The organism is Amycolatopsis vancoresmycina (assembly GCF_000716785.1).
Classification (GTDB): Bacteria; Actinomycetota; Actinomycetes; order Mycobacteriales; family Pseudonocardiaceae; genus Amycolatopsis; species Amycolatopsis vancoresmycina.
Genome location: NZ_JNYY01000008.1, coordinates 228,595 through 284,112 on the forward strand (window position 1 = coordinate 228,595; position 55,518 = coordinate 284,112).

50 protein-coding genes (2 of these 50 cut by a window edge) are annotated in these 55,518 nt (G+C 72.1%); 22 read left to right on the forward strand and 28 right to left on the reverse strand.

Annotated features, from left to right (window positions below; translation table 11 throughout):
• The 3 genes in view from hsaD to OO60_RS20875 are tightly spaced (at most 34 nt apart) and all read right to left on the reverse strand, a layout consistent with a single transcriptional unit that may run on beyond the window.
• On the reverse strand, window positions 1–628 hold the 5' portion of the coding sequence (hsaD, locus tag OO60_RS20865) for a 4,5:9,10-diseco-3-hydroxy-5,9,17-trioxoandrosta-1(10),2-diene-4-oate hydrolase (protein ID WP_003092790.1). It extends 218 nt beyond the left edge of the window; 628 of the gene's 846 nt are visible here — the first part of the coding sequence; the start codon lies at window positions 626–628; the stop codon falls past the left edge of the window.
• On the reverse strand, window positions 628–1,791 hold the full coding sequence (hsaA, locus tag OO60_RS20870; RefSeq protein ID WP_003092792.1) for a 3-hydroxy-9,10-secoandrosta-1,3,5(10)-triene-9,17-dione monooxygenase oxygenase subunit: 1,164 nt from the start codon (window positions 1,789–1,791) through the stop codon (window positions 628–630). The genes hsaD and hsaA overlap by 1 nt, the downstream gene beginning before the upstream one ends.
• 34 nt (window positions 1,792–1,825) lie before the next feature.
• Window positions 1,826–3,427, reverse strand: coding sequence for an FAD-binding protein (locus OO60_RS20875; protein ID WP_003092795.1), 1,602 nt, complete (start codon window positions 3,425–3,427; stop codon window positions 1,826–1,828).
• Between the two features lie 100 nt (window positions 3,428–3,527).
• Here OO60_RS20875 and kstD point away from each other — a divergent pair, with 100 nt between their 5' ends.
• From kstD to OO60_RS20905, 6 genes are read left to right on the forward strand one after another with little or no spacing between them, the layout of a single operon-like run.
• The gene (kstD, locus tag OO60_RS20880) at window positions 3,528–5,192 is read left to right on the forward strand and encodes a 3-oxosteroid 1-dehydrogenase (RefSeq protein ID WP_003092799.1); all 1,665 of its coding nucleotides are present in this window, start codon (window positions 3,528–3,530) and stop codon (window positions 5,190–5,192) included.
• Window positions 5,189–6,325, forward strand: coding sequence for a 3-ketosteroid-9-alpha-monooxygenase, oxygenase component (locus tag OO60_RS20885; RefSeq protein WP_003092803.1), 1,137 nt, complete (start codon window positions 5,189–5,191; stop codon window positions 6,323–6,325). Before kstD ends, OO60_RS20885 begins: the two co-directional genes overlap by 4 nt.
• Window positions 6,322–6,579: a hypothetical protein gene (locus tag OO60_RS20890; RefSeq protein WP_003092805.1), complete on the forward strand. Its 258-nt coding sequence runs from the start codon at window positions 6,322–6,324 to the stop codon at window positions 6,577–6,579. The genes OO60_RS20885 and OO60_RS20890 overlap by 4 nt, the downstream gene beginning before the upstream one ends.
• The gene (locus OO60_RS20895; RefSeq protein ID WP_003092807.1) at window positions 6,572–7,603 is read left to right on the forward strand and encodes a ferredoxin--NADP reductase; all 1,032 of its coding nucleotides are present in this window, start codon (window positions 6,572–6,574) and stop codon (window positions 7,601–7,603) included. The genes OO60_RS20890 and OO60_RS20895 overlap by 8 nt, the downstream gene beginning before the upstream one ends.
• Before the next feature lie 10 nt (window positions 7,604–7,613).
• Window positions 7,614–8,462 carry a MaoC/PaaZ C-terminal domain-containing protein gene (locus OO60_RS20900; RefSeq protein ID WP_003092816.1) on the forward strand — a complete coding sequence of 283 codons (849 nt, stop codon included), beginning with the start codon at window positions 7,614–7,616 and terminating at the stop codon, window positions 8,460–8,462.
• A gap of 60 nt (window positions 8,463–8,522) precedes the next feature.
• Window positions 8,523–8,975 (forward strand): riboflavin kinase, encoded by a 453-nt coding sequence (locus OO60_RS20905; RefSeq protein WP_003092819.1) that lies wholly within the window; start codon window positions 8,523–8,525, stop codon window positions 8,973–8,975.
• Window positions 8,976–8,993: 18 nt separating this feature from the next.
• Here the strand turns inward: OO60_RS20905 and OO60_RS20910 are convergent, their stop codons facing one another.
• The 6 genes from OO60_RS20910 to OO60_RS20935 all read right to left on the reverse strand — a co-directional run bounded on the left by OO60_RS20910 (window position 8,994) and on the right by OO60_RS20935 (window position 14,300).
• On the reverse strand, window positions 8,994–9,551 hold the full coding sequence (locus OO60_RS20910) for a DUF5134 domain-containing protein (protein WP_003092821.1): 558 nt from the start codon (window positions 9,549–9,551) through the stop codon (window positions 8,994–8,996).
• Between the two features lie 82 nt (window positions 9,552–9,633).
• Window positions 9,634–10,803, reverse strand: a complete 1,170-nt coding sequence (locus tag OO60_RS20915; protein WP_003092825.1) for a lipid-transfer protein — start codon at window positions 10,801–10,803, stop codon at window positions 9,634–9,636.
• Complete coding sequence (locus OO60_RS20920; RefSeq protein WP_003092828.1) at window positions 10,800–11,189, reverse strand: MaoC family dehydratase; 390 nt, start codon at window positions 11,187–11,189, stop codon at window positions 10,800–10,802. Before OO60_RS20920 ends, OO60_RS20915 begins: the two co-directional genes overlap by 4 nt.
• A complete protein-coding gene (locus OO60_RS20925; RefSeq protein WP_003092830.1) occupies window positions 11,186–12,094 on the reverse strand; it encodes a bifunctional MaoC family dehydratase N-terminal/OB-fold nucleic acid binding domain-containing protein in 909 nt (302 codons plus the stop codon). Before OO60_RS20925 ends, OO60_RS20920 begins: the two co-directional genes overlap by 4 nt.
• Window positions 12,091–13,245: an acyl-CoA dehydrogenase family protein gene (locus OO60_RS20930; RefSeq protein WP_003092834.1), complete on the reverse strand. Its 1,155-nt coding sequence runs from the start codon at window positions 13,243–13,245 to the stop codon at window positions 12,091–12,093. Before OO60_RS20930 ends, OO60_RS20925 begins: the two co-directional genes overlap by 4 nt.
• Entirely contained in the window at window positions 13,230–14,300 is a 1,071-nt protein-coding gene (locus OO60_RS20935; RefSeq protein WP_003092838.1) for an acyl-CoA dehydrogenase family protein, read from the reverse strand. Before OO60_RS20935 ends, OO60_RS20930 begins: the two co-directional genes overlap by 16 nt.
• 87 nt (window positions 14,301–14,387) lie before the next feature.
• On the opposite strand from OO60_RS20935, the gene OO60_RS20940 reads away from it, so the two are divergent.
• Both OO60_RS20940 and OO60_RS20945 read left to right on the forward strand, forming a co-directional pair.
• Window positions 14,388–15,224: an alpha/beta fold hydrolase gene (locus OO60_RS20940; protein ID WP_003092841.1), complete on the forward strand. Its 837-nt coding sequence runs from the start codon at window positions 14,388–14,390 to the stop codon at window positions 15,222–15,224.
• A complete protein-coding gene (locus OO60_RS20945; RefSeq protein WP_003092843.1) occupies window positions 15,224–15,721 on the forward strand; it encodes a nitroreductase family deazaflavin-dependent oxidoreductase in 498 nt (165 codons plus the stop codon). Before OO60_RS20940 ends, OO60_RS20945 begins: the two co-directional genes overlap by 1 nt.
• Here OO60_RS20945 and OO60_RS20950 read toward each other — a convergent pair.
• A complete protein-coding gene (locus OO60_RS20950; RefSeq protein WP_033261917.1) occupies window positions 15,705–17,090 on the reverse strand; it encodes a WS/DGAT/MGAT family O-acyltransferase in 1,386 nt (461 codons plus the stop codon). The genes OO60_RS20945 and OO60_RS20950 overlap by 17 nt on opposite strands.
• Before the next feature lie 64 nt (window positions 17,091–17,154).
• Here OO60_RS20950 and OO60_RS20955 point away from each other — a divergent pair, with 64 nt between their 5' ends.
• Entirely contained in the window at window positions 17,155–18,393 is a 1,239-nt protein-coding gene (locus OO60_RS20955; RefSeq protein ID WP_003092849.1) for an alpha/beta hydrolase, read from the forward strand.
• Here OO60_RS20955 and OO60_RS20960 read toward each other — a convergent pair.
• From OO60_RS20960 to OO60_RS20970, 3 genes are all read right to left on the reverse strand, one after another.
• On the reverse strand, window positions 18,387–19,547 hold the full coding sequence (locus tag OO60_RS20960) for an SWIM zinc finger family protein (RefSeq protein ID WP_033261918.1): 1,161 nt from the start codon (window positions 19,545–19,547) through the stop codon (window positions 18,387–18,389). The two genes, OO60_RS20955 and OO60_RS20960, sit on opposite strands and share 7 nt — an antisense overlap.
• Entirely contained in the window at window positions 19,547–22,369 is a 2,823-nt protein-coding gene (locus OO60_RS20965) for a DEAD/DEAH box helicase (protein ID WP_033261919.1), read from the reverse strand. Before OO60_RS20965 ends, OO60_RS20960 begins: the two co-directional genes overlap by 1 nt.
• Window positions 22,370–22,535: 166 nt before the next feature.
• Entirely contained in the window at window positions 22,536–24,590 is a 2,055-nt protein-coding gene (locus tag OO60_RS20970) for an acyl-CoA dehydrogenase family protein (RefSeq protein ID WP_033261920.1), read from the reverse strand.
• A 146-nt stretch (window positions 24,591–24,736) separates the two neighbouring features.
• Here OO60_RS20970 and kstR point away from each other — a divergent pair, with 146 nt between their 5' ends.
• Window positions 24,737–25,357, forward strand: a complete 621-nt coding sequence (kstR, locus tag OO60_RS20975; protein WP_004561263.1) for a cholesterol catabolism transcriptional regulator KstR — start codon at window positions 24,737–24,739, stop codon at window positions 25,355–25,357.
• An 80-nt stretch (window positions 25,358–25,437) separates the two neighbouring features.
• Here the strand turns inward: kstR and OO60_RS20980 are convergent, their stop codons facing one another.
• The gene (locus OO60_RS20980; protein WP_004561262.1) at window positions 25,438–26,268 is read right to left on the reverse strand and encodes an LLM class F420-dependent oxidoreductase; all 831 of its coding nucleotides are present in this window, start codon (window positions 26,266–26,268) and stop codon (window positions 25,438–25,440) included.
• A 77-nt stretch (window positions 26,269–26,345) separates the two neighbouring features.
• Between OO60_RS20980 and OO60_RS20985 the strand changes: the two genes are divergently transcribed.
• Window positions 26,346–27,029, forward strand: a complete 684-nt coding sequence (locus tag OO60_RS20985; RefSeq protein WP_004561261.1) for a class I SAM-dependent methyltransferase — start codon at window positions 26,346–26,348, stop codon at window positions 27,027–27,029.
• On the opposite strand, the gene icmF is transcribed toward OO60_RS20985, so the two are convergent.
• Complete coding sequence (icmF, locus tag OO60_RS20990) at window positions 27,026–30,259, reverse strand: fused isobutyryl-CoA mutase/GTPase IcmF (protein WP_004561260.1); 3,234 nt, start codon at window positions 30,257–30,259, stop codon at window positions 27,026–27,028. The genes OO60_RS20985 and icmF overlap by 4 nt on opposite strands.
• Before the next feature lie 138 nt (window positions 30,260–30,397).
• On the opposite strand from icmF, the gene OO60_RS20995 reads away from it, so the two are divergent.
• The 4 genes from OO60_RS20995 to OO60_RS21010 all read left to right on the forward strand — a co-directional run bounded on the left by OO60_RS20995 (window position 30,398) and on the right by OO60_RS21010 (window position 32,445).
• A complete protein-coding gene (locus OO60_RS20995; RefSeq protein ID WP_004561259.1) occupies window positions 30,398–30,724 on the forward strand; it encodes an ArsR/SmtB family transcription factor in 327 nt (108 codons plus the stop codon).
• The gene (locus OO60_RS21000; RefSeq protein WP_004561258.1) at window positions 30,717–31,157 is read left to right on the forward strand and encodes an SRPBCC family protein; all 441 of its coding nucleotides are present in this window, start codon (window positions 30,717–30,719) and stop codon (window positions 31,155–31,157) included. The genes OO60_RS20995 and OO60_RS21000 overlap by 8 nt, the downstream gene beginning before the upstream one ends.
• Window positions 31,154–31,804, forward strand: a complete 651-nt coding sequence (locus tag OO60_RS21005) for a DUF899 domain-containing protein (protein WP_004561257.1) — start codon at window positions 31,154–31,156, stop codon at window positions 31,802–31,804. The genes OO60_RS21000 and OO60_RS21005 overlap by 4 nt, the downstream gene beginning before the upstream one ends.
• An 80-nt stretch (window positions 31,805–31,884) precedes the next feature.
• Window positions 31,885–32,445, forward strand: coding sequence for a dihydrofolate reductase family protein (locus tag OO60_RS21010; RefSeq protein WP_004561256.1), 561 nt, complete (start codon window positions 31,885–31,887; stop codon window positions 32,443–32,445).
• A 38-nt stretch (window positions 32,446–32,483) separates the two neighbouring features.
• On the opposite strand, the gene OO60_RS21015 is transcribed toward OO60_RS21010, so the two are convergent.
• Genes OO60_RS21015 through OO60_RS21030 form a run of 4 tightly spaced genes read right to left on the reverse strand, consistent with a single transcriptional unit; the run spans window position 32,484 to window position 38,121 of the window.
• Window positions 32,484–33,095, reverse strand: a complete 612-nt coding sequence (locus OO60_RS21015; RefSeq protein WP_033261921.1) for a GTP-binding protein — start codon at window positions 33,093–33,095, stop codon at window positions 32,484–32,486.
• The gene (locus OO60_RS47820) at window positions 33,076–33,792 is read right to left on the reverse strand and encodes a DUF742 domain-containing protein (RefSeq protein WP_240490909.1); all 717 of its coding nucleotides are present in this window, start codon (window positions 33,790–33,792) and stop codon (window positions 33,076–33,078) included. The genes OO60_RS21015 and OO60_RS47820 overlap by 20 nt, the downstream gene beginning before the upstream one ends.
• Window positions 33,793–33,799: 7 nt before the next feature.
• On the reverse strand, window positions 33,800–34,252 hold the full coding sequence (locus OO60_RS21025; protein ID WP_004561253.1) for a roadblock/LC7 domain-containing protein: 453 nt from the start codon (window positions 34,250–34,252) through the stop codon (window positions 33,800–33,802).
• Window positions 34,249–38,121 carry a sensor histidine kinase gene (locus OO60_RS21030; protein ID WP_033261922.1) on the reverse strand — a complete coding sequence of 1,291 codons (3,873 nt, stop codon included), beginning with the start codon at window positions 38,119–38,121 and terminating at the stop codon, window positions 34,249–34,251. Before OO60_RS21030 ends, OO60_RS21025 begins: the two co-directional genes overlap by 4 nt.
• A 1,017-nt stretch (window positions 38,122–39,138) precedes the next feature.
• Here OO60_RS21030 and OO60_RS21035 point away from each other — a divergent pair.
• A complete protein-coding gene (locus OO60_RS21035; RefSeq protein ID WP_004558939.1) occupies window positions 39,139–39,576 on the forward strand; it encodes a DUF485 domain-containing protein in 438 nt (145 codons plus the stop codon).
• The gene (locus OO60_RS21040; RefSeq protein ID WP_004558940.1) at window positions 39,573–41,165 is read left to right on the forward strand and encodes a solute symporter family protein; all 1,593 of its coding nucleotides are present in this window, start codon (window positions 39,573–39,575) and stop codon (window positions 41,163–41,165) included. Before OO60_RS21035 ends, OO60_RS21040 begins: the two co-directional genes overlap by 4 nt.
• Window positions 41,166–41,183: 18 nt before the next feature.
• On the opposite strand, the gene OO60_RS21045 is transcribed toward OO60_RS21040, so the two are convergent.
• Entirely contained in the window at window positions 41,184–41,738 is a 555-nt protein-coding gene (locus OO60_RS21045; protein WP_004558941.1) for a TetR/AcrR family transcriptional regulator, read from the reverse strand.
• Window positions 41,739–41,871: 133 nt separating this feature from the next.
• On the opposite strand from OO60_RS21045, the gene OO60_RS21050 reads away from it, so the two are divergent.
• Window positions 41,872–43,305 carry an MFS transporter gene (locus tag OO60_RS21050; RefSeq protein WP_004558942.1) on the forward strand — a complete coding sequence of 478 codons (1,434 nt, stop codon included), beginning with the start codon at window positions 41,872–41,874 and terminating at the stop codon, window positions 43,303–43,305.
• On the opposite strand, the gene OO60_RS21055 is transcribed toward OO60_RS21050, so the two are convergent.
• The 5 genes from OO60_RS21055 to OO60_RS47180 form a co-directional block, all read right to left on the reverse strand.
• Entirely contained in the window at window positions 43,283–43,624 is a 342-nt protein-coding gene (locus OO60_RS21055; RefSeq protein WP_004558943.1) for a DUF3817 domain-containing protein, read from the reverse strand. The two genes, OO60_RS21050 and OO60_RS21055, sit on opposite strands and share 23 nt — an antisense overlap.
• 13 nt (window positions 43,625–43,637) lie before the next feature.
• The gene (locus tag OO60_RS21060; protein WP_420835579.1) at window positions 43,638–44,027 is read right to left on the reverse strand and encodes a hypothetical protein; all 390 of its coding nucleotides are present in this window, start codon (window positions 44,025–44,027) and stop codon (window positions 43,638–43,640) included.
• Between the two features lie 174 nt (window positions 44,028–44,201).
• Complete coding sequence (locus OO60_RS21065; RefSeq protein ID WP_004558945.1) at window positions 44,202–45,122, reverse strand: lytic transglycosylase domain-containing protein; 921 nt, start codon at window positions 45,120–45,122, stop codon at window positions 44,202–44,204.
• A gap of 124 nt (window positions 45,123–45,246) precedes the next feature.
• Window positions 45,247–45,729 (reverse strand): hypothetical protein, encoded by a 483-nt coding sequence (locus OO60_RS21070; RefSeq protein ID WP_033261923.1) that lies wholly within the window; start codon window positions 45,727–45,729, stop codon window positions 45,247–45,249.
• A gap of 361 nt (window positions 45,730–46,090) precedes the next feature.
• The gene (locus tag OO60_RS47180; protein ID WP_004558947.1) at window positions 46,091–46,258 is read right to left on the reverse strand and encodes a hypothetical protein; all 168 of its coding nucleotides are present in this window, start codon (window positions 46,256–46,258) and stop codon (window positions 46,091–46,093) included.
• Between the two features lie 209 nt (window positions 46,259–46,467).
• Here OO60_RS47180 and OO60_RS21075 point away from each other — a divergent pair, with 209 nt between their 5' ends.
• On the forward strand, window positions 46,468–46,998 hold the full coding sequence (locus OO60_RS21075; protein ID WP_004558948.1) for a GNAT family N-acetyltransferase: 531 nt from the start codon (window positions 46,468–46,470) through the stop codon (window positions 46,996–46,998).
• On the opposite strand, the gene OO60_RS21080 is transcribed toward OO60_RS21075, so the two are convergent.
• Both OO60_RS21080 and OO60_RS21085 read right to left on the reverse strand, forming a co-directional pair.
• The gene (locus tag OO60_RS21080; protein ID WP_004558949.1) at window positions 46,995–48,131 is read right to left on the reverse strand and encodes a CaiB/BaiF CoA transferase family protein; all 1,137 of its coding nucleotides are present in this window, start codon (window positions 48,129–48,131) and stop codon (window positions 46,995–46,997) included. The genes OO60_RS21075 and OO60_RS21080 overlap by 4 nt on opposite strands.
• A 13-nt stretch (window positions 48,132–48,144) precedes the next feature.
• Window positions 48,145–49,296, reverse strand: coding sequence for an acyl-CoA dehydrogenase family protein (locus tag OO60_RS21085; protein WP_004558951.1), 1,152 nt, complete (start codon window positions 49,294–49,296; stop codon window positions 48,145–48,147).
• 94 nt (window positions 49,297–49,390) lie between these two features.
• Between OO60_RS21085 and OO60_RS21090 the strand changes: the two genes are divergently transcribed.
• The 3 genes from OO60_RS21090 (at window position 49,391) to OO60_RS21100 (ending at window position 52,828) form a co-directional block, all read left to right on the forward strand.
• The gene (locus OO60_RS21090; RefSeq protein ID WP_033261924.1) at window positions 49,391–50,008 is read left to right on the forward strand and encodes a TetR/AcrR family transcriptional regulator; all 618 of its coding nucleotides are present in this window, start codon (window positions 49,391–49,393) and stop codon (window positions 50,006–50,008) included.
• Window positions 50,009–50,082: 74 nt separating this feature from the next.
• A complete protein-coding gene (locus tag OO60_RS21095; protein WP_033261925.1) occupies window positions 50,083–51,108 on the forward strand; it encodes a hypothetical protein in 1,026 nt (341 codons plus the stop codon).
• Window positions 51,109–51,217: 109 nt separating this feature from the next.
• Window positions 51,218–52,828, forward strand: coding sequence for a succinic semialdehyde dehydrogenase (locus OO60_RS21100; RefSeq protein WP_003077594.1), 1,611 nt, complete (start codon window positions 51,218–51,220; stop codon window positions 52,826–52,828).
• A 141-nt stretch (window positions 52,829–52,969) separates the two neighbouring features.
• On the opposite strand, the gene OO60_RS21105 is transcribed toward OO60_RS21100, so the two are convergent.
• Window positions 52,970–55,518, reverse strand: partial view of a helix-turn-helix transcriptional regulator gene (locus tag OO60_RS21105; protein WP_033261926.1) — the 3' portion only. The gene runs 475 nt beyond the window's last position; the window shows 2,549 of its 3,024 coding nt (coding positions 476–3,024); its start codon lies off the right edge, out of view; the stop codon is at window positions 52,970–52,972.

The window sequence follows — 55,518 nt, forward strand, 5'->3', positions numbered from 1 at the left end:
CTTCGTAGGTGTCCGGCTGCGCGAACGACATCCCCATCGCGCGCATGGCGGCCAGGGACTCCGGGGTGTTCGCGGCGGCGAAGCGTTCGTCGATCAGCTCGTCGGTGATCAGGTTCTGGTCGTGGACCATGATCCGCAGGAAGGTTTCCATGCGCTCGCGCGACGGCTTCCCGGCGAACCGCCCGAGGTTCTTGACGCCTTCGGTCGGGTCGGGCGCGAACAGGTTGACGCTCAGCCCGCCCGGCCCCATCAGCACCAGCCGCCCGGCCCGCTTGCCGTGGTTCAGCGCGAACCGCACCGCCGCGCCCCCGCCGAGGGAGTTGCCGACGAAGTGGGCGCGCTCGATGCCGAGGGCGTCCATGAGCCCGAGGACGGCGTCCGCGCTGTGCCGGAAGTACTGCGGGTGCTCGGTCGGCTTGTCCGAGCGCCCGAAGCCGGGCTGGTCGACGGCGATCGTCCGGTAGTGCTTGGCGAACTCCGGCAGGTTGCGCCCGAAGTTGCTCCACGCCGACGCGCCGGGCCCGCCACCGTGCAGCAGGATCACCGTTTCGGCGTGCTCGGCCCCGGCCTCGTGGTAGTGCAGCTTCAGCGAACCGGCCTGGACGTACTTGCCTTCGGGAGCGGCCATCAGTACATCGCGTTCTCGACGGGGAGCCCGAAGGCGCCGGTGCCGAACATGACGTACGCGCGCTCGGCGTCGTTGGCCGCGTGAACCCGGCCGGCGTGCGCGTCCCGCCAGAAGCGCTGGATCGGCGTCCCGCGCTGGATCGCGCGGCCGCCGGAGTTCTCGAAGAGCCGGTCGATCGCCGAGATCGCGCGTTCGGTGCCGCGCACCTGGTCGCGCCGGACGCGCAGCCGCAGATCCGCGGGCAGCCGTTCCTCGCGCTTGGCGAGTTCGTACAGCTCTTCGATGTTGCGGGTCAGCTGCAGCCAGGCGGCATCGATCTCGCTGGCCGCCTCGGCGATCCGCACCTTGGCGAACGGGTCCTCTTTGGACTGCTCACCGGCGTACGCGGCCCGGACGCGCTTGCGCTGGTGCTCGACGTGCGCGTCGTAGGCACCCTGGGCCATCCCGATGATCGGCGCGGTGATGGTCGTCGGGTGCACCGAACCGTACGGGAGGCGGTACAGCGGGCCGGGGTTGACGGCCTGGCCCGGCACCCGGCACTTCGACGTCGCGATGAAGCTCAGCGCCCGGTGCTGCGGCACGAAGACGTCCTCGACGACGATGTCGTTCGAGCCGGTGCCGCGCAGGCCGATCGTGTCCCAGACGTCCACAATGGAGTAGTCGGCGATGGGCAGCAGGTAGGTGCAGAAGTCGACCGGCTTGCCGCCGGAGAAAGCCGGTCCGCCGAGCAGCACCCACGTGCAGTGGTCGCTGCCGGAGGAGAAGCTCCACCGGCCCGACAGCCGGTAGCCGCCCTCGACGACCTCGGCCTTGCCCATCGGCGCGTACGAAGAGGAGATCCGCACGTCCTGGTCCTCGCCCCAGACCTCCTGCTGCGCCTGCGCGTCGAACAGCGCCACGTGCCACGGGTGGACGCCGAGGATGGAGGCGACCCAGCCGGTGGACCCGCACGCGCTCGCGATCAGCTTGACCGCGGTGTAGAAGCTCACTGGGTCGGCTTCGAAGCCCCCGTGGAGCTTCGGCTGCAGCAGCTTGAAGAACCCGGTCTCCTGCAGGGCCTTGACGGACTCCTCGGGGACGCAGCGCGCGTCCTCGGTGTCCTGGGCCCGTTCCCGCAGGACCGGCAGGAGGTCCCGGACCCCGGCGATCACCTGCTCGCTCATGCGCAGTCCTCTCTCTGTTTCACTACCCCAGAGACTAGAACACGTTCTCGTTTTTGTCGAGAACACCCTGCGCCAGGGCACTGTTGATCCCCGCTCTACGGCCGGAAAACACGCAGTCGGCCAGCGACAGGCCGCTCACGTAGGACCTGGAACAGATTCCCACGGCGGTGCGGCCGGCGGCGTACAGCCCGGGGATCGGCGCCCCCGCCGTGCTCCGCACCGCGCCGGTGTCCTCGTCGACGACCAGCCCGCCGAGGGTCAGCATCGGCGTCGGGTACCCGAGGTTGGGCCGCACCGAGATGTCGATGAGCGAGTACGGCGGGTTGTCCAGGCGCCGCGCGAACTCGGCGGGCTTGCCCACTGGATCCCGGTCACCGTGGTAGGCCTCGACGCTCGCGCGCAGCCCCTGGGGATCGACGCCGGCCTTGCGCGCCACCTCTTCGACGGTCGGCCCGGTCACCCGGCCGCGCCGCAGCAGGTACCGCAGCTGAAGGCCCTGGAACCACTGGCTTTGCGCCTTTGTGTCCCGCCGCGCCTCGGCCACGATCGGCGCGTCGACGAGCAGCCAGCCCTTGCTCCCGTGCCCCTCGATCAGCCGCTCGCCGACGGCGGCGCCGTAGCGGGACTCGTCGATGACCCGGCGGCCCGCGGCGTCGACGATGATCCCGCCGAGGAACGCGCTCGGCGGCGTGATGAACCGCCACGCCGAGATCCGGCCGAGTTCGCCGGTCGCGCCGCCGGCCTCGACGCCGAGGCGGATGCCCGAACCGTCGTCGGCGGACGTGCCGAGCGGGAGCCCGCCGCGGTAGGCGGGGGCGTGCTCGCGGACCATCTCGCGGTTCGCGATGAACCCGCCCGCGGCGAGCACGACCCCGCGCCGGGCGGAAATTCGCAGCTCACGGCCGTGCGCGCGTTCGAACCGCTCGACCCGGCGGTGCAGCGACTTGCGCAGCGACGGCACGTAGATCCCGGGCTTCGCGGCGTACTGCGCGAAGCGCTGGTGCCGTGCCCGCACACCCGCGGGGGCTTCGCCCAGCGTGTCGGCGACGAGCCCGGTGACGCGGCCCGCGTCGTCGCGGATCAGGCTGCGGGCGGTCGTCTGGGTCAGCACCCGGATGCCGCGGGCGCGCACGGCGGCCTTGAGCCGCGCCATCAGCATCTTCCCCGAGGTTCCCGGCCCCTTGACGCGGTGCCCGCGCGGGGCCGGTTTCGCCGCGTCGCGGAACCCGCCGGCCGCCTCGCTGCCGGAGTAGTAGAGGTAGTGCGCGTCGCTGGGGTACGACGTCTTGTACGGGCACAGGCTGCCTTCGAACGGCACGCCGTTGCCCTCCAGCCAGGTGATCATCTCGCGGCTGCCCTCGCAGAACCGCCGCAGCGTCGCCTCGGAGACGACGTCCCCGGTCTCCTGGCGCAGGTAGGCGTACATCGCGTCGACGGAGTCGTCGACACCCGCGTCGAGCTGCTGCCCGGTCCCGCCCCCGGCGTAGACCACGCCACCGCTGACCGCGCTGGCTCCTCCCCCGGCGAAGCGCTCGACGATGATGACGTCGGCGCCCGCGTCGGCCGCTTCGAGGGCGGCACAGGCGCCGGCCGCCCCGAACCCCACGATGACCACGTCCGCGACGAGTGCGTCCATGGTCGCTACCCTAGAACTGAAACACGTTCTCGTCTATGGTGACCGAAAGGCGCTCCCAACTGGATACTTGCGTCGTGGAACACGTTACAGGTGAGGTGGAATGAGCGAGCAGTTCGACGTCGTCGTGGTCGGCAGCGGCGCCGCCGGGATGACCGCCGCGCTGGCTGCGGCCCACCACGGCTTGAGCGTCGTCGTCCTGGAGAAGGCGGCCTGCTTCGGCGGCTCGACCGCGCGCTCCGGCGGCGGCGTCTGGCTGCCCGGCAACCACGCGCTGCGCGCCGCCGGGATCGAGGAACCACCCGAACGGGCGCGCGAGTACCTGGCCTCGATCGTCGGCGACGTCGTCCCGGCCGTCCGGCGCGACACGTTCCTCGCCCACGGTCCCGAGGTGCTCCAGTTCGTCTGCAACCACACGCCGCTGAAGTTCCGCTGGGTCCGCGACTACAGCGACTACCACCCCGAAGCCCCCGGCGGGCGCCCCGGCGGCCGCTCGGTCGAGCCGATGGCCTTCGACGGCAAGCTGCTCGGCCCCGAGCTGGCCCACCTCGAACCGCCGTACAGCGCTCCCCCGATGGGCGTGCCGATCACCCAGGCCGACTACCGCTGGCTGAGCCTCCTCGCGAGACACCCGCGCGGCGCCGTCCGGATGCTGTCACTGGGCCGGCAGTGGCTCGTCGGCAGGCTCCGCGGGCAGCGGCTGCTGAGCATGGGGCAAGCGCTTGCGGCCGGCCTCCGCGTCGGGCTCGCCCAGGCCGGGGTCGAGGTCCGGCTGAACACCGCGCTGACCGACCTGCAGGTCGACGGCGACCGCGTGACCGGCGTCGTCACACCGCACGGGGTCATCGAGGCGCGGCGCGGGGTGATCCTCGGCAGCGGCGGCTTCGAGCGGAACCTCGAGATGCGCGAGAAGTACCAGCGCGCGCCGATCGGCGTCGACTGGACCGTCGGCGCGGCCGCCAACACCGGCGACGGCATCACCGCCGGCCTCAAGCTCGGCGCGGCACTCGACCTGATGGACGACGCCTGGTGGGGCCCGTCGCTGCCGCTCACCGGCGGGCCGTGGTTCGCGCTGGCCGAGCGGTCGCGGCCGCGCAGCATCATGGTCGACGCGCGCGGCGAGCGGTTCGCCAACGAGTCGGCGCCCTACGTCGAGGCCGTCCACGCGATGTACGGCAAGGGCGACGGGCCGGGCGAGCACATCCCGACCTGGCTGCTGTTCGACCAGCGCTACAAGGACCGGTACATGTTCACCGGGATCGGGCCGCGCCAGCCGCTGCCCGGCCGCTGGTTCAAGGCCGGGATCGCGGCGAAGTCGTCGTCGATCGCCGGACTGGCGGCCAAGATCGACGTCCCGGCCGCCGCGCTGGAGGCGACGATCGAGCGCTTCAACGGCTTCGCACGCAACGGCGTCGACGAAGACTTCCACCGCGGGGTCAGCAAGTACGACCACTACTACGGCGACCCGCGTAACAAGCCCAACCCCAGCCTCGGCCCCCTCGACAAGGCGCCGTACTACGCGGTGAAGATCGTGCCGGGCGACTTGGGCACCAAGGGCGGGCTGCGCACCGACGAGCACGCGCAGGTGCTGCGCGAGGACGGCTCGGCGGTGCCGGGGCTGTTCGCCGCGGGCAACGCCAGCGCCGCCGTGATGGGCCGGACCTACGCCGGGCCGGGCGCGACCATCGGCCCCGCCATGGTGTTCGGCTACCTTGCGGCGACGCGGCTGGCGAACGAAGATCAGGGGACCACGGGAGGGCAGCGATGACGCAGGATTCGGTACGGACCATCTACGCCGGCGAGCCGCCGACCCGGTTCGCCCGCGGCTGGCACTGCCTGGGCCTGGCGGAGACCTTCCGCGACGGGAACCCGCACGCCGTCACGGCGTTCGGCACGAAGCTCGTGGTGTGGGCGGACTCGGCGGGCGAGCTGCACGTGCTCGACGGCTACTGCCGGCACATGGGCGGCGACCTCACCCAGGGCAGCGTCAAGGGCGACGAGGTGGCCTGCCCGTTCCACGACTGGCGCTGGAACGGCAAGGGCAAGTGCGTCTCGATCCCCTACGCCAAGCGGGTTCCGCTGCGCGCGCGGACCCGGGCGTGGACGACGGACGAACAGAACGGCCAGCTGTTCGTGTGGCACGACCCGGAAGGCAACCCGCCGCCCGAGGAGGTCGCGATCCCGCGGATCGAGGCCGCCGACAGCGCCGAGTGGAGCAACTGGACCTGGGACGAGATCTTCATCGACGGCTCCAACTGCCGGGAGATCATCGACAACGTCGTCGACATGGCGCACTTCTTCTACATCCACTACGCCTACCCGACGTACTTCAAGAACGTCTTCGAGGGCCACATCGCCACGCAGTACCTGAACACCAAGGGCCGCCCGGACATGGGGATGGCGTCGAACTACGGCGGCGAGGACAACCTGCTGCGGTCGGAGGCGTCCTACTTCGGGCCGTCCTACATGATCAACAAGCTGGTGAACTCGTTCCAGGGCTACGAAATCGAGAGCGTGCTCATCAACTGCCACTACCCCGTCACGCCGACGTCGTTCGTGCTGCAGTACGGCATGAAGGTCAAGAAGCAGAACGGGATCACCGACGAGCACGCCGACAAGATCGCCGCGAAGCTGGCCCGCGGGATCGGGTCGGGGTTCCTGCAGGACGTCGAGATCTGGAAGCACAAGACGCAGATCGACAACCCGCTGCTGTGCGAAGAGGACGGTCCGGTCTACCAGCTTCGCCGCTGGTACCAGCAGTTCTACGTCGACGCGGCCGACGTCACCGAGGACATGACGCAGCGGTTCGAGTTCGAAGTGGACACGACGAAGGCGAACGAGGCGTGGGCGGCGGAGGTCGCGGAGAACCTGGCGCGGCAGAAGACCGAGGCGGAAGTGTGACGACCGCCGAGCAGACCGAGTTCCTGTCGGGCGGGCTGCGGCCGCACGCGTGCCGCAGCTGCGGGACGTGCGTGCTGGTGAAGAAGAACAGCATCCAGCACACGAGCATCCAGTGGACGTCCCGGCCCGCCGACACCTGCCCGGTGTTCGCGGACGCGGACGGCCCGTCGGCGCTGCTCGACACGTGCCCGAAGCTGGCCGACAGCATCGGCGACGCGGTGCGCGAAGGCACGCTGGCGGTGGCCGATGGCTGAGCGGGTCTACACGCTGACCGTCGCCGACGTCGTCGTCGAGACGCCGGACGCGCGGTCGGTGGTCTTCGAGATCCCGCCCGAGCACTCGGCCGCGTTTCGCTATTCCGCCGGCCAGTTCCTGACGCTGAAGATCCCCAGCGAGCAGACCGGTTCGGTGGCGCGGTGCTATTCGCTGTCGAGCGCGCCGCACGAGAACCGCGTGCAGGTGACGGTCAAGCGGACCGACGGCGGGTACGGGTCCGGCTGGATCTGCTCGTCGTTGCAGCCGGGGATGCAGGTCGACGTGCTCGCACCCGCCGGGGTGTTCTGCCCTTCTTCGGCCGACGAGGACTTCCTGCTGTTCGCCGCCGGCAGCGGCATCACGCCGGTGATGGCGATCCTGAAGACGGCTCTGGAGACCGGTTCCGGCCGGGTCGTGCTGGTCTACGCCAACCGCGACGAGCGTTCGGTGATCTTCGCGGGCGAACTGGCGTCGCTGGCGAAGCGCTACGGCGACCGGCTGGTGGTGGTGCACTGGCTGGAGAGCGTCCAGGGCCTGCCGGACGTCTCCCAGCTGCGCGGGCTGGCTTCGGTGTACACGTCGTACGAGGCATTCCTGTGCGGTCCGGCGCCCTTCATGGCGGCCGCGCGGGAGGCGCTGGGGCAGCTCGGGGTGCCGCGGGAGCGGGTGCACGTCGAGAAGTTCACGTCGCTGACCGGGAACCCGTTCGAAGCGGTGGCCGCCGAGCCGGTCGTCGAATTCGACGAGGCACCGGCGTCGGTGACGGTGTCGCTGGACGGCGACACGCGGACGCTGACCTGGCCGCGGCAGCGGAAGCTCCTGGACCGGCTGCTGGACGCCGGGATGGACGCGCCGTACTCGTGCCGCGAGGGACAGTGCAGCGCGTGCGCGTGCCGCGTGGTGTCGGGCGAGGTGAAGATGCTGCACAACGAGGTCCTCGACGCCGAGGACATGGCGGACGGCATCGTGCTGGCCTGCCAGTCCCTGCCGGTCACCGACGAGGTCTCGATCAGCTACGAATAGGGAGTTCTTCGTGCCCATCAACCCCGACGTCGCCATCGGTGCCGAGATCGGCGAGGTGAACTTCGCCTGGACGTCGTCGGACGTGCTGCTGTACCACCTGGCGCTGGGCGCGGGCCCGGACGAGCTGCGGTACACCTACGAGCGGGACCTGGTGGTGCTGCCGACGTTCGCGACGGTCGCGGCCAACCTGCGCGTGTTCGACCCGCCGGCGGTTTCGTTCCCCGGCGTCGAGATCGACCTGGCGAAGGTGCTGCACGGCAAGCAGGAGATCACGCTGCACCAGCCGATCCCGGTCGCGGGGAAGGCGGTGGCCCGCTCGCGGATCGCCGACGTGTACGACAAGGGCAAGGCCGCGGTGGTGGTCCAGGAGGTCTCGGTCACGTCCTCGTCGGGCGATCCACTGTGGACGGCCCGGTCGAGCATCTTCGCCCGCGGGGAGGGTGGTTTCGGCGGTTCGCGGGGTCCCTCGGACCGCCTCTCGTGGCCGTCACGGGAGCCGGACGTCGTCTTGGAGGTCCCCACGCTGCCGCAGCAGGCGCTGCTGTACCGGCTGTGCGGCGACCGGAACCCGCTGCACGCGGACCCGGAGTTCGCCCGCGCGGCGGGGTTCGACCGGCCGATCCTGCACGGGCTGTGCACGTACGGGATCGTGGCGCGGGTGCTGGTGAACGAATTCCTGGACGGCGACCCGGCGCGGGTGGCGTCGTTCGCGGCGAAGTTCGCCGGGGTGGTGTTCCCGGGCGAGACGCTGCGGATCCGGGTGTGGCGCGCGGGCGACCAGCTGCTGGTGACGACGTCGGCGGCCGAGCGGGACGACGCGCCGGTGCTGGCGGACACGGTGCTGGTGTCCACTTCCTGAGCTGCCCTTCCGGGGCCACTATCGTGGGTGGCGAGACTGCGGTTCGGTTCGGGAGGACGAATGCCGGAATACTTCGTGGTGCGCGGAACGGTCGAACCGGGCGACAAGCGCGGCCGCGAGCTGGGCTTTCCGACGGCCAACATAGCGCTGCGCGACCAGGACGGCTCCCTGGGCGACGGGGTGTGGGCGGGCTGGATCGGCCGCCCGGACGGCACCCGCCTCCCGGCGGCGATCTCGGTCGGCCGCCGCCCGACGTACTACGGCGCGGACGGGTATCGCCTGCTGGAGGCCCACGTCCTGGAGTTTTCGGGCGACCTGTACGGAGAGACGCTGACGGTGTGGCTCGGCGCCCACCTGCGCAACCAGGAGAAGTACGACTCGGCGGAGGACTTGATCACGGCGTTGAAGAACGACATCGCGGCGGCGGCTCAGTGGACGGCCGGCCACCCGGCTGATTCGCTTCCCGCGGCCGGGGAGAGCCCGCTGGGCGAGGTGCGGCGGGTCGCGGGCTGAGGTCTGCCGCGGCCGCGCTCACAAAGCCGAGGCCAGCAGCATGTAGCCCATCCCGGCGCCCATCACCACCCGGCACACCGCCCGCGAAGCGAAGCCGGAGACCGAGCCGGAAGCCGGACCGGCGAGCACCGAGCCGCGTATCGCCACCACCCCCGACCAGGCCGCGTCGGCCACGAAGTACCCCGCCGCTACCACCGCGATCAGCGGCAACGCCAGCCGGGCGTCCATCGCCGGCATCGTCAGCCACGGTCCGTGATCAGCGCCGGTGTGGGGCATCGCCGTCACCATGTACAGCATCGCCGCCGCCGACAGTGCGTGGTGGGCGCACCTGCGGGTGCGCCACCAGGCCACCGCGAACCAGCCCGTCGTCAGCACCAGCACCGCCTGCCAGCCCGCCGCCGGGATCGGGCCGCCGACCGGGGAGAACATCGCCACCATTGCCACCACCAGCAGCAGCTCCGCCAGGTCGCCGTGGCGGACGCCGTGCCCCAGCCGGGTGTAGTCGAGGCGGACCAGGCGCAGCACGCACGGCAGCACCAGCGCCGCGAACACCGCCGTGAGCACCCAGTCGACCATCGGTCTCACTCTCCGTCGTGGATGGTGTCTCCCACCGTGACACCCACGACGGCCGCGCACCAGCCGTCAATGAGGTGACGGGTCAGTCACCCGTCAGGATGAGGCCGCTCGTCGGCACCCCGGTACCGGCCGTGACCAGCACCCGCGCCGCGCCGCTCACCTGGTTGACCGCCGTGCCGCGGATCTGGCGGACGCCCTCGGCGATGCCGTTCATGCCGTGGATGTACGCCTCCCCCAGCTGGCCGCCGTGCGGGTTGAGCGGCAGCACGCCGTCGAGCTCCAGTGCCCCGTCGGCGATGAAGTCCTTCGCCTCGCCCCGGCCGCAGAAGCCCAGCTCCTCCAGCTGCATCAGCACGTACGGCGTGAAGTGGTCGTAGAGCACGGCAACGTCCACATCGGACGGTCCGAGGCCCGATTGTCCCCACAGCTGCCGCCCGACGACGCCCATCTCCGGCAGCGCGGCCAGGTCGTCGCGGTAGTAGCTGGTCATCACGTACTGGTCCGGCCCGCTCCCCTGCGCCGCCGCCGCGATCACCGCCGGCGGCCGCGCCAGATCACGGGCCCGCGAAACGCTCGTGACGACCAGCGCGACCCCGCCGTCGCTCTCCTGGCAGCAGTCGAGCAGGTGCAGCGGCTCGGCCACCCAGCGTGACGCCTGGTGCTCCTCGAGGGTGATGGGCCGGCCGTGGAACCACGCGTCCGGGTTGGTCGCCGCGTGCTTGCGGTCGATCACCGCCACGCGCCCGAAGTCCTCGCTCGTCGCGCCGTAGTCGTGCAGGTACCGCTGCGCCACCATCGCCACGGTCGCCGCCGGCGTCGCGATGCCCATCGGGTAGTGGAACGCGTTGTCCACGCCCGAAGAGTTGACCTGCCCGGCCGCCGCGGACGACACCTGGCCGAACCGGTGCCCGGACCGCTCGTTGAACGCCCGGTACGCGACGACGACGTCCGCGACGCCGGTCGCCACCGCCATCGCGGCCTGCTGCACGGTCGCCGCCGCGGCGCCGCCGCCGTAGTGGATGCGGCTGAAGAACTTCAGTTCGGGGATGCCCAGTTCACGCGCGACCGCGATCTCCGCGTTGCCGTCCATGGTGAACGACACCAGTCCGTCCACATCGGACGGTGACAGCCCCGCGTCGGCCAGTGCGTGCGAGATGCATTCGGCCGCCAGCCGCAGTTCGCTGCGCCCGGAGTCCTTCGAGAACTCGGTCGCGCCGATCCCGGCGATGGCCGCCTTGCCCGAGAGCGTCACGGCAGCGTCACCTCCACGGTCCCGGCGACGTGCTCGCCAAGACTGTCCACACCGGACACCGCGACCACGACGTCACGCCCCGAAGCCGACACCACCCGGCCGGTGAACGTAAGCGTGTCGTAGGCGTAACAGGGTACGCCGAGCCGGATCTTGATCGACCGGATCAGCGCCTCCGGCCCGGCCCACTCGGACACGAACCGCTGGACCAGGCCGGTGTCGGTGAGGATGTTGAGGAAGATGTCCTTCGAGCCGCGGGCCACCGCCGAGTCGCGGTCGTGGTGCACGTCCTGGAAGTCGCGGGTGGCCAGCGCCGTGCTGACGACGAACGTCGGCGTCGCCTCGATCGTCAGCGGCGGCAGCTCGGTCCCTTCGGCGACGGCGGTCATCGGGCCACCTTCCACGCGGGCAGGGTCAGGTCGTCGTCGACGCGGACGAACGCCGCCACCACCGGTAGTCCGATGTGGACTTCGTCCGGGGCCGCGTCCAGGAGCTCGGCCATCACGCGGGCCCCTTCTTCCAGTTCCACCAGCGCCACCACGAACGGCAGGTCCTTGCCCGGCACCGGCGGGTGGTGGTGCACGACGTAGGAGTACACTGTCCCGCGGCCACTGGCGACGACGTAGTCGGGTTTGGTGTCCAGCGAGCCGTCGGGCGGCATCGGCCCCGGCGGGTGCCGCAGCGTTTCGCCCCAGCGCTGGATCCGCAGTTCCCCCTCGCGGAGGCCGTCCCAGAAGAACTCCGTGTCCCGGCTGATCACCGGCCGCAGCACCGGCGCGGACGGCGGCTTCGGCGCGGGCGGCCGGAACTTGAGCACCCGGAACATCATTTCGGCGACGGCCTCGTCGCCGACGTACCAGGTCGTCCGCGTCGTCACGAACCAGCCCTCGCCCAGCGCGGTCTGCTTCGGACCGACGACGTTCTCCAGCCGGGTGCTCGCGGAGACGTTTTCGCCCGGCCGGAGATAGCGGTGGTAGGTCTGCTCCGAGTTCGTGGCCACTACGGAGGTGAAGCCGGCCTCGTCGAGCACCGCCATCATCGCGCCGAGCGGGTCGTCGCCGGCCCGCGCGCCGTGCAGGCCCTTCATCGTCCACACCTGGGCCATCGCCGGTGGCGCGACCAGTCCCTTGTGGACACTCGCGGCGGCGAACTCCGGGTCGGTGTAGACCGGGTTGCGGTCCCCGATCGCCTCGACCCAGTTATTCACCATGGCCTGGTTGACGGGATCCCGCGCGAGGCTCGGCGAGGAGTCCCCCTTCGCGGCGATTTCGTCGGCGGATTCCCGGACGTTCATCGTGGCACCCTCGGCAGGCCAAGGCCGATCGACGCGATCAGCTCCCGTTGGATTTCGCTGACGCCACCGCCGAACGTCAGCACGATGTTGCGTTTCGCGGTGAGGTCGAGCCAGTCCGCCAGCTCGGCGGTGTCCGGATCGGACAGATCGCCGTGGCGCCCGACGACTTCTTCGAGGTCCCGGCCGATCCGCTGGATGGCCTCGGAGCTGAACACCTTGGTCGCCGACGCGTCGGCGACGCCCACCGGCGCGCTCGCCGAGGACACCGCGACCTGCCAGTTCAGCAGCTCGTTCACCCGCGTGACGGCGAGCGCGTCGGCCAGCACGGCCCGGACGTCGGCGAGGTCCAGCAGGCCGTGCGCGGCCGCCCAGGCGTGCACGCGGTCGTACAGGCCGCCGATGCGCCCGGCCGGGCCGAGCATCACGCGCTCGTGGTTGAGCTGGGTCGTGATCAGCCGCCAGCCGGCGTTCTCCTTGCCCACCAGCCGGTTCGCCGGCACGCGAACGTCCGAATAGTACGTCGCGTTCACGTGGTGCGCGCCGTCGCAGGTGATGATCGGCGTCCACGAGTAGCCGGGGTCGCTCGTGTCGACGACCAGGATCGAGATGCCGCGGTGCTTCGGCGCGGCCGGATCGGTCCGCACCGCGAGCCAGATGTAGTCGGCGTCGTGCCCGCCGGTGGTGAAGATCTTCTGGCCGTTGACGACGTACTCGTCGCCGTCGCGCACCGCCGTCGTCCGCAGCGACGCCAGGTCGGTCCCGGCTTCCGGCTCGGTGTACCCGATCGCGAAGTGGATCTCCCCGGCCAGGATCTTCGGCAGGAAGAACGCTTTCTGTTCGTCCGTGCCGAACTCCTGCAGCGTCGGCCCAACCGTCTGCAGCGTCACCGACGGCAGCTGGACGTCGGCGCGCGCGGCCTCGTCGACGAACAGGTGCTGTTCGATCCCGCCGAAGCCCTGGCCGCCGTACTCGACCGGCCAGCCGACGCCGAGCCGGCCGTCGCGGCCCATCCGGCGGACGATCTCCCGGAACACCGGCCCGTGCCGCTCGCGCCGCATGGCCCGGCGTTCCCCGGGACTGATCAGCCCGGCGAAGTACGCGCGCAGCTCGGCGCGCAGTTCCCGTTGCGCCGCGGTCAGTTCGACGTGCATCCGCGCACCCCCGCCACTCGTTCGCCGAGCCTGCCGAGCCGGTGCGCGGCGCCGCCGAGCGCCCGGCCGAGATCCTTGACCGCCGACGAATACCGGTGCAGCGGGTAGGTTTCGTCGACGCCGACCCCGCCGTGCAGGTGGTGGCAGGTCGCTACGGCCTGGGGAGCCTGCGAGGCGAACCAGTAGGCGGCGACGTCCAGTTCGGCGTCCGCGTCGAGGCCGGAGGCCAGCCGCCACACCGCGGACGTCACGGCGAGGTGCACGGTCCGCGCGGCCACGTAGACGTCGGCGATCTGCCCGGCCACCGCCTGGAACGTCGCGAGAGGACGGCCGAACTGGGTGCGCTCGCCGACGTGCTTGACGGTCAGCGCGAGCGCGCCGGCGAGCAGGCCGTCGCCGTGGGCGAGCGCCCCGGCCAGCGCGAACCGGTGCAGGACGGCGACGGCGTCCCCGTCGGCCAGCAGGTCGGCCTCTTCGACGGCGACGGCGTCGAGGCGCACGGTGCATTCGGGGGTGCCGGCCGAGTTGCGCGCCGGGACGAGCGTGACGCCGTCGGCGTGCGGATCGACCAGGTAGACGGCGGTGCCGTGCGGGGTGGACACCGGCGTGAGGATCCGGCGGGCCTCCGCGGCGTACGGGACCGCGGTCTTGACGCCGTCGAGGACCCAGCGGCCGCCGGCCGCGCGCGCGGTGGTCGCGGGCTCGGCGACCAGCGGGGCGGACGGTTCGTGCAGGGCCGCGGTCAGCAGGGCTTCCCCGGCCGCGACCGGCGGCAGGAGGGCCGCGCGCTGCGCGGGCGTGCCGAGTGTCTCGATGGGCAGGACGCCCAGCGCCAGTGCGGCGTGGGCGGGGACCGGCGCGGCAGCGCGGCCGACCTCGGTCAGCACCTGCGCGACCTCGGCGATCCCCAGGCCGTCGCCTTCCAGCTCCGGGGGCAGCGCCAGGGCGAGCAGGCCCGCCGAGGCGAGCGCACGCCACGGATCGTCGGGCACTCCGAGCACTTTCGCGGCGAGGGCGGCGATCTCGGTCTGCGTATCGTCAAGGGCGAAGTCCACGCCTGTCCTCCGGATCGGGCGCAATATTGAAACCTGTTCTAGTCTTAACCGGAAAGGGCGGACACGGCAACCCCCGGGGGTGGCGCAATGGCGCGGAGGCGGCTGATCACCGTGCCGCCGACCGCCGGCGTGCCCGACCCGGTTCCCCTCGACCTGCCCGGCCGCGGCCGGACCGTGGTCACCGACGTCGGGCCGCGGGACGCGCCCGCGCTCGTACTGCTGCACTCCGTCGCCTGCACGGGCCTGCTGACTTGGTATCCGGCGCTGGCGAAGCTGGCGCGGGACCACCGTGTCGTCGTGTTCGACCAGCGGTGGCACGGCCAGGGCATCCGGTCGCCGCAGTTCCGGCTCGCCGACTGCGCCGAGGACGTCGTGGCGGTCGCGGACGCGCTCGGCCTGGCGCGGTTCGCGCTCGCCGGGTACTCGATGGGCGGGCTGGTCGCCCAGCTCGTGGCGCGCGCCGAACCAGAACGTGTTACCGGTCTGGTGCTCTGTTCGACCGCGAGCAGCTTCCGTCGCGGGCTGCGCCAGCGCACCGCCCTCGACGTGTTCGGCCGGGTGCTGCCGCGGCTGCGTGCGCGCGTCCGGCTCCCGGTGGCACCGGCGCGGCGCGTCGAGGACTACCGGTGGGGCCTGCGGGAGTTCCGGTCGACCACGCCGTGGGAGATCGCGGTCGCCGTCGACGAGATCGGCCGGTTCGACTCGACGCCGTGGCTGCGCACGCTGCGCCTGCCGGCGGCGGTCGTCGTGACCGCCCGGGACCGGTTCATCGCCCCGGACCACCAGCGGTCCCTCGCCCGGTGCATCCCGGGCGCGGCGGCCTACGAGGTCGCGGCCGGGCACGCCGCCTGCGTCCTGGCCGCCGACCGGTGGGTGCCCGCCCTGCTCGCCGCCGTCCACTCGCTCCGAGGAAGGAACTCTTGATGGGACGCTTCAGCCTGCCCGACCAGAAGCCCGACGGCCTGGACTCGCCGGTGACGGCGAAGGCCATGAAATACCTGGCGAAGGCGCAGGTGGCGGTCTTCCGGCTGACCGGCGGCCGCGTCGGGAGCATGTGGCGGGTGGGAGCCGGGTTCCGCAAGCCGGTGCCGACGCTGCTGCTGGAGCACCGCGGCCGCAAGTCGGGACGGCTGTTCACCACGCCGCTGCTGTACCTGCGCGACGGCGAGGACGTCGTCATCGTCGGCTCGCAGGGCGGCCTGCCGAAACACCCGCAGTGGTACCGCAACCTGCTGGCGCACCCCGAAACCCGCATCCACCTCAAGGGCCGCCGCGGGGTTCCGGTCCGGGCGCGGGTCGCGGAGGGCGCCGAGCGCGACACCCTCTGGCCGCGGCTGGTCGAGCTCTACGCGGACTTCGCGAAATACCAGGCGTGGACCGCGCGGGAGATCCCGGTCGTGGTGCTCAGCCCGCGGCCTTGAGCAGCTCGGCGAGCCCGTCCGGCAGCGCGTCGGCGAGCGGCCACAGGTCCTTGACCAGCTCGCGCGCGCCGAGCAGGCCGACGTGCACCTTGCCCGCGTTGGACAGCACGGTGACGTTCAGCCCGGCGCCGTGGAAGACCGGGCCGAGCGGGTAGAAGCCGGTGATCCGCGCGCCGAGGAAGTACAGCGGCATCGGCGGGCCGGGCACGTTCGAGACGACCAGGTTGTGCACCACCGGGTGCTTTTCGGCCAGCCGCAGCGCCGAATACGCGCGCACGGCGAGGCCGAACATCGTCGCGGCGGAGAACTGCGCCCAGTCCTGCAGCATGTCGGCGTCGATGTCGTGGTGGTGGTCCTTGGATCGCCGGTTGGCCTCGGCGAGGAAGAACACCCGGGCGGCCGGATCGGCCAGGTGCGTCGGCAGGGAGGCGAAGAACGCCGAGACCTTGTTGCTGCCGTGCTCCCGTTCGGTGCGGTCGTGCACCGACACCGGGACGGTCGCCACCAGCGGATCCGCCGGCAGCTCGCCGCGGGCGTCGAGGAACTCCCGCAGCGCACCGGCGACGAGCGCGAGCACGACGTCGTTGACCGTGACCCCGAAGGCGTTCTTGACCTCCTTGATCTCGGCGAGGTCGAGCTGGGCGAACGCGACGCTGCGGTGCCCGGTGATCGTGCCGTTCAGCGACGTCCGCGGCGCGGTGAACGGGACCGGCATGCCCTGGCCGCGCAGCGCCCGGCCGAGCCACCGCGGCACCAGGCCCAGCAGGTCCGGCAGCAGCCGCGCGACCTCGGCGGGCCGTCTCGCGACGTTCTCGACGCCGGAGCGCAGCAGGTCCAGCGGCGACGGCGTCCCGGCGTTGCCGCGCTCCCCGACCTCCGGCATCGGCGCGTCCGGCGCCAGGCCGGCCAGGTAGGTGATCAGGCTGGCGCCGCTGACGCCGTCGACACTCGCGTGGTGCATCTTGAGCAGCACGGCGAACTGGCCGTCAGCCAGTCCCTCGATGACGTACAGCTGCCACAGCGGGTGCGCGCGGTCGAGCTGCTGCCCGGCGATGTGCGCGCAGAGGTCGGCCAGTTCGGCGCGGTCGCCCGGGGCGGGCACGCCGATCCGGTGCACGTGGTGGTCGAGGTCGAAGTCCTCGTCCTCGATCCACACCGGATGGCTGAGGTTCCAGAGCGGATTGTGCAGTTTGCGGCGGAACGCCGGGATTTCCCGGACACGCGCGTCGAGTTTTTCGTGCAGCTTCGCGAACGAGTAGCCGCCGGGGACGGTCGAGCCGTCGAGGACGAGCAGCCCGCAGACGTGCAGGACCTGGGACGACGTCTCGAGGTAGAGGAAGCTCGCGTCGAGGCCGCTCAATCTCTGCATGGCGCCAGGGTAAGCCACATGCGGTGAGCGGCGCGTCACCCTACTCGCCGGTATCATCACGCTGGTGCAGCCGAATTTCCTGATCCGTCGCGCGGTCCAGCTCGGTCTCACCGCCAACGCCCTCCGCCCGCTGCGGGCGCGGTCCACGACGATCCCGGTGTTCTTCGCCGGCTGGCTGACCGGCGAGCTGGCCCCGCAGTTCCTGGCGCTGACGGCGGCCGACACCGCGTTGCACGTGGCTCGCCACGGCGTCGGCGACCGGTCGACGAAGGTGGGCCTGGCGATGGCGGCGGCGTCCGCGGCCGGGCTGGCCACGCTGGTCCGCACCGGGCACGGCGCGCGCGAGGAGATCGAGAAGGCGCTGACGTCGGCGCTGGGCGACGACTACGCATCGGAACTGGGCCGGTCCGACCTGGGGTTGCCGTGGGGCGAGCTGGCGCTGCCGTTCCGGATGGGCGCCCCGGACGTGCGGGGCGACCGCAACATCGCCTACGCCCCGGGCGGCAAGCGGTTCCTGCTGGACGTGTACCGGCCCCGCGCGGACGTCTCCGGCGCCCCGGTGCTGCTGCAGGTCCACGGCGGGGCGTGGGTGATCGGCAACAAGGAGGAGCAGGGCCGTCCGTTGATGCGCTACCTGGCGCGCCGGGGCTGGGTGTGCGTCGCGATCAACTACCCGCTGTCCCCGGCCCACCGCTGGCCGGCGCACATCGTTGCGGCGAAGCAGGCCCTGGCGTGGATCCGCTCCTCGATTGCCTCGTACGGCGGCGACCCCCGGTTCGTGGCGGTGACGGGCGGATCGGCGGGCGGGCACCTGTCGGCGCTGCTGGCGTTGTCGCAGAACGACCCGGCTCTGCAGCCGTCGTTCGAGGACGCGGACACGAGCGTCCAGGCGTGCGTCCCGCACTACGGCGTGTACGACTTCGCGGCGACGTCCGGGGCCCCGGCGAGCAAGTACCGGCTGGAGAGCCTGATCGCGCGGCGCGTGTTCGCGCCGGACCGGGATCCGGTGTCCCACCTGGACGACTACATCGCGGCGTCCCCGCTGGACCGGATCACCTCGGACGCGCCCCCGTTCTTCGTCATCCACGGCCGGGACGATTCCCTGGTCCCGGTGCGCGAGGCCCGCGAGTTCGTGCAGCGGCTGCGGGAGAAGTCGCGGGAGCCGGTGGCCTACGCGGAGCTGGCGGGGGCGCAGCACGCGTTCGACGTGTTCACGTCGGTGCGGTCGGCGCACGTGGTCCGCGGTGTGGCGCGGTTCCTGGACTACACGTACAACGCCTGGAAAGCCGAGCGGGCTCAGTAGACGAGGTCCAGCGGGCTCGCCGAGGGCGGGCCATCGAGGCGCCACTCCGCTCCTTCGCGGACGAAGCGGTACCAGCGCGCGTCGCGGCCGTAGCGGAGTTGCAGTTCTCCTTGCGTGAGACGGTTTCGCCACACCTTCGGCGTTCCCGGTAGGCCCGCGTCGGCCAGGATTTGCTGCGCTTCGGCCACCGGGCCCGGGCCTGGCTGCCAGCTCTCGCGCAGGGCGGCCAAGCCGCCGCGGCCTGCTTCGCGCCAGGCCTCCGCCCAGCGGGTCAGGTCGCGGGGTGGCACCTGCGCCGCCGTGGCCAGGGCCGTGAGTTCCGGGGCCGTGCGGCCCGCCGCGCGGCGGGCCAGGTCCTCCTCGAACGTGAGCTCCGCCGCTGCCGGGCCGGTGGTCAGGAGGTCGCGGGCCAGGGCGGCCGCGTCCGCCGCGAGGGTGGACAGGGCCGCCGCCGTCCAGCCCGTGGCCGGGGGCGGGTCGAGGTCCAGGACCGCCGGGGGGCCGGGGATCCGCGGCGGCGGGGGCAGGGCCGGGATCGCGCCCGGCCGCCGGGCGAAGGCGGCCTTCGGCGTCAGGCCCTCGTCCACGCGCTTCGGGAGCTTCGCTTTCTCGCCGCGGGCCGGTGCTCGGCGGGCGCGCAGCTCGGCCAGCACGTCCGCCCGCGGGCGTCCGCGCAGCAGGAAGAGCGTGAACGGGTCGCGGTCCACCTCGTCGGCGACCAGGTAGTACACCGCGGCGACGTGCTTGCACGGGTTGGCGGAGTCCGGGCACGAGCACCGCGGCCGCAGGTCGCCCGGGCCCGGCAGCAGGTCGGCGCCCGCCTCGCGTGCCTGCTCGGCCAGTGCGGCGGGCAGCTCGCCGTCGAGCAGCGCGGCCGCGTGCCCCAGCTGCGTGCCGACCACGCCCAGCAACGTGTCCCACTCGCCGTCGGTGAAGGTGCGCATGGTGATGGTGACCTTGTAGGGCTGCGGCCGGCTGCCGCGCACTCGGGCCGTCATTGCCCCGGATCCGAAGTGGAGCTCGCTGACCGTGCCCTTCCGCGCGTACGTCCGCCCGCGCGGCAGCCGGTTCGGGTCGAGCTTGGCGCGTTGTTCCAGGGCGTCGACCCAGGCGCGGCCCCACCAGGTGGTGCCGAAGTTCCGCCGTGGTGGCATCACCCGCTCCCGAGCCGGACGAGGTCGGCGAGCTCGTCGTCGGACAATTCGGTGATCCAGTCCTCGCCCGCGCCGACGATCGACTCGGCGAGCCCGCGTTTCTTTTCGAGGACCTGCGCGATCCGCTCCTCGAGGGTGCCCTCGGCGATCAGCCGGTGCACCTGGACGGGCCGGTCCTGCCCGATGCGGTACGCGCGGTCGGTGGCCTGGTCTTCGACCGCGGGGTTCCACCAGCGGTCGTAGTGGATCACGTGGGTGGCCCGGGTCAGGTTGAGCCCGACGCCGCCTGCCTTGAGCGAGAGCAGGAACACCGGGATTTCGCCGGCCTGGAACCGGTCGACCATGTCCTGCCGCTTCGACGGCGAGCTGTCCCCGGACAGCAGTTCGGTAGGCAGGCCCCGCTCGGTGAGACGGCGTTCGAGCAGGCGGCAGAGCTGGACGTACTGGCTGAAGACGAGCACGCTCTCGCCCTCGTCGAGGATCACGTCCAGCAGTTCTTCGAACGCGGCGAGCTTGCCGGAGCGGCCGGTGAGGGTGCCGTGCGGTTCCTTGAGGAACTGGGCGGGGTGGTTGCAGATCTGCTTGAGCTCGGTGAGCAGCTGCAGGACCTGGCCGCGCCGCTTGATGCCCTGCGTCTCGCGGATCTCGGCCAGGTTCTCGCGCACGACGGCTTCGTAGAGGGTGGTCTGTTCCGCGGTGAGCGGGACGAACCGGTCGGTCTCGGTCTTGCGCGGCAGTTCCGGCGCGATGTCCGGATCGGTCTTGCGCCGCCGCAGCAGGAACGGCCGCACGGTGGCGGCCAGCCGTTCGGTGACGGCCTTGTCCCGGTCGCGTTCGATGGGGCGCGCGACGGTGCGGCGGAAGCGGTCGAGCGGGCCGAGCAGGCCGGGGGTGGTCCAGTCCACAATGGACCACAGCTCGGTGAGCCGGTTTTCGACGGGCGTGCCGGTGAGGGCGACCTTGGCCCGCGCGGGCACGTTGCGCAGTTCCCTGGCGGTGGCGGACAGCGGATTCTTGACGTGCTGCGCCTCGTCGGCGGCGACGAGCCCCCAGTCCACTTCGGACAGAGTCTCGCGGTCGCGGCGGAGGACGCCGTAGGTGGCGAGGACGACCTCGTCGGGCGCGAGGTCGTCGAGGTGACGGCCGCCGCCGTGGAAGCGGCGGACGGGGATGTCCGGGGCGAAGCGGGCGAACTCGCGCTCCCAGTTGCCGAGGAGGGAGGTGGGGCAGAGCACGAGGGTGGGCCCGCCGGTGGTTTGCGAGAGCTCGACACCGGCATTCGATTCACTGATCTTGCCGGGCTGCGCCGGGCCTGGCTGCAGCTGTGCCCGGGCCGCCAAAGCCCGGCGGTGCAGGTGGAGGGCGATCAGCTGGATCGTCTTGCCCAAGCCCATGTCGTCGGCCAGGCACGCGCCGAGCCCCAGCTCCGTCATCGTCGCCAGCCAGGCCAGCCCCGCCTGCTGGTACGGGCGCAGCGTCGCCCGCAACCCCGGCGGTGGTGCCAGTGCCCCCTCCGCCCGGTCGCGGATGCGCGAAACCAAGTTGTCCAGGGCCGGGGGTGCCGCGAACTCGACGCGCTCGCCGTCCAGTTCCAGCTCGCCCGTCAGGGCCGCCGCCAGTGCCTCGGCCGCCTCGAGCCTGCGGGTTCGGCTCCTGACCCGGGCGAGCAGCTGCGGGTCCACGCGGACCCACTGGCCGCGCAGGCGGACCAGCGGCCGCTTGGCCTCGGCGAGGGCCGTCACCTCGGCCTCGGTCAGCTGCTCGCCGCCCAGGCTGAGCTGCCAGCGGAACTCCAGCAGGCTCCGCAGCGCGAACTCCGGCCCCGCGACGCTCGCCGGCGCCTGCGTGGCACTCGCCTTCGCCTTCACCTCGCCCGCGAACAGTCCCTTCGACCACAGCACCTCGATCCCCGCGCCGCCCAGCTCGCGGGCGCCGTCGGTGAGGAGGTCGACCACCTCGTCGTCGCTCAACGCCAGCGACGCGGGCGCGGGTTCGGCCAGCACCCGTTCCAGCGGCGCCCACGCCCGCGCGCCGCGGCGCAGGCCCAGCAGCAGCTGCGTCTCGACCTGGTCGCCGAGGCGGTTCAGCACCGCGTCCGGGGCGTCCCACAGCGTGGCCGCCTCCACCACCAGGCTCGGCTCCGCCATGCTGCGCACCGCCAGCACCCCGGCGAACGACTCGTCGCCGACGCCCTCGACCCGCAGGAGCACCTGCACGCCCCGTGGTTCGCGGGCCTCCAGCTCCGCGAGCCACGCGGCGCCGTCCGGGCCCAGGAGCGCCGGTTCGCGGGCCGCGAACGCGGGGTCACCGGCCCCGACCGGTGCGGCCGGGCTGCGGACCAGCAGGTCCGCCGTGGCGTCCCAGAGCGCGCGGACCAGCGAGTCCGGCGAGTGCAGGCGGATGCGTTTCAGCCCGGTCAGCGGCAGCGCGTACGCCTCCGGCGGCAACGCCCCGGCGAGCCCGCGCAGCAGTTCTTCGTCGGCGGCGTCGAGCGGCCCGATGCGCCAGGCGGCCGCGCCGGCCGGGGAGACGGCGGGACGCAGCCGGCCCCGGGCGACGAGGTTCACCCCCGCGTTGACCGCGGCCGACCACGCCGCCACCGCCGGGCTCGCCGCCTCGCCCACCGACAGGAGCCGGGGCAGCGCGCGCTCCAGCGGGACCAGCTCGGCGTCGACCTTCGTCCGCGCGAACTTGGCTCCTCTGGGCAGCACGAGCTCGATCGTGGTCCCGCCGGCCACGTCCTCGCCCCACAGCGCCAGCACGCCGTCCCGCGGGGGATCCGCGGGCAGGTACGTGGCCTGGGTGTCTGCGCTGAACTCCACGACCGCAACGCTAGAACACGGGACCGACAGTTTTGCCGTCGGCGGCACGAACGGTCCTTTCGCACCGTTTCGCAAGGCAACTCACCCCGGGCGGCGAGGGGCATCACCCGTGATCCGGCGGGCATCACGCGTGATCAGGGAGGCATCACGTGTGATCGGCGGGGCATCAGCCGCGGGGCAGGCCCAGCAGGCGTTCCGCCGTGAGGGAGCGCAGGACCTGGGTCGTGCCGCCCGCGATCGAAAGGCAGCGGGTCAGCAGGAACTCCCGCTGGGCCGGGCCGTCCGCGAGCAGGGCGTCCGATCCGGCGAGCGAAAGGGCGAACTCGGCCACGTCCTGCCGGTGCGAAACCCCGAGCAGCTTGCGGACGCTCGACTCCGCGCCCGGGTCCTGGCCCTCCAGCCGGCGCAGCGCCGCCCGGAGGTCCAGCACGGAGCCCGCGACCCCGCCGGCCACCAGCGCACCGAGCCGGTCCAAGGCCACGTCGTCCAGGCGCGCGGCGTCCACTGTGGACACCAACGCCTGCACGCTCTCGCCGACCGCCGAGCCGCTGCCGATGGCCACCCGCTCGTTGGCCAGTGTCGTGCGCGCCAGCCGCCAGCCGCCGCCCGGTGTCCCGACGACGTCGGCGTCCGGGACGAACACGTCGTCGAGGAACACCTCGTTGAACACGGCTTCCCCGGTGATTTCGCGCAGCGGCCGCGTGGTGATCCCGGGCGCGCGCATGTCGACCAAGAAGTACGTGATGCCCTTGTGCTTCGGCGCGTCCGGATCGGTGCGGGCCAGGCAGATGCCCCAGTCGGCTTCGCGGGCGAGCGACGTCCACACCTTCTGCCCGGACAGCCGCCAGCCGCCGTCGACGCGCCGGGCCGCGGTCCGCAGCGCCGCCAGGTCGGATCCGGCGCCGGGCTCGCTGAACAGCTGGCACCACGTGAGCTCGCCCCGCAGGGTCGGCCGGGCGAACCGCGCCCGCTGCTCGTCGCTGCCGTGCTCGAGGATCGTCGGCACCGCCCAGGCGCCGATCACCAGGTCCGGGCGGCGGACGCCGGCGGCACTCAGGGCAGCGTCGATCCGCAGCTGCTCCGCGGTGTCGGCGCCCCGGCCGTAGGGCGCGGGCCAGTGCGGCGTCAGCAACCCGGCGTCGGCCAGGGCGACCCGCTGATCACCGGTGGGCAGGTCCGCGATCCGCGCCACCTCGTCTCGCAAAGTGGGATCGTCGCCGACGTCGACCCCCAGCGTCCGCTCGGTCCCGGAGAGCGCCAGCGAAGCCGCCTGCCGCCGCCACGACCCGCCGAGCCACTGCTGCAGGGCCACGGCCCGGCGCAGGTACAGGTGCGCGTCGTGCTCCCAGGTGAACCCGATGCCGCCGAGCACCTGGACGCAGTCCTTGGCGTTGGCCACGGCCGCGTCGAGGGCGACGACGGCCGCGCTCGCCACCGAAAGCGGGTGCTGCCCGGAAGCCGCGTCCCAGGCCAGCGCTTCGGCGGCTTCGGCCCGGCACAACATTTCGGCGCACAGGTGCTTGACCGCCTGGAACGCCCCGATCGGCTGCCCGAACTGCTCACGCACCTTGGCGTATTCGACGGCGACGGCGAGACACCGCCGCGCCACGCCCGCCGCCTCGGCCGCGGCCAGGATCGCCGCCAATGGCCGCACCGGCGGCAACGACAGCACCTCGGCACGGACACCCGAGAGCCGGATGCGGGCCAGCGGGCGCGAGAAGTCGAACGCCTGAAGGGGCTCGACACCCACCCCCGGCGTGCCGGGCGCCAGCAGCACGTGGCCGCCGTCGACCGGCACCAGCAGCCAGGTCCCGGCGTCCGCACCGGGCACGGGTCCGCTGACGCCGTCCGCGAGCGACAGCGGGTTCAGCAGGACCGCGACCGTGGCCTCCCCTTCGGCGACCGCGGAGAGCAGCTCCTTCGCTTCGGGTATTTCGGCCAGCAGGAGGCCGGCGAGGGCGGTTCCCAGCACCGGCCCGGGAACGAGTTCTTCCGCCGCCGCGGCGAGCCCGGCGGCGAGGTCGGCGACACTGCCGTCGGCCCCGCCGGCCGCCGCGGGCACCGCGACGCCGAACAGGCCGAGCTCGGCGAAGCCCGCCGGGATTTCCGCGCCGGCCCCGGTTTCCGCCGCGCGCACCGCCTCCCGCGGGTGGTGCGCCGCGGACCAGGCGTGGATCGCCTCGGCCAGCGCGGCCTGTTCCTCGGTGAGTGCGACCGGCATCGGGCCTCCTCGCGGTGTACGACACTACTCGCGAGTGTAGAACGTGTTACAGTTTTCCGGCCAGTGGGTCGAATGTCGCGAGGTTCGCCAGGACAGGTAATCTAGGTCGTGAACTGGAACAAGTTCCGAAGGACGGGGGAACGCCGATGCCAGGCAAGACCAAGGCCCGCGGCAACGGCCTGAGCGCGATCGGGGCCGACGAGCTCGGCTCGGCGGCCCAGCGCGACCGCCGCCGCCGGATCATCGACGCCACCCTCGCGCTGGCCTCGAAGGGCGGCTACGACGCGGTGCAGATGCGCGCCGTCGCCGAGAAGGCCGACGTCGCCCTCGGCACCCTGTACCGGTACTTCCCGTCGAAGATCCACCTGCTCGTCTCCGGGCTGGCCCGCGAGTTCGAGCGCGCGCAGGAGAAGCTGGAGCGCCAGGCCATCCCGGGCGAGACGCCCGCCGAGCGGCTCATGTTCGTGCTGGGCCGCAACACCCGCATGATGCAGCGCGACCCGCACCTCACCGAGGCCATGGTGCGTGCGTTCATGTTCGCCGACACCTCGGCCGCCGCCGAGGTCGAGCAGGTCGGACGCCTGATGGAGAACATGTTCGCCAAGGCGATGGGCATCGCCGAGCCGGCCGAGGCGGACCGCGACATCTTCCACGTCGTCGCGGACGTGTGGATGGCGAACCTGGTGGCCTGGGTGACCCGCCGCGCCTCGGCCGCCGACGTCGCGAACCGCCTCGAACTCTCGGTGCACCTGCTGCTGGACAAGTAGCCGCCGCGGGGGCACCCCCCGGTTCCACTCTATCGCTCGGCACCGACAGTTTCCGGTGCCGAGCGCCGTCGAGGTCACCCTCAGCGGTGGGCGGCAGCCACCTTCGCCAGCTCGTCGAGCGCCTTGAGCGTCTCCGCTTCCGGCAGCGTGTCCAGCAGGAACGTGTACCGCTCGACACCAGCCTCGCGGAAGCCGTCGATCACCTTCGGGGTCGTCGGGCCGCCGAAGACCGCGAACTGCACGTCCTCGCGTCCCTGCTCGGCCAGCCAGCGGCGCACCCGCTGGGCCTCCTGGTACTTCGTGTAGCCCCGCAGCAGCCAGCCGTCGCCGTACTTGACCAGCCGGTTGAGGGCCGCCTCGCTCTCGCCGCCGATGTAGATCGGGACGTGCGGCTGCTGCACCGGCTTCGGCCAGCTGAAGATCGGGTCGAAGTCGACGTGTGCGCCGTGGAACTCCGCCTGCTCCGACGTCCAGATCTCCTTCAGCGCGGCCAGCTGCTCGTCCATCAGGGCGCCGCGCGTCTTCGGGTCGGTGCCGTGGTTGCGCATCTCCTCGCGGTTCCAGCCGACGCCGACGCCGAACAGCGCCCGGCCGTCGGAGATCAGGTCCAGCGACGCGACCTCCTTGGCCGTGTGGATCAGGTCGCGCTGGATCAGCAGCGCGATGCCGGTGCCGAGCCGCAGCTCCGACGTCGCGGTGGCCGCGGCGGTCAGTGCCACGAACGGGTCGAGCGTGCGGTAGTACACCCGCGGCAGGTCGCCCCCGCCCGGGTACGGCGTCTCCCGGCTCGCCGGGATGTGCGAGTGCTCGGCCAGCCACAGCGAGTCGAAGCCGCGCTCTTCCAGGGCCGCACCCAGCACGTCCGGCCGGATGCCCTCGTCGGTCACGAACGTCGAAATCCCGAATTTCATACGTCAAGGACTACCACCGGCTTGACAGCGGGTGCAGGATGAAGTCATCTCATCATACGTTGAATAAGGGGGTAGTGATGGACGTGCAGGACATCGACTTCGAAGAGCTCTACCGGGGCAGCACGCCGATCGGCCGGAAGATGCCCTGGGACCTCGGCGCACCCCAGCCCGCGGTCGTCGCACTGGCCGACGCGGGCGGGTTCACCGGTGACGTCCTCGACATCGGCTGCGGCCTCGGCGACAACAGCGCGTTCCTCGCCTCCCGCGGCCTGCACGTCACCGGCCTGGACGGCGCGCCGTCGGCGGTCGAGCAGGCTCGCACCCGCGCGCCGGGCGTCACCTTCGCGGTGGCCGACGCGACGAAGCTCGAAGGCTACGAAGGCCGCTTCGACACGGTCCTGGACAGCGCGCTCTACCACTGCCTGAGCGAGGACCAGCGGCGCGAGTACCTCGCCGCGCTCACCCGCGCGACCCGCCCGGGCGCGACGCTGCACCTGTTCGCCTTCTCGGAGGAAGTTCCCGCCGGCTTCCCGGCGCCCTACCTGATCAGCGAGGCGAACCTGCGCGAGACCGTCGGCCGCGACTGGACGATCGAACGCCTGGAACCGACGCTCTACACGACGTCGATGACGCCGGAGGAGCTGCGGCAGAGCGTCCGGGTCGTGCTCGGCGAGGAGCCGGCCGACCTGACCGGACTGGCCACCGACGCGGACGGACGCGTCCTGGTCCCGGTCTGGCAGCTGAACGCGGTCCGCCGCTAGACGTTGCGCCGGTACTGGCCACCGACCTCGAAGAACGCCTCCGTGATCTGACCGAGCGAGCACACCCGCGCGGCATCCACCAGCACCCCGAACAGGTTGCCGCCGCGGGTGGCCGCTTCGCGCAGGGCCTTGAGCGCCTGCTGGGCCTCCTCGTGGTGGCGGTGCTGGAAGTCCGCCAGGCGGTCCAGCTGGGACTTCTTCTCGTCCTCGGTCGCCCGGGCCAGCTCGACCTCGACCTCGTCCTCCCCCGAGCGCGGGTTGCGGAACGTGTTGACGCCGATGATCGGCAGCGAGCCGTCGTGCTTCTTGCGCTCGTACAGGATCGACTCGTCCTGGATCTTGCCGCGCTGGTAGCCGGTCTCCATCGCGCCCAGCACGCCGCCGCGCTCGGAAATCCGGTCGAACTCGGCCAGCACGGCCTCCTCGACCAGGTCGGTCAGCTCGTCGATGACGAACGAACCCTGCAGCGGGTTCTCGTTCTTCGACAGGCCCCACTCCTTGTTGATGATCATCTGGATGGCCATCGCGCGGCGCACCGACGACTCCGACGGCGTGGTGATCGCCTCGTCGAACGCATTGGTGTGCAAGGAGTTCGCGTTGTCGTACAGCGCGCACAGCGCCTGCAGCGTGGTGCGGATGTCGTTGAAGCTCATCTCCTGCGCGTGCAGCGAGCGGCCGGACGTCTGCACGTGGTACTTGAGCTTCTGCGACCGCTCGTTCGCGCCGTAGCGCTCGCGCATGGCCACCGCCCAGATCCGCCGCGCCACCCGGCCGAGCACCGAGTACTCCGCGTCCATGCCGTTGGAGAAGAAGAACGACAGGTTCGGCGCGAAGTCGTCGATGTCCATCTCGCGCGCGAGGTACGACTCGACGTAGGTGAAGCCGTTGGACAGCGTGAAGGCCAGCTGCGAGATCGGGTTCGCCCCGGCCTCGGCGATGTGGTAGCCCGAAATGGACACCGAGTAGAAGTTGCGGACGCCGTGTTCGATGAACCACTCCTGGATGTCGGCCATCATCCGGAGGCTGAACTCGGTGGAGAAGATGCAGGTGTTCTGGCCCTGGTCCTCCTTGAGGATGTCGGCCTGCACCGTGCCGCGGACGTTGCGCAGCACCCATTCGCGCAGCTCGGCGGCTTCGGCGTCGGACGGCTCACGACCGTGTTCGGCGCGGAACGCCTCGAGCTTCTGGTCGATCGCGGTGTTGAGGAAGAAGGCGAGGATCGTCGGCGCCGGGCCGTTGATCGTCATCGACACCGACGTGTTCGGCGCGGTCAGGTCGAAGCCGTCGTAGAGCGCCTTCATGTCGTCGAGGGTCGCGATCGACACCCCCGACGTGCCGACCTTGCCGTAGATGTCGGGACGAGTGTCGGGGTCGTGGCCGTAGAGCGTCACCGAGTCGAACGCCGTCGAGAGCCGCTTGGCCTCGGAGTCGGCCGACAGCAGCTTGAACCGGCGGTTGGTGCGGAACGCGTCGCCTTCGCCGGCGAACATCCGCGCCGGGTCCTCCCCCTCGCGCTTGAACGGGAAAACGCCCGCGGTGTAGGGGAAGTAGCCCGGCAGGTTTTCGCGGCGCAGGAACGACAGCAGCTCGCCGGACTCGGCGTACCGCGGCAGGGCGACGCGCGGGATCCGGTTGCCCGACAGCGTGTCGCGCCACAGCTGCGTGCGCAGTTCCTTGTCGCGGATCTTCACGACGAGCTCGTCCTGGCGGTACTCCTCGGCCAGCGCCCGGAACCGCGCCAGCAGCTGCGTCGCCTCACCGTCCACATCGGACTCCGCCGCGGCGAGCAGCCCGTCCAGCGCGTCGGTCGAGGCGTCCACCTTGGCCAGCTCTTCGCGCGCGACCGCCAGAGCGTCGCGCTTGCGGATCGCGGCGACCTGCTGCTGCGTCTTCGCGTGGTAGCCGCGCACGGTGTCGGAAATCTCGGCCAGGTACCGGGCCCGGTTGCCGGGGATGATCGTCGAAGCGTCGGTCGAGACCTTGCCCTCGACCTGCGGCAGCGTCCCGGCGGACACGCCGAGGCCCCGCTCGGCGAGCATGCCCCGCAGGTGCTGGTACAGCGCGGTGACGCCGTCGTCGTTGAACTTCGCCGCGCTCGTGCCGTACACCGGCATGTCCTCCGGCGCCGACGAGAACGCTTCGCGGTTGCGCACCAGCTGGCGGGCGACGTCCCGGCGGGCGTCCTCGGCGCCGCGGCGCTCGAACTTGTTGATCGCGACGACGTCGGCGAAGTCGAGCATGTCGATCTTCTCCAGCTGCGACGCGGCGCCGAACTCCGGCGTCATCACGTACAGCGACTCGTCCACGAAGTCGACGATGCCGGCGTCGCCCTGGCCGATGCCCGGCGTCTCGACGATCACCAGGTCGAACCCGGCGGCCTTGCAGGCCAGGATCGACTCGCGCAGCCCGGCCGGGATCTCCCCCGACGTCGTGCGCGTGGCCAGGGAGCGGAAGTACACCGGTGAGCCGTCGAGGCAGTTCATCCGGATGCGGTCGCCGAGCAGCGCGCCGCCGCCCTTGCGCCGCGACGGGTCGACGGCGAGCACCGCGATCCGCAGCTTGTCCTCCTGGTCGAGGCGGAAGCGGCGGATCAGCTCGTCGGTGAGCGACGACTTGCCCGAGCCGCCGGTGCCGGTGATGCCGAGCACCGGGACCTCCCGCTTGCCCGCGGCGTCGGTGATGCCGCCCAGCAGGTCCTCGGGCAGCTTCGACGCCTGCAGCTGGGTGATGACCCGCGAGAGCGAAGCGACGTCGCCGGAGAGCACCTTGTCCAGGGCCGGGGCCTCGGCCGCGAGGTCGACGTCGCAGGCCTCGATCATCGAGTTGATCATGCCCGGCAGGCCCATCTCGTAGCCGTCCTCGGGCGAGAAGATGCGGGCGACGCCGCGCGAGTGCAGCAGCTCGATCTCCTCGCGCACGATCACCCCGCCCCCGCCGCCGAAGACCTTGATGTGCCCGGCGCCGCGCTCGCGCAGCAGCTCGACCAGGTAGGAGAAGTACTCGACGTGCCCGCCCTGGTAAGCAGAGATGGCCACACCCTGGACGTCCTCGGCGATAGCCGCGGTGGCGACCTCGTCGACCGACCGGTTGTGACCCAGGTGCACGACCTCCGCGCCCTGCGACTGCAGGATCCGCCGCATGATGTTGATCGACGCGTCGTGCCCGTCGAAGAGGCTCGACGCGGTGACGAACCGGACGGGGTGCACGGGACGGTACAGCTCGCTGGTCATCCCTCCAAAATACTTTGGCTTCCTACTATTGGAAACCCGAGAACCGGTGACGCAGCTCTCACGGCAACCGCGGAGAACCTTGACTTCCACCAGCTCGGCCCTATATTTAACAAGTACGTTAATTAACAAGGTGGTGAAATGACGGACACGCTGAGCCGGACGTTCTCGGCCCTCGCCGACCCGACCCGGCGCGCCATCCTCGCGCGCCTGTCGACCGGCGAAGCGACGGTCAACGAGCTCGCCGAGCCGTTCCCGATGAGCCTGCCCGCGGTGTCCCGGCACCTGAAGGTGCTGGAAGAGGCCGGGCTGATCACCCGGAGCCGCACACGCCAGTGGCGGCCCTGCCGGCTGGAGGCGAAACCCCTGGAGGACGTGGCCGGCTGGGTCGCGACCTACCGCCGGTTCTGGGACGACGGGTTCGACCGCCTCGAAGAGCACCTGAGGAGCTTGACCGGCGATGCCTGACCTGACCATCACGCGCGTGTTCGACGCCCCGCGCGAGCTCGTCTTCGCCGCGTGGACCGATCCCGACCAGCTGGCGAGCTGGCTGGGCCCGCACGGCTACACCGGCGCCGCCGTCACCCTCGCCACCCGGCCGGGCGGCGCCTGGCGGGCGTGCATCCGCTCCCCCGAGGGCGACGAGCACTGGATGTACGGCACCTACCGCGAGATCACCGCGCCCGAACGGCTCGTGTTCACCTTCGCCTGGGACACCGAAGGCGACCTGCGCGAGGAGACCCTGGTGACGATCGGCTTCGCCGACCTCGACGGCAAGACCGAGATGACCTTCGTCCAGACCGGCTTCCCCACCGCCGCCGACCGCGACGGCCACCACGACGGCTGGAGCTCCAGCTTCGAGGACCTGACCGCCTTCATCCGAGGAAAGGACGCCCGATGACCGCCACCCTGCCCGAGATCGTTTCGCCGGAGGACTGGCAGGCCGCGCGCGACGCGCTGCTGGTCAAGGAGAAGGAGCTGACGAAGGCGGCCGACCACCTCGCCGCCGAACGCCGCAGGCTGCCGATGGTCCCCTTCAGCAAGCCGTACGAGTTTGGCTCGGCCGAGGGGACGAAGAGCCTGCTCGACCTCTTCGACGGCCGCCGTCAGCTGATCGTCTACCACTTCATGCTGCACCCGGGCGACGAAGCCGGCTGCCCCGGCTGCTCCCTGGTCCTCGACAACCTGCCGCACCTGGCGCACCTGCACGCCCGCGACGTCACGCTGAAGGTCGTCGCGCCGGCGACGTGCGCGGAGATCGAGCGGTACAAGGCGCGGATGGGCTGGGACGTGCCGTGGGTGTCCGCGCACGGCAGCGACTTCACCGAGGACTGCGGCGTCGGCCGCGGCTTCGGCGTCAGCGTCTTCCTCCGCGACGGCGACGACGTCTACCGGACGTACTTCACCTCCGGCCGCGGCGGCGAGATGTTCCTCGCGTCGCACCGGTACCTCGACGTCACGCCGCTGGGCCGGCAGGAGGCGTGGGAGGAGGAGAGCCGCGGCGACGACGGCCCCGGATCGTGGTGGCGCCGTCACGACGAGTACTGAAAAGTTTCCGCGGCGGCCGTGTCCGGTCGTCCTCCGCGGCTCCGACCTCCTCGTGTCAGACCCACCAGGAGGAGATGGAAATGCGCGAGATCGTCCACATGGTCCACACTTCGCTCGACGGCTGCGTGGAAGGCCCGGACGGCGAATTCGACTGGCCGGCGATGGGCCCGGAGCTGTCCGCCTACTCGCGGGAGCTGAGCACGCGCTGCGGTGAGTTCGCCTACGGCCGCAAGGTCTGGGACATGATGTCCGCGTACTGGCCGGACGCCGAGTCGATCTCGGACGACCCGCACGACCTCGCGTTCGCGCCCGTCTGGCGCAGGACGCCGAAGGTGGTGTTCTCGCGGACGCTGGAGAAGGCGGACTGGAACACCCGCGTGGTCGGCGGCGACCTGAACGAGGCGGTGGCGTCGCTGAAGGCCGAGCCGGGCGACGACCTGCTGCTCATGGGCGGCGCGGAGCTGGCCGCCGAGCTCACCGCGCGCGGCCTGATCGACGAGTACCAGGTGTTCGTGCACCCGGTCGTCCTCGGCGGCGGCAAGCGGCCGTTCGCCGAGGGCGCCGCGCGGCTCGGCCTCACGCTGGCGCAGTCGCGCGTCTTCGACGACCAGGTCGTGCTGCTGCGCTACCGCCGTGCGTGACCGGCGCGGGCCCGGGTCATCCCCGGGCCCGTACGGCGTCAGCGCGCGTTGGCCGCCCGGAGCGCGATCCACTGCCGCATGGCGTACTCGACCAGCGTGATCAGCGTCTGCTTCGTCGACTCGCGGTCCCGGGCGTCGCAGCGGACGATCGGGATGTTCGGGTCGATCGACAGGGCCTCGCGCACGTCGTTGATGTCGTGCTCCAGCACGCCGTCGAACGTGTTGATGCCGACGATGTACGGCAGGCCGCGGTCCTCGAAGAAGTCGATCGGGGCGAACGAGTCGGCCAGCCGGCGCGTGTCGGCCAGCACCACCGCGCCGATGGCGCCGCGGACCAGGTCGTCCCACATGAACCAGAACCGCTGCTGCCCCGGCGTGCCGAACAGGTACAGGATCAGGTCCGCGTCCAGGGACACGCGGCCGAAGTCCATCGCCACCGTGGTCGTCGACTTGCCCGGCGTGTGGTCGAGGTTGTCGACCCCCACGCTGGCGTCGGTCATCATCGCCTCGGTGGTCAGCGGCACGATCTCCGACACCGACCCGACGAACGTGGTCTTGCCCGCGCCGAATCCGCCGGCCACCACGATCTTGGCGGAGGTCATGGTCGGGGGCGCGGTGTCCCGCGGTGCCTTATAGCCGACGGAGTCCACTCAAAACCCTTTCCATCAACACCAGATGTGCCTCGGCGCCGTCATTGCCCGTAATCGTCTTGTGCACCGTGACCAGCCCCGCGTCGGCCGCGTCGCTGATCAGCACCCGGGCCACACCCAGTGGCACCCGCAGCGCCGACACGATCTCGGCGACCGAACGGGGGGTCCGGCACTCTTCCATGATCGAGATGCACTCGATCTGCTCCGCGGCCACCTCGGGGAAGCCACCGGTGGCAGCGTAGTCCTTCGCGGAGATCAGTGTCTCCAGCTCCAGGGCGTAATTGGCCTTGGTGCGGCCGCCGGTCAGCGCGTAGGGCCGGACGATGGCCGTCAGCTCCTCGGGCGCGGGCGGCTGCTCGAACACCGCGGGCATCACGAACTCGCCGCTGGGCGGGCCCGGGTCGAACAAACCGCCTGGTCTGGGGCTGTCCCCGTCGGTACTGCCGGGTGGAGAGACTAAAGAGGTCACGCGATCTCCTGGGTCGGCCGACGGCGCGGGCGCCGGCGGTTCCGCGGCCGCGTGCGCACCGGCGGCCGGGGGTGGCGGGGACTCCTTGCTCTTCTTGCGCTTCCGGCGGGCACGGCCGGAATCCAGCGTGAACCCGTTGAGGACGTCGGCGAACGTGCCGTCGTCCCCACGCCCGGCGGGGTTGCGCCCCCCGGGTGGTTCGCCGTCGAATCCGGACCCCGTGCTCATCGCGCCATCATCCCACCGGTTCGCCGATCAGCGACCCACCGGAGCCCTGCAGCTGGGCGCGCAGCTCCGGGGTGAGGATCTGGCCGACCCGGTCGACGAGCATCGTCATCTCGTAGGCGACCTGCCCGATGTCGCAGTTCGGGGCGGCGAGCACGGCGAGGCAGGAGCCGTCGCTGATCGACATCAGCACCATGATCCCCAGCTCCATCTCGACGACGGTCTCGTTGACCGCGCCGGCTTCGAAGCAGCGGGCGGCGCCCTGGGTGAGGCTGACCAGGCCCGAAGCGACGGCGGCGAGCTGGTCGGCCCGGTCGAGCGGGAGCCGGTTCGACGCGGTCAGCAGCAGGCCGTCCGCCGAGACGACCACGGCGTGCGCCACGCCGGGCACCCGCTCCGCGAAGTCGTTCACCAGCCAGCCGAACTGGTTCTGCGTCGGCTGCGCGCTACTCGGCGAGGTCATTCACCCTCCAAGGTCTCGTGGTTGGTCTCGGCCGCCTGTGCGGTGCGGTGGCGTCCGCGCTCGATGCCCTGCTGGAAGCTCCGCAGGCGGCCGCGCACGTCGTGTGCGTCCCGTTGTGGTCGGGGGGCCGTGGCCCCGGTGGACGGTCCGGCGCTGCCCGGAAGCAGCTGCTCCCCGCGACGGCGCCGGGGCAATCCTGCCGAAGTGAAGGTGGCGGGCGTCGACTGGGACACCGCTTGCACCGCGCGCCAGCCGTCGTCGGGGCCGAAGGTCCACTCGGCGGTGGCCTCCACCGCGGATTCTTCCTGCCGTGGAGCTGGGGTCTCGGGAGGTTTCCGGCTGGGGAGCGAGGAGGGCGGTCCGGCGGGACGGCCGTTGGGGACGGGAAGCTGCCCGGACTCGTGGAAGACGGTGGGCGGCTCGCGGTGGCTGGGCTGGGGCAGGCCGCCGGACCGCTTCGGGAGGGCCGTGGGCTGCGCATCGGCCTCGTCCGCCTGCTCGGTCGCGCCGGTCGCGGCGGGCTGCTCGCCGCCTGCGGGCGGCTGCAGGCCGGCGGCGAAGATATCGCCTCGCAGCGCCGGCTGCGGCAGGCCGTTGGCCTGCGGCCGGGGCTGCGGGAGACCGCCCGGCGGCGAACCGACCGGCTGCGACAGACCGTCGCCGAGCCCACCACGCTGCGGAAGACCATTGGACTGCGCCGCCTCCGCGGCCGCTTGGCCACTCGGCTGCGACAGACCGTCACCGAGCCCACCACGCTGCGGAAGACCATTGGACTGCGCCGCCTCCGGCTGCGGGAGCCCGTTGCGGTGCTGCCCGGACTGCGGCACCTCCGCGGCCCCTTGCCGCCCCGGCTGCGGGGTCTCCGCGGCCTGCTGCTCGGATGCCTCCGCCTGCTGCGCCGGGCCGGAATCCTGCACCGCGCCGTGGAGCCCGGCCGTCTCGGTCGTACCCGGCCCGGGCGCCGCAGCCTGCTTCTCCGGCTCCACCGCGCCCGCCGACTGGGCCGTGCCCAGCCCCTGCACCGGCTGGCCGCTCTGGACCGGCTTCGGGCGCTGGGCCGCGGCCTGGCGGGCCTGCCGGGTCTGGCGGCGGCCCCTCGTCACGCCCTGCTGGAAGTTGCTCAGCCGGCTGCGGACGTCCGCCGGGTCGCGGACCGGGAGGTCCGGGCTCGGCGGGGCCGGCTGGGGGAGCTGGGCCGGGGCCGGGGTGGCGCTGCCCGGGAGCAGCTGCTCGCCGCGGCGGCGGCGCGGGAGGCCCGCCTCCGTGAACGCCGTCGGCTCCGCCTTCGTCCGCTCCTGGACCGTGCGGAAGTTCTCGTCGCTCGCGAAGTCCCAGCTCCGGCGCTCCTCCGGGGGCACCTCCTCCGACGCGGACGCCGCCGGCGGCTCCTCCTCGGAGACGGCCGGCTTGTCCTCGCGGAACCACGCCGACAGCATCTCGTCGAAGATCGGTGTCGTCTCCGACCGGTCCGGGGCCGGGGCCGGCGGGGGTGGCTCCTGGCCCGCGGTCGCCTCCTGCCACCAGTCGCTGAGCGTCGTCTCGTTGGCCGTGAACAGGTCCTTGCCCGCCGGCAGGTCGTCCGCGCGCGGCGGCTGCTGCGGCAGCGGGAGCACCGCCGGCACCGGCGGCAGGGCCGGGCGCTGCGGCGGGACGTCGTCGTCCTTCGGGATCGGGGCGAACAGCGCCGTGCCGGAGATCTCCAGATCCGACGGCGGGCGCACGCCGGACAGCCCGGCCAGGTCGCTCGCCGACGGCCAGCGCTCCTCCCCCATCGCCGGCTGCGGCGGCACCAGCGGGCGCGGGCGGGTGGTGCCGTTGACCGGGCGGCGCGGCAGCTGGTTGCCCGCCGCCGGGCTCGCCGGGTGCTGCTGCAGCGCGCCGATCGGGCCGGTGACCGGGCCGTCGGTCACCGGCATCACCAGCTCCGCCGGAACCACGACCGTGGCGCGGACACCGACGATGTCCTTGCCGCCGTGCAGCGACACCCCGATCCGGTGCCTGCTGGCCAGCCTGCCGACGACGAACAGGCCCATCCGCCGGGACGTCACCAGGTCGACCGACCCGGCCTCGGTCAGCCGGGTGTTCGCCTCGGCGACCTCGGCCTCGTTCATGCCGATGCCCTTGTCGAGGATGTCGATGTTGAGCGAGCCGTCCTCGCCCAGCCGCGACGCCACGGTCACCGAGGTCTCCGGCGCGGAGAACGCCGTGGCGTTGTCCAGCAGCTCGGCGACCAGGCGCATCAGGTCGCTCGCCGCGTAGCCGACGATCCGGGCCGGGGGCGGCGGCTGCACCTGGACCCGCTGGTACTGCTCGATCTCGGACACCGCGGCGCGCAGCATGTCGGTGGTGCCGACCGGCTTGCCGGACCGGCGGCCCGGCTCGGCGCCGGAGAGCACCATCAGGTTCTCGTTGTTGCGCCGCATCCGGGTGGCGAGGTGGTCGAGCTGGAACAGCGTCGCCAGCTGGTCGGCGTCCTCCTCGTCCCGCTCGAGCTGCTCGATCAGCTGCAGCTGCCGCTGCACCAGGCTCTGGCTGCGCCGCGACAGGTTCACGAACACGCTGCCGTAGCCGGTGCGCATCGCGGCCTGCTCGGTCGCCAGCCGCAGCGCCTGGTGGTGCACCTTGTCGAACGCCCGCGCCACCTCGCCGACCTCGTCGTCGGTGTGCACCGGGACCGGCCGGACGTCGGTGCCCTGCGCGCGGCCCTCCTGGATGTTGCGGACCGCCTCCGGCAGCGCGGTTTCGGCGACGTCGAGGGCGCTGCGGCGCAGCACCTTCAGCGAGCGCAGCAGCTGGCGGGTGATGAGGAAGACGACGGCGACGGCCAGCACCATCGCGGCGAACAGCAGCACCGCGAGCAGGCCGGCGCCGCTGCTGGACTCGTCGACCAGCTGCGCCGCGGTCGCCGAAGCCGCCCCGCCCAGCCGGTCGGCGACCTGGCCGATCTGCGTGCGCATCGCCGCCGAGGCGCCGGCCCAGTCCGGGGCCGACAGCGCGCGGAGGGCGTCGTCCACGCCGCCGGCCGGCGCGTTCAGCACCGTCTCGACCATCCGGGCCCGGCTCTGCGCCTGCGTGCCCTCCGCGATCGCCGCGAAGTCGCGCTGCAGCGTGTCGCCCGCCGCGGAGCGGAAGTCGACCAGCCGGTCGGCGAGCCGCAGCTCGGCGGCGCGCAGCGTGGCCAGCTCGCTCGGGCTCAGCGCGGCGCGGCCGATGCCGTAGGAGACCAGGGCCTGGCTGAGCGACACCTGCTCGCCGGCGACCAGCAGTTCGTGCAGGCCGGCGGGGGTGCCGCCGAGGGTGCCGTCGCCGGCGCCCGCGGTGACCGCGGTGTCGAGGCTGATCAGGGAGCCGGTGAGGGCGGCGTACGCCGAGATGGCCTGGGCCGGGTCGAGCTGGCCGCCGTCGACCTGGCGGCGGAGGAAGCCGAGGTTGCCGAGCTGCGCCGTGGCCGCGCCCGCGGCACCGGACACGCCGGGCTCGGTTTCGGCGGCGCGGGCCTGCTCGGCGGTGAACGGGCCGATCGCGGCGTCCGTCGCCGTGCGCGCCGCGGCCAGCTCGGGGGTGCCGCCGACGGTGCCCGCGGTCAGCATGGCCGAGGTGACCGTGCGCTCCTGCTGCAGCGCGCCGGTGAGGGCGCGCACGCCGCCGCCGAGCGCGACGAGCCGGTCGAGCCGCTGGTACTCGCCCGAGCGGCCGACCTGCGCGGCGATCGTCGTGATGCCCAGCACCAGTGCCAGGACGATGGGCACGACCGTGACGGCCGAAAGCTTGACGGGCAGGCTCCAGTCGCGCCACTGCACGAGCGCGTGCCACACGGCCTTCCCCTTGGACCGCCGGGGCGCTCGGCCGAGCAGTTCCCCGACGGGCACCTGACCTTCTCCTGCAACGGTCACGTGAGTGACTCCCTGTCCGGCGTCATGGATCCGCGTCGGCGGCGCGGCGTCCCGGTTCGCAGCGGGCCGGCGGACGGCCGTGCCGCCCCTGCCCTGCCGCTTCCCCGGCGCCCTCGCTCGTCCCCGGCCGCCCCGCCGTCCGCGCGCCCGGCACCGGGCAGGCACCGTCCCGCCGCCCCGTGCCCGGGACTCTGCACGTGCATGTCGCAAGTTGCGTTGTGCACGGTGATCGAGATCAACTTTATCGGTGCCAATCGATCGCTGCGGTCAGCTGGGCCAAAGAATCGTACCCCCGATGCCCGGACGGTCAATTTTCTTCCCCACTCGCCCGCTGACCTGCGAAAAGTGCTTTCGCGGCCGGACCGGGACGGCACCATTCCCCCTTGCCGGCCCCGAAGCGGGAATTCCGGTTACCGGACGCGGGGGCCAGGAGCATCCGGTCGTCACCCGATTAGCCCAGACAGGGTAGCAGCGTCCCTCGGACGATCTACACTCCGTACCACCAACGGGTGGGTCAAGGCTCAAGGTGTGCCCGATGTTGTGGCGTTGCGCGCCGCTATCCCACGACCCGGTGATTTCTGACAGAACATCGCCCTGACCAGTGGATCTTCGTCGCCCGACCCCCGTCCGGGGACACCGACGGGTTGGCCACGACTCCCCTTTTGACTACATTGCGTAACCAGCTTACCGAGCCCTTGCTATTCGTTAGCCCGTTCGTCGTAGCGAATAGCGAAGACAACAACGCGGCGTCACAATTCTTTTCCCATTGCCGAGGTGCTCCCCCACCCTTCTCGGCGACCGGCGCATTCGACGCTTTCGACAGGAAAACGAATACCGCCCGGGCGCTGCGCCCCGGCCGGTCCGGCCGCCTTCGGCATCGGCCGGATGGCGTAGTTACGATGTGCCCTCGCAGTCCGCAAGGGCGGCCGGGCGCACCTGCACACACAGGCGCCCGGGGTCCGCCGCCACGGAGGCACTCTGCCGGAGGCACCCATGTACGACGTAGCGCGGCCATCGCCGGGCAACGCCCTCGAGGAGACCGGCGTGATGCCGGCCCTGTTCCCCGGGGACGGACCCACCGGTCCCCCGCCCCACCGGGCCGCCGCCCGCACCGGCCCCGACTACCCCGCGATCCAGGCCAGCCCCGAGTTCGCCTCGCTGCGCCGCCGGTTCCGCGGCTTCGTCTTCCCGATGAGCTTCGCCTTCTTCGCCTGGTACATGACGTACGTGCTGCTGGCCGCCTACGCGCACGACTTCATGAGCCGCAAGGTCTTCGGCCAGGTCAACGTCGGCATCGTGCTCGGCATCGGCCAGTTCGCCAGCACCGCGCTGGTCACCTGGCTCTACCTGCGCTACGCGCGCCGCCGGCTCGACCCGCGCATCGCCGAGCTGCGCGCCCGCGCGGGCCTGCCGGACGGGGCGCGCCGGTGACCGCCCTCGCCGCGGGCGGGGTGCCCGCCAGCGACCCGATCGTCAACACGGCCGTGTTCGCCCTGTTCGTCGCGATCACGCTGTACGTCGTCTACCGGGCCGGCGCCCGGAACTCCTCGACGGCGGACTACTACGCCGCGGGCAGCGCGTTCACCGGCCGCCAGAACGGCATCGCCCTCTCCGGCGACTTCCTGTCCGCCGCGTCCTTCCTCGGCATCGCCGGCGCCATCGCGATCCACGGCTACGACGGGTTCCTCTACTCGATCGGCTTCCTCGTCGCCTGGCTGGTCGACCTGCTGCTGATCGCCGAACTGCTGCGCAACACCGGCCGCTTCACGATGGGCGACGTGCTGAGCTTCCGGATGAAGCAGCGCCCGGTCCGCGCGGCCGCGGCGACGTCGACCCTGGTCGTCTCCTTCTTCTACATGCTGGCGCAGATGGCGGGCGCCGGCGGCCTGGTCGCGCTGCTGCTGAACGTCCACTCCAAGCTCGGCCAGGCGCTGGTGATCGGCGTCGTCGGGCTGGTCATGGTGCTCTACGTGCTGGTCGGCGGGATGAAGGGCACCACGTGGGTGCAGATCATCAAGGCCACCATCCTGCTGCTGTGCGGCGCGCTGCTGACGGTGTTCCTGTTCGGCAAGTTCGGCTTCTCCTTCTCGAACCTGCTCTCCTCCGCGGCGCAGAACAGCCCGCTCGGCGACAAGCTGCTCGAACCGGGCGGCTCGTACGGCAAGAACGACACGACCAAGCTCGACTTCGTGTCGCTGGCACTGGCGCTGGTGCTCGGTGCGGCGGCCCTGCCGCACGTGCTGATGCGCTTCTACACGGTGCCGAATTCGCGCGAGGCGCGGCGGAGCGTCGTCTGGGCGACGGCGTGCATGTTCCTCTTCTACCTGTGCACGCTGGTGATCGGCTTCGGCGCGGCCGCGCTGGTCGGCGCGGACGAGATCAAGAGCGCGCCGGGCGGCGAGAACTCCGCGGCGCCGCTGCTGGCCCTGCACGTGGGCGGGACGCTGCTGCTGGGCGTCATCGCGGCGGTGGCGTTCGCGACGATCCTCGCGGTGGTGGCCGGGCTGACGATCACCGCGTCGGCTTCGTTCGCCCACGACGTCTACGCCAACATCTTCAAGCACGGCAAGGCCGAGCCGGCCGACGAGGTCCGGGTGGCGCGGCTGACCGCGATCGCGGTCGGGGTGCTGGCCATCGCGGGCGGCGTGCTGGCGAACGGGCAGAACATCGCGTTCCTGGTGGCCCTGGCGTTCGCCGTGGCGGCCTCGGCGAACCTGTCGACGCTGCTGTACTCGTTGTTCTGGAAGCGGTTCAACACGACCGGCACGCTGTGGGGCATCTACGGCGGCCTGATCGCGTGCCTGCTACTGGTGCTCTTCTCGCCGGTCGTCTCCGGTTCGCCGGACTCGATCTTCAAGGGCGTCGACTTCGCCTGGTTCCCGCTCAAGAACCCGGGGCTGGTCTCGATCCCGTTCTCGTTCCTGTGCGGGTTCGTCGGCACGCTCGTGGGCCGGCCGAAGGCGGACCCGGAGAAGCAGGCCGAGATGGAAGTCCGTTCGATGACCGGGATCGGCAGCTGACCCCCTGGACGGCCTGCGTCACGCGCGCAGGCCGTCCAGGATCACGGTCAGCACCAGCTTGCCCTCCGCCGGGCTGCAGTTGCGCACCGCCATCCCCGCGCCGTGCCCGAGCCGGAGCACGTCCGGTGCCGAGATGTCCGGCCGGATCAGGCCCGCGGCTCCCTCGACGAGCACCCCGACCGCTTCGCGCAGCCGTTTCTGGCAGTACTGGAAGGTCTCCGAGCCCGAGTCGATCGATTCCTTGAGCAGCATCGCCAGCTTGTACCGCTCCACGACCCAGGTGACCTGCTCCCCCAGCCAGGTTTCCAGGGCGTCCCACGGCGGCAGTTCGCCGTGCAGGACGATCGCGCGGTCGGCGAGCACCGTGATCTCTTCGCGGTAGACCGCTTCGAACAGCTTCTCCCGCGTCGGGAAGTGCCGGTAGAGCGTGCCGGCTCCGACACCCGCCTTCTTGGCGATGTCGTCGAGCGGCACGTCGGCGCCGTGCGTGGTGAAGAGCTCCCTCGCCGTCGCGACGATGCGCTCGTAGTTGCGCCTCGCGTCCGCCCGCATCGGACGCTCCGCATCCGGCATCCCGGCCTCCTCAGCTTCAACCGGAGAGATTCTCCGAATTCACTTGCGCATCCGGAGACGCTCTCCATATTATCGCGTCGTACCAAGTGGAGAAACTCTCCGCTTCTCTTCGCGCTCCTTGGGGGAGTATCCCTTGTCCCAGCAGACGCTCCACCCCGCGCCGGTGGCCGCGGTCCCGCGGCGCAGCGGCCTCGTCCTGGCGATCATCCTCACCTGTCAGCTCATGCTCGTCCTCGACGCGACGGTGATGAACGTCGCGCTCCCGCGCATCCAGTCCGACCTGGGCTTCTCCGCCACCGGCCTGTCCTGGGTGATGACGGCCTACAGCCTGGTCTTCGGCGGCCTGCTGCTGCTCGGCGGCCGGGCGGGCGACCTGTTCGGCCGCCGGCGCATGTTCGTCGCGGGCATCGCCGTGTTCACCCTCGCTTCGCTGGCCGGCGGCCTGGCCGGCTCGGCCGCGCTGCTCATCGCCGCCCGTGCCCTGCAGGGCGTCGGCGCCGCCATGGCCGGCCCGAGCACCCTGGCGCTCATCACGACGACGTTCACCGAGCCCAAGGCCCGCGTCCGCGCACTGGCGCTGTTCTCGGCGATGTCCAGCGGCGGCTTCGCGATCGGCCTGATCGTCGGCGGCCTGCTCACCGAGTGGTTCTCGTGGCGGGCCGCGCTGTTCATCAACGTCCCGTTCGGACTGGCGATCGCCGTGCTCGCCCCGCGGTTCGTGGCCGAACCCGAACGCCGCCGGGCGCACCTGGACCTCCCGGGCGCGATCACCGGCACCCTGGGCGTCGGCGCGCTCGTGTTCGCCTTCACCCACGCGGCGTCCGACGGCTGGGGCAACCCGGTGACGCTCGGCTCGCTCGCCGCCGGCTTGGCACTGCTCGCCGGGTTCGTCGTCCTCGAAGCCCGCACCGCGCTGCCGCTGGTCCCGCTGCGGCTGTTCGCCGAACGCAACCGCAGCGCGGCCTACGTCAACTTCTTCCTCGCGCCGATGGCGATGATGTCGATGTTCTTCTTCCTGACCCAGTTCATGCAGGACATCCGGCACTTCGCCGCGCTGGCCACCGGGTTCGCGTTCCTGCCGATGGCGGCGCTGATCTTCACGATGAGCCGCCTGGTGCCGCGCCTGCTCCCCCGCTACGGCCCGAAGCCGCTGGCCCTGACCGGCTCGGTGCTGATGGTGGCCGGCGTCGGCTGGCTAGCGCTGCTCACCACCGACAGCACATACTTGCCGGCACTGCTGGGGCCGCTGCTGCTGATGGGCCTGGGCGGCGGGCTGGCGTTCGCGCCGCTGAACGTGATCATCATGGCCACCGTGCCGCCCGAGGACGCGGGCGCCGCCGGCGGCGTGCTGCAGACGATGCAGCAGGTCGGCAGCACGCTGGGGCTGGCCGTGCTGGTGACGGTGTTCGGCTCGGCGACCCGGTCGGCGGCCGCGGCGGGCACCACCGGACCACAGCTGGTGGTCGACGGCATGACGTCGGCGTTCTCGACGGCCGCGGTGATCGCGGCCGGCACGGTCCTGGTGGCGCTGACGTTCCGCCGCGCTACAGCTTCTGCCCGGCCTTGACCTTGTGCGTCACCCGGCGCTCGACGAGGAACGAGACGAACGGGACGCACCCGGCGAGCAGGACGAGCACGGTGCCCTTGATCGACCAGCGGGCCTTGATCGCCAGATCGATGGTCAGCACCAGGTAGATCATGTAGAGGACGCCGTGGATCGGCGAGTAGACGGCCGACGGCGTCGGGTTGTCGAAGCCGTACCGCAGCACCATCACGAAGCAGAGGCCGAGCAGGCCGACACCGGTGACGTAGGCGGCGGTGCGGAACCGGACGAGCGGGCCGTCGAGCGGCACCGCGGTCCGGGCGCCTTCGGTGCTGGTGGTCATCGGATCGTCGTCCTCACTCTGCGGCCTGCTGGTCGCGGGCGTTGAGCTCGCGCAGGTAACGGTTGTACGCGGCCAGCTCCTCGTCCTCGTCCGTGACGGTGGTGTCCGGGCGGGGACGCGGAGCGGGCACCTCGGCGACGGGAGCCGGCGCTTCGGGGGCGGGTTCGGCCTCCGCCTTCTGGCGCAGCTTGCGGATCCGCCAGAACATGAAGGCCGGGAAGAGCCCGAACAGCGGCCACTGCAGGACGTAGCCGAGGTTCTGGAAGGTGCCGTTCGCGGAGGTGAAGCGGTCCCACTGCCACCAGGCGAGCCCGCAGCAGACGAGCAGGCTCACCAGGCAGGTCGCGAAGATCGCGATCCGCCGTCCCCACGGGGAGGCAGCCGGTGGCGGGGAAGCTGGCACGCCCCGACGCTAGCACTGGGCACCTGAGAGACGACGCCCGACCGCGGCGCGGGTGGCCCGGCCCACCCCGAAGGTCGCGAATGACTCATTCGGGACTTCCGACGTCCCGAATGAGTCATTCGCGACATCTGCCCTCACCGCGCTCGCGCGAGGTCACCACGGAAGGCGGGGACCTCAGCCCTGCTTGCGCACCGACTGCGCCGCCTTGGCGTACCCGTCCGCCAAGCCGAACACCTTCTGCGCGTACTCCGTCGAGTTGTTGTACGAGAGGATCCCCGCCCACCAGCCGCTCGGGCTCGCCATGTCGCGGCCGCCCGCGCACAGGTAGCGCGCCGCCGCCAGGGCTGCGTCGTCGATCTGCTGGGGGTCGCCGAGGCCGTCGCCGTTGCCGTCGGAGGCCCACTTGCGCCACGTGCTCGGGATGAACTGCATCGGGCCCACCGCGCGGTCCACGCCCGCGTCGCCGTCGTAGCGGCCGCCGTCGGTGTCGCCGATCGCCTGCACGCCCGCCGAGCCGTCCAGCGGGACGCCGATGATCGGCTTGGACGGGCGGCCGTCCGCGCCGAGGACCGCGCCCGCGTATTGGCCGTGGTTGGACTCGATGCGGCCGATGCCCGCCAGGGTCGCCCACGAGATCTTGCAGGACGGCTGGTCCGCGCGCATCGCCAGCTCGGCGTTGCCGTAGGCCTGCATCGCCCGGGCCGGGACGCCGGTGACCGCGGCGACCTGGGCCGCCCACTGCGTCAGCGTGGCCGGGCCCGTCTCTCGCGGGCGGGCCTGCTGCGGCGATGTCTGCTGCTCGGCCCCGCCCGCCACGGCTCCACCGGCCGGGGCGACCGAGCCCGGGCGGACGTCGGCCGCCTTGACCTGCAGGGCGGGGATTTCGGTGGTCGTCGGGCTCGCTTCCGGCGTGGCCGCGCGGGTGACGAGCCAGATCCCGCCGCCGGCCACGGCCAGCACGGCGAGGACCACGATCAGCCGGGTGAGCACGGCCACACCCCCGGAGCGCGGCGCCGGTGCCGGTGCGGCGGGGGCGGCTTCCTCGGCGTCGGCGCCGATCGGGTCGTCCTCGGTCTTTCCGGTCCTGGTGCGCACGAAACTCCGGTCCTCCAGCGTGGTGTCGACGAACTGTCAACGAGCCCGCGCAGGTTAGCGTTACGCGGGCCGTCCCGATCGTCTCACCTCACCGGGTCACCCGGCCGGGTGGAAAACCGTCTCGTCAGGCGGATTTCTGCTGCCGCGCGAGCCGCGCCACGCACCAGGCCGGGGCGCTGCCGCGGCGCAGGTGCTGCAGAACGGTCATCGGCCCGAGCCGGCGGCTCAGGTCGGACGGCGCCAGCCCGGCCGCCCGGTAGTCGAGGGCCCGCTGGTCGAGCGGGCTGATGCCGGCGTCCCACCACTCCTCGGCCTCGGCGACGCCGCCGACCATCTGCCACCAGCCCGCGGCGGCGGTGAGGAGTTCTTCGGGCACCTCCGGCAGCCGGCGGCGCATCGCTTCGAGGTAGCCGGGGTCGGCCGACTCGACGGGGACGAACCGGGACTGCCCGGTCCGGGCGCGCTGGCCGGGAATGCCCGGGGCCTGCGCGGGTGCGTCGGCCAGCCACGCGGACGCGATCCGGTCGACCTCCTGCTCCTCCGGGGTCTGCTCGCGCTCGGCGGCCCACTGCCGGATCAACGCGTCCACTCCGGGATCTCCGGTCATCCCTGCCTCCTTGGTAGGTCCCCGACGGACAGGTCCTGACGCCTGTCCCACGCGGTGGTGCCGCACGCACCAACCTGCACCTTGCTGAGTGGAAACTGCCTGCGTACCGGGGTTCTCCGAGGGGGCGGTGAACCACCCGATCACGCAATGTGAGCACCGTAGGGCCGGGGTGGTCCCCTTCGCCAGACCCCGGCTGCCACGAATTCGGCGACCTGCGCGTTTTCGACCGCAATCCACCCGGATGGTCGAGCGCCGGAGTCCGAAATCCGAGATTGGTGACACTCGGTGATTTACCGTCCGCTAACACGCACGGTAGCCGCCGGCACCGCTCGTGGCGGTGCCGGTACGCAGAAGCACGAGGTCAGGAGAACAGCGTCCGGAAGAAGGTGACGATCGCTTCGGCGCCGTCCTTGAGCCAGCCGAGCACGCGGTGCACGAAGTCGGCGGACTGGGTCGGCTGGGTGATCAGGAAGAAGAGGACGAGCGCGACCACGCCCACGATGAGAATCTTCTTCACGCCGCCCGACATGCGCTTCCTCCCCGGCTCGCCGTCCCCGTCCTGGGAGTGGCCACACCGACACTCTAGGGAAGGCGGCCCCGGAAGACACCTCATCGGCGCCCGGAGGGTGGCGGACGCCGATCCCGGGGGCGTACCGCTCGGTGACCGGGCGTGCCTCGAGTGAGCGTCGAGCCGCGTCACCGGGCGGGTTCCGGTCAAGCGGCCGATAGGGTCTCCGGATGGACGACGACGGTTCCCGGGTCGAGCTGCGGCCGGTGGCCGAGGCCGACCTCGAGCTCCTCGAACGGCTGACCAATGATCCCGTCGCCGCCGGCGAGCACCAGTGGTTCGGCTGGCACGATCCCGGTTACCTGCGCCGCCGGTGGCAGGAGACGGGGATGCTGACCGCCGAGACCGGCATGCTCGTGCCGACGCTCGGCGGCCGCGTGCTCGGCCTGGTCTCCTGGCACCGGACCCGCACCGGGCCGGCGTCCTACTGCTGGAACATGGGCCTCGTCCTGGCCCCGGAGGCGCGCGGCCACGGCTACGGCACCGAGGCCCAGCGCCTGCTCGTCGGCTACCTCTTCGCGCACACGCAGCTGAACCGCGTCGAAGCGACGACCGAGATCGGCAACCGCGCCGAACAACGCTCGCTCGAGAAAGCCGGCTTCACCCGCGAAGGCGTCCTCCGCGGCTTCGACTTCCGGGACGGCGAGTGGCGCGACCACGTCCTCTACTCGGTCGTGCGCTCCGACCTGGCGAAGAGCTAGGCGATCACCCCGGCTTCGCGCAGCGCTCCGAGGTCCGTGACGCCCAGTTCGGCGAGCACGGCTTCGGTGTCGGACCCCTTGGCCCGCGGGGCCTCCGGCGTCCCGGGCGGCGTGCGGTCGAACCGGGGCGCCGGGGCCGGCTGCACCATCCCGCCGATCTCGACGAACGTGCCGCGCGCCGCGTTGTGCGGGTGCGACGCCGCCTCGGTGGGCGAGAGCACCGGCGTCAGGCACGCGTCGGTGCCTTCCGCGCGGGCGACGAGGTCGTCGCGGGTGTGCTTGGCGATCGCCCCCGCCACGATCTCGCGCAGGCGAGGCCACTGCGTCTTGTCGATGTGCAGCGGCAGCTCCGCCGGATCCAGCTCGAGGACCTTGACCAGGTCGCCCCAGAACCGCATTTCGATCGCGCCGACGGCGACGTACTTGCCGTCCGCCGTTTCGTAGGTGTCGTAGAACGGCGCGCCGCCGTCGAGCATGTTCTCGCCGCGCTCGTCGGACCACAGGCCGGCCGCCTTGATGCCGTGCAGGCTCGTGGTGAGCAGCGCGGCACCGTCGACCATCGAGGCGTCGACGACCTGGCCGCGGCCGGACGTGGTCCGTTCGTGCAGCGCGGCCAGGATGCCCATCGCCAGCAGCAGCCCGCCGCCGCCGAAGTCGCCGACGAGGTTGAGCGGCGGCACCGGCCGCTCGCCCGCGCGCCCGATCGGCTCGAGGGCGCCGGCGAGGCCGATGTAGTTGATGTCGTGCCCGGCCGCTTTGGCCAGCGGGCCGTCCTGGCCCCAGCCGGTCATCCGGCCGTAGACCAGCCGCGGGTTGCGGGCGTGCACGACGTCCGGGCCGAGGCCGATCCGTTCGGCGACCCCGGGCCGGAAGCCCTCGATGAGGACGTCGGCGGTGTCGCACAGCTTCAGCACCAGCTCGACACCCTCGGGCGTCTTCGTGTTGATGCCGACGGACCGGCGGCCGCGGGCGAGCGGGTCGGTCCCGATGCCGAGCACGTCTTCGCCCGGCTGCGCGCGGTCGATGCGGACGACGTCGGCGCCGAGGTCGGCGAGGATCATCGTGGCGAACGGCCCCGGTGCGAGACCGGCGAGTTCCACCACCTTCAGGCCGCCGAGCGGACCTGCCTTCATGAGCGGCACCCTTTCAGAGCGAGCGGGAGATGATTTCCTTCATGATTTCGCTGGTGCCGCCGAAGATCCGGGAGATACGGACGTCGGCCCAGGCGCGCGCGATCGGGTACTCGGTCATGTAGCCGTAGCCGCCGAAGAGCTGCACGCAGTCGTCGACGACCTTGTTGACGCGCTCGGTGGTCCACAGCTTCGCCATCGCCGCGCCCTGGACGTCGAGCTCGCCCTTGAGGTGGCGTTCGATGCACTGGTCGAGGAACGCCCGGGCCACCGCGGCTTCGGTCGCCGCCTCGGCGAGGGTGAACTTGGTGTTCTGGAAGGAGAAGATCGGCCGGCCGAACGCCGTGCGCTCCTTGGTGTACTCCAGCGTGAGGTCGACCGCCGCCTCCAGGCCGGCCACCGCGGTGACGGCGATGATCAGCCGTTCCTGCGGCAGCTGCAGCATCAGCTGGATGAAGCCCTGGCCCTCGGCGTCGCCCAGCAGGTTGGCGGCCGGCACGCGGACGTCGTCGAAGAACAGCTCGGCGGTGTCCTGGCCCTTCAGCCCGACCTTGTCGAGGACGCGGCCGCGGCGGAAGCCCGGGGTGTCCGTCTCGACCACGATCAGCGAGACGCCCTGCGCGCCCGCGTCCGGGTCGGTCTTGCACGCGACGACGACGAGGCCGGCGTGCAGCCCATTGGTGATGAAGGTCTTCGCGCCGTTGAGGACGTAGTGGTCGCCGTCGCGGACCGCGCGCGTCTTGATGCCCTGCAGGTCGGAGCCGGTGCCGGGCTCGGTCATCGCGATCGCGCCGACCAGCTCGCCGCTGGCCAGCTTCGGCAGCCACTCGCGCTTCTTCTCTTCGGCGGCGTAGGCGAGCAGGTAGTGCGCGACGATTCCATTGTGGACGGTGACACCCCACGCGCTGTCGCCGGAGCGAGCCTGCTCTTCGTAGAGCACGGCCTCGTGGGCGAAGGTGCCGCCGCCCCCGCCGTACTCCTCGGGGATGGACAGGCAGAGCAGGCCGACGTCACCCGCCTTCGTCCACAGCTCGCGGTCGACCTTCTTCTCCGCCGCCCAGCGCTCCTGGTGCGGGACGGCTTCCTTCTGCAGGAACGATCGCGCGAGCTCGCGGAGGTCATCGAGCTCGGTCGTGCTCCACGAGCTCTTCGGCAGTTGCAGTGGCACGGGACCCTCCTGCTGGAAAACATGACGATCAGCATGTAAGTTCTGATCGGAATGTACATCCATTCCGTCCGGTAGGTAAAGCAGGGAGGCCGCGGTGACCGAGACGGCGCACCGGACCCAGGCGCAGCGGCGCGAGCAAACCCGCACGGCGCTGCTCGACGCCACCATCGACTGCCTGGTCGAGGTCGGCTACGCGCGCACGTCGGTGCAGGAGATCTGCGCCCGCGCGGGCGTGTCGAAGGGCGCGGTCCAGCACCACTTCACCGCGAAGGCCGAGCTGATGGCGGCCGCGGTCGAGCACCTGACGACGAAGCTGCGCCGTCAACTCGCGGCCTCGCTCGACGACCTGCCCGGCGGCGGCACCGGTGTCGCCGCGGCGATCGACCTGCTGTGGGCCGGCTACTCCGGCACGCTCTCGACCGCCGTCACCGAGCTGTGGGTCGCCGCCCGCACCGACCCGGAGCTGCGCGCGGCCATCCGCCCGGTCGACCGCGCCCTCGGCCGGGCCACCCTCGAACACGTCACCCAGGTCGCCGGCGAACTCCCGCCCGAACGCGCGGAGCTGCTGTTCTGGCTCACCGTCAACCTCACCCGCGGGCTCGCGCTGGACGCCGAGCTCGGCGGCGACCCGGCCCGGCGCCGCCAGCTCCTGGAGGAGTGGAAGCGGATCGCCGTCCTGCTCTACCAGGACGCCACCACTGCGCCGAGCTGACCACAACGCTGCTTTGCCCCTTATCCCGCAGGCGGATTTCGTGGTCCAATCCCCTCCGAACGAGGGGAGTTCCGATGACCGCCGCCCCGTACCCGTACTCCTACGGACCGCCTCCCACCCCGCCTCCCGCGCAGCCGCCGGCCGACCCGGGCGCCTTCTTCCGGCTGTTCGCCGGGATCCTCGGTGTCCTCGCCGCGCTGCTGGTGATCGCCGGGTCGTTCCTGCCGCAGACGTCGTTCGAGCAGGTGGTGAACGGCAAGACCGAGAGCAGCCAGACGATCAGCGCCTGGTCGCGCTCGTTCGCCGTCGAGCCCGGCGACGAGGCGAAGAAGTTCTACGACCAGACCCACGTCGCGCGGTACGGGATCCCGCTCAGCGCCGGCGCGGTGGTGCTGCTGGCCGGCGCCGGCCTGGCGTTCGCCGGCGCGCGCCGCTCGGCGGGCCCCGGGCTGCGGTCGGGCGCGCGGACGGCACTGGTGGCGGGCGCCGCCGGGGTGACCGCGGCGGTGTGGATGCTCGGCATGGACGTCTCGGCGACGCTGAGCTACGAGACCGAGGACGCGACGATCAAGTCGCACTACGCGACCGGGACGGGCTTCTGGGTGCTGCTCGGCGGCGGGGTCGTCGCACTGGTGACGCTGGTGTTCGCGGCGCTGGCCGGGCGGCGGGCGCCCGCGGCCGTCCCGTCCGTCCCGGGTGTTCCCGGAGTCCCGGGTGGGCTGGGTGGGCCGGGTGGGCCGCCGCCGGGGCCGTACCAGCAGCAGGCGCGGCCGTACGCGGGCGGCTACCCGCCTGCCGGGCCCCCGGCCTACGGCGGGCCCCAGCCGTTCCCGGGCGGGCCGCCGTCGCAGCCGTTCGCCGCGCAGCCACCGGGACCGCAGTCGCAGCCGTTCCCGGCGCAGCCCCAGGCCGGGCGGCCGTTCGGGAGCCCGTCGCCCGGGCAACCCGGTGAGCCGCCGGAGCCCGGCGCCGTGTCGTCGCGGCTCGACGACCCCTACGGCGGCGTGACGCAGGCCCAGTCACACCCGTCGCAGCAGGAGCCCGCGTCGCCGACCGAGCCGAACTACCAGCTGCCGCCGCTGAACCCGCCCAATACGTGAAACATATTCACATCAGACTGGACATCTGACGTACCGACGGTATGGTGTACTCGTCGGTAACCCCTGCGCGGCGTCGCGCGGGCTCCGGACGCCGTGGAACGGAGACGTCATGACCAGCACGACCCCCGCGAAGGCCGTCGAAGACACCCCGTTGCCGCCGACCGTCGGCGGCGTCGCCGGAGCACCGGGCTCGGCACGGGCAACCGAGCTCGTCGCCCGGGTGGCGGGCGGCGCGGACTCGGCGCCGATCCGGATGACCGCGCCCTTCACCGGGCTGCCGATCGCCACCCTGCCGCAGGCCACCGACGCCGACGTCCGGGCGGTGTTCGGCCGCGCGCGGACGGCCCAGCGCGCGTGGGCGGACCGCTCCCCCGCCGAACGCGCCCTCGTCCTCACCCGGCTGCACGACCTCGTGCTCGCCCGGCAGGACGAGGTGCTCGACCTGGTCCAGGTCGAAGCGGGCAAGGCCCGGCTCGACGCGTTCGACGAGGTCAGCGCGACCGCGCTGGTCGCGGCCTACTACGGCAAGCACGCCCCGAAGCTCCTCGCGCCCCGCCGCGTCGCCGGCGTCATCCCCGGCCTGACCCGCGCGGGCGAGATCCGGCACCCCAAGGGCGTCGTCGGGATCATCTCGCCGTGGAACTACCCCCTGGCGCTGACCGCGATGGACGTCCTGCCGGCACTGGCCGCCGGGAACGCCGTGGTGCAGAAGCCGGACAACCAGACCGCGCTTTCGGCGCTGTGGCTGCACGAGCTCGCCGAGGAAGCCGGGCTGCCCGCCGGGACGTGGCAGATCGTGCTCGGCCGCGGGTCGAAGATCGGCACCGCGCTGGTCGAGGAGTCGGACTACCTCTGCTTCACCGGGTCCACGCCGACCGGCAAGGAACTGGCCGGCCAGGTGGCGAAGCGGCTGACGTCGTACTCGCTCGAGCTCGGCGGCAAGAACCCGATGGTCGTGCTGCCCGACGCCGACGTCGCAAAGGCCGCGACGGGCGCGGTGACGGCGTGCTTCTCCTCGGCCGGGCAGCTGTGCGTGTCGGTCGAGCGGATCTACGTCCACGAGGACATCCGCGACGAGTTCACCCGCGCGTTCGTGGCCCGGACGGCGGCGTTGCGGCTCGGCGGCGCACTCGACTACCAGGCCCAGATGGGCTCGCTGACGTCGGAGGAGCAGCTCGCGGCGGTATCGGCGCACGTCGAGGACGCCCGCGCGAAGGGCGCGTCGGTGCTCACCGGCGGCCGCGCGCGGCCCGACCTCGGCCCGCTGTTCTACGAGCCGACGGTGCTGGCGGGCGTCACGCCCGGCATGCGGCCGTTCGCGGAGGAGACGTTCGGGCCGGTGGTGTCGATCTACGGCTACACCGACGTCACCGACGCGATCGAGCGGGCCAACGACACGCCGTTCGGCCTCAACGCCAGCGTCTGGTCGCGCAACGGCCGCGCGGGCTGGGAGGTCGCGGCCCGGCTCAAGGCCGGCACGGTCAACGTCAACGAGGGCTACGCGGCGACGTTCGGCAGCGTCGGCGTCCCGATGGGCGGCATGAAGGACTCCGGCGTCGGCCGCCGCAACGGCGCCGAGGGCCTGCTGAAGTACACGGAGTCCCAGTCGATCGCCCTCCAGCGCGGCCTGGCCCTCCGCCCGCCGAAGCGCGTCCCGGGTTCCCTGTGGTCCCGAGGCATGACATTCGGCCTCAAAGCCCTCCGCCGCCTCCCCCGCTGACGTGATTGAGGAGGCATCTCGCGTGATTGAGGAGGCATCTCGCGTGATTGAGGAGGCATCTCGCGTGATTGGCGGGGCATCACTCCGATGCCCCGCCAATCACGGGTGATGCCCTCCTGATCACGCGTGATGCCCCTCTGATCACGCGTGTTCGGCGGTGGGGGCGGTCAGGAGGCCGCGGTCGTAGGCGATCGCCACTGCTTCTGCGCGGCGGCTGGCGCCCAGTTTGGCCATCACGCGCGAGAGGTGGACGCTCACCGTTTTTTCGCTGATGTAGAGCTCTTCGCCGACCTGGCGGTTCGTGCGGCCCAGGGCGACGCGCTCCAGGACGTCGCGTTCGCGGTCGGTCAGCGGGTCGGTCACGTCGCGGGCCGGGGCCACCGGCTCCGCGCCCGCCAGCTCGACTCGTGCTCGGTGGGCCAGGTCGCGGACCGCGTCGCGCAGCGGGAGCGCGCCGAGGCGGACCGCCACCGCGTGCGCCGCTTCCAAGGCGACGCGTGCGTCGGCGTCCGCCGCCAGCAGCGCCTCGGCTTCGTGCCAGCGGCAGACCGCCTGCTCGTACACCGCGCCGTAGCCGAACGCCTCCGCCGTGGCCGCCCACCGCTGCGCGTCGCCGCGGCCGGACAGGCACGACGCCGCCGCCTCCAGCCGGGCCAGCCAGGCCCGGCCTTCCGGCCCGAGCGTCCCCGATCGCGGCTGCCCGACGACCGCGCACATCCGGCCGTGGGTCAGCATCCGCTCGCCGGCCGCGATCGCCGCGTCGGCCGCGGCCTGGTCGCCGTGGACCCGGGCGCCGGCGGCCAGCGCGGCCGCGGCCGTCACGCCCAGCGTGGCCACCCGGATGCCGGCCAGCAGGCCGGATTCGATGCGTTCCAGCCAGCCGATGAGGTCTTCGGCCCGGCGCACCGCCTCGGCGTGGTCGCCGCGCCAGTACGCCAGCTCGATCCCGGCGGCCCCGGCGGACAGCGGGATCTGCATGTCCGCCGTCCAGTGCTGCCGCAGCCCGCCGAGCAGCTTCGCGCCCTCGTCGAACCGGCCGCGGGCGACGACGAACAGCGACCAGATGGCCTGGATCCGCGCGGCGACCGCGCTGGACACCCCGCGCCCGGCCCGGCCGGCGCTCTCGTCCGGCCAGTCGCCCGTCAGGTAGCGCAGCATCAGGTGCCGCGCCCGCAGTTCGAGCCCGAACGAACTCCAGCTCAGCCCGGATTCTTCGGCCCGGGCGACACCGCGCGCGGCGTGCGCCAAGGCTTCGGTGAACGCGGCCTCGTCGTCGTAGCTGAGCGCGAGGAAGTAGATGGCCCGGATCTCGGTGTTCAGCGCTCCGGCGTCGCGCGCCTTCCGCTCGGCCTTGCGCAGCCACTCGCGCGCCTCGGCCGCGTCGCCCCGCGAGTCGGCCAGCGTGCCCAGGGTGACCAGCGCCGACGCCTCCGCGCCCGCCGCGCCGACGGCCTGCGCGTCGGACACCGCCATGTGCGCGCTGTCCAGCGCCGCCTCGGGTTCTTCGAGGATCCGCAGGAACCCGGCCCGGCTGGCCAGCACCCAGGCCCGTGCCGCGCTGGGTTCGGTGTCCTTGACCAGGTCCCAGGCCCGGTCGATGGCCGCGACGGCCTCCTCGAGGGTGCCTTCCAGCGCGAGCAGCGCGTCCGCCAGCCGCCGCCACACCTTCGCGGCGCGGTCGGTCGGGATGTCCGGGGTCAGCGACTGGGACGCCGAGCGGGCGAAGGCGACGGCCCGCTCGGGCTCGCCCGACGTGCCCGCGAAGTAGGACGCCTCGTACAGCAGCCGCAGCTCGTCGAAGTCGGCGGGCCGGTCCGCGACGCCGACCGCGTCCCAGATGGACAGCGCCTGCTCGACGTGCTGCAGCGCCGACCCGGGCGCGCCGAGCTTCTCGGCTTCGTCCATCGCGCGCAGCAACGCCGGCAGCGCCGTGACCAGGTCGCTGCTCTGCATCGAGTGGTAGGCCAGCTTCGCGTCGTGCCCGCGGCCCTGCGGCCGCGCCTTGATCCGCGCCGCGTACGCCGCGTGCGTGCGTGACCGCTCCCCCGGCAACAGGTCGCCGTACACCGCTTCCTGCAGCAACGCGTGCCGGAACGTGTAGGAGCCGTCGGACAGCACCACCAGCACGTGGTGCTGGACGGCTTCGCGCAGCGCGTCGTCGAGTTCGAGCTCCCCCAGCCCGGACACCTCGGCGAGGGCGGCGTGCATGACGGGCTCGTTGGCCACCGAGATCACCCGCGCGACGCGGCGGGCGTCCGGCGAGAGCCGCTCGAGCCGGGACAGCAGCACCTCGGCCAGCCCGGCGGGCAGGTCGTTGCACTCCGTCTTGGTGGCGAGCAGCTCCTCGGCGAAGAACGGGTTGCCCTCCGACCGGCTGACGATGTCGGCCACGACGTCCGAGGGCAGCGGCTCGTCGGCCAGCGCCTCGACGAACCGGCGGGCGTCGGCCGCGCCGAAGGGGTGCAGGTCGACGCGCTCGACCGTGGCCAGCCGGACCAGCTCCGAGAGCACGCCACGCAGCGGGTGACGGCGGTGCACGTCCTCCTCGCGGTAGCTGCCCACGACCAGCAGCCGCTGCGCCCGCAGCCGGCTGAGCAGGAAGGACAGCAGGTTGCGGGTCGACGCGTCGGCCCAGTGGAGGTCCTCCAGCAGGACCACCACCGGGCGCGACTCGGCGATCTCGGTCAGCA

What these genes read in the sequence shown, in the direction of transcription:
- OO60_RS21080 (WP_004558949.1), bottom strand. Translation starts at nt 48,131, where the DNA reads ATGAAGGCAGGTCCGCTCGGCGGCCTGAAGGTGGTGGAACTCGCCGGT.
- OO60_RS47180 (WP_004558947.1), bottom strand. Translation starts at nt 46,258, where the DNA reads ATGTCGGGCGGCGTGAAGAAGATTCTCATCGTGGGCGTGGTCGCGCTC.
- OO60_RS47820 (WP_240490909.1), bottom strand. Translation starts at nt 33,792, where the DNA reads ATGAGCACGGGGTCCGGATTCGACGGCGAACCACCCGGGGGGCGCAAC.
- OO60_RS20895 (WP_003092807.1), top strand. Translation starts at nt 6,572, where the DNA reads ATGGCTGAGCGGGTCTACACGCTGACCGTCGCCGACGTCGTCGTCGAG.
- OO60_RS20885 (WP_003092803.1), top strand. Translation starts at nt 5,189, where the DNA reads ATGACGCAGGATTCGGTACGGACCATCTACGCCGGCGAGCCGCCGACC.
- OO60_RS21100 (WP_003077594.1), top strand. Translation starts at nt 51,218, where the DNA reads ATGACCAGCACGACCCCCGCGAAGGCCGTCGAAGACACCCCGTTGCCG.
- OO60_RS21095 (WP_033261925.1), top strand. Translation starts at nt 50,083, where the DNA reads ATGACCGCCGCCCCGTACCCGTACTCCTACGGACCGCCTCCCACCCCG.
- OO60_RS21055 (WP_004558943.1), bottom strand. Translation starts at nt 43,624, where the DNA reads ATGACCACCAGCACCGAAGGCGCCCGGACCGCGGTGCCGCTCGACGGC.
- OO60_RS21045 (WP_004558941.1), bottom strand. Translation starts at nt 41,738, where the DNA reads ATGCCGGATGCGGAGCGTCCGATGCGGGCGGACGCGAGGCGCAACTAC.
- OO60_RS21075 (WP_004558948.1), top strand. Translation starts at nt 46,468, where the DNA reads ATGGACGACGACGGTTCCCGGGTCGAGCTGCGGCCGGTGGCCGAGGCC.
- icmF (WP_004561260.1), bottom strand. Translation starts at nt 30,259, where the DNA reads ATGACCAGCGAGCTGTACCGTCCCGTGCACCCCGTCCGGTTCGTCACC.
- OO60_RS20920 (WP_003092828.1), bottom strand. Translation starts at nt 11,189, where the DNA reads ATGACCGCCGTCGCCGAAGGGACCGAGCTGCCGCCGCTGACGATCGAG.
- OO60_RS20995 (WP_004561259.1), top strand. Translation starts at nt 30,398, where the DNA reads ATGACGGACACGCTGAGCCGGACGTTCTCGGCCCTCGCCGACCCGACC.
- OO60_RS20950 (WP_033261917.1), bottom strand. Translation starts at nt 17,090, where the DNA reads ATGCAGAGATTGAGCGGCCTCGACGCGAGCTTCCTCTACCTCGAGACG.
- OO60_RS21010 (WP_004561256.1), top strand. Translation starts at nt 31,885, where the DNA reads ATGCGCGAGATCGTCCACATGGTCCACACTTCGCTCGACGGCTGCGTG.
- OO60_RS20960 (WP_033261918.1), bottom strand. Translation starts at nt 19,547, where the DNA reads ATGCCACCACGGCGGAACTTCGGCACCACCTGGTGGGGCCGCGCCTGG.
- OO60_RS20910 (WP_003092821.1), bottom strand. Translation starts at nt 9,551, where the DNA reads ATGGTCGACTGGGTGCTCACGGCGGTGTTCGCGGCGCTGGTGCTGCCG.
- kstR (WP_004561263.1), top strand. Translation starts at nt 24,737, where the DNA reads ATGCCAGGCAAGACCAAGGCCCGCGGCAACGGCCTGAGCGCGATCGGG.
- OO60_RS20875 (WP_003092795.1), bottom strand. Translation starts at nt 3,427, where the DNA reads ATGGACGCACTCGTCGCGGACGTGGTCATCGTGGGGTTCGGGGCGGCC.
- OO60_RS20930 (WP_003092834.1), bottom strand. Translation starts at nt 13,245, where the DNA reads ATGCACGTCGAACTGACCGCGGCGCAACGGGAACTGCGCGCCGAGCTG.
- OO60_RS20925 (WP_003092830.1), bottom strand. Translation starts at nt 12,094, where the DNA reads ATGAACGTCCGGGAATCCGCCGACGAAATCGCCGCGAAGGGGGACTCC.
- kstD (WP_003092799.1), top strand. Translation starts at nt 3,528, where the DNA reads ATGAGCGAGCAGTTCGACGTCGTCGTGGTCGGCAGCGGCGCCGCCGGG.
- OO60_RS20970 (WP_033261920.1), bottom strand. Translation starts at nt 24,590, where the DNA reads ATGCCGGTCGCACTCACCGAGGAACAGGCCGCGCTGGCCGAGGCGATC.
- OO60_RS20905 (WP_003092819.1), top strand. Translation starts at nt 8,523, where the DNA reads ATGCCGGAATACTTCGTGGTGCGCGGAACGGTCGAACCGGGCGACAAG.
- OO60_RS20980 (WP_004561262.1), bottom strand. Translation starts at nt 26,268, where the DNA reads ATGAAATTCGGGATTTCGACGTTCGTGACCGACGAGGGCATCCGGCCG.
- OO60_RS21070 (WP_033261923.1), bottom strand. Translation starts at nt 45,729, where the DNA reads ATGACCGGAGATCCCGGAGTGGACGCGTTGATCCGGCAGTGGGCCGCC.
- hsaA (WP_003092792.1), bottom strand. Translation starts at nt 1,791, where the DNA reads ATGAGCGAGCAGGTGATCGCCGGGGTCCGGGACCTCCTGCCGGTCCTG.
- OO60_RS21005 (WP_004561257.1), top strand. Translation starts at nt 31,154, where the DNA reads ATGACCGCCACCCTGCCCGAGATCGTTTCGCCGGAGGACTGGCAGGCC.
- OO60_RS21035 (WP_004558939.1), top strand. Translation starts at nt 39,139, where the DNA reads ATGTACGACGTAGCGCGGCCATCGCCGGGCAACGCCCTCGAGGAGACC.
- OO60_RS20945 (WP_003092843.1), top strand. Translation starts at nt 15,224, where the DNA reads ATGGGACGCTTCAGCCTGCCCGACCAGAAGCCCGACGGCCTGGACTCG.
- OO60_RS20940 (WP_003092841.1), top strand. Translation starts at nt 14,388, where the DNA reads ATGGCGCGGAGGCGGCTGATCACCGTGCCGCCGACCGCCGGCGTGCCC.
- OO60_RS20985 (WP_004561261.1), top strand. Translation starts at nt 26,346, where the DNA reads ATGGACGTGCAGGACATCGACTTCGAAGAGCTCTACCGGGGCAGCACG.
- OO60_RS21025 (WP_004561253.1), bottom strand. Translation starts at nt 34,252, where the DNA reads ATGACCTCGCCGAGTAGCGCGCAGCCGACGCAGAACCAGTTCGGCTGG.
- OO60_RS21000 (WP_004561258.1), top strand. Translation starts at nt 30,717, where the DNA reads ATGCCTGACCTGACCATCACGCGCGTGTTCGACGCCCCGCGCGAGCTC.